42 protein-coding genes and 1 pseudogene are annotated in these 42,913 nt (G+C 60.1%); 21 read left to right on the top strand and 22 right to left on the bottom strand.

What is annotated here, in order from left to right:
- Window positions 1-162 precede the first annotated feature (162 nt).
- Both AC1RDQ_RS28290 and cysZ read right to left on the bottom strand, forming a co-directional pair.
- Window positions 163-1,362 (bottom strand): glycosyltransferase family 4 protein, encoded by a 1,200-nt coding sequence (locus AC1RDQ_RS28290; RefSeq protein ID WP_218494933.1) that lies wholly within the window; start codon window positions 1,360-1,362, stop codon window positions 163-165.
- Between the two features lie 36 nt (window positions 1,363-1,398).
- Window positions 1,399-2,151, bottom strand: coding sequence for a sulfate transporter CysZ (gene cysZ, locus AC1RDQ_RS28285; protein WP_057716404.1), 753 nt, complete (start codon window positions 2,149-2,151; stop codon window positions 1,399-1,401).
- Window positions 2,152-2,465: 314 nt separating this feature from the next.
- Between cysZ and trxB the strand changes: the two genes are divergently transcribed.
- Entirely contained in the window at window positions 2,466-3,422 is a 957-nt protein-coding gene (trxB, locus tag AC1RDQ_RS28280; RefSeq protein ID WP_477763226.1) for a thioredoxin-disulfide reductase, read from the top strand.
- Between the two features lie 177 nt (window positions 3,423-3,599).
- Here the strand turns inward: trxB and AC1RDQ_RS28275 are convergent, their stop codons facing one another.
- The 7 genes from AC1RDQ_RS28275 to AC1RDQ_RS28245 form a co-directional block, all read right to left on the bottom strand.
- A complete protein-coding gene (locus AC1RDQ_RS28275) occupies window positions 3,600-4,850 on the bottom strand; it encodes a 2-aminoadipate transaminase (protein ID WP_218494934.1) in 1,251 nt (416 codons plus the stop codon).
- A gap of 248 nt (window positions 4,851-5,098) precedes the next feature.
- On the bottom strand, window positions 5,099-5,437 hold the full coding sequence (locus tag AC1RDQ_RS28270; protein WP_102669101.1) for a HopJ type III effector protein: 339 nt from the start codon (window positions 5,435-5,437) through the stop codon (window positions 5,099-5,101).
- Entirely contained in the window at window positions 5,430-5,726 is a 297-nt protein-coding gene (locus tag AC1RDQ_RS28265) for a DUF1244 domain-containing protein (RefSeq protein ID WP_046040093.1), read from the bottom strand. The genes AC1RDQ_RS28270 and AC1RDQ_RS28265 overlap by 8 nt, the downstream gene beginning before the upstream one ends.
- A 97-nt stretch (window positions 5,727-5,823) precedes the next feature.
- Window positions 5,824-6,195, bottom strand: a complete 372-nt coding sequence (gene folX, locus AC1RDQ_RS28260; protein WP_007970304.1) for a dihydroneopterin triphosphate 2'-epimerase — start codon at window positions 6,193-6,195, stop codon at window positions 5,824-5,826.
- Between the two features lie 2 nt (window positions 6,196-6,197).
- Window positions 6,198-6,758: a GTP cyclohydrolase I FolE gene (gene folE / locus AC1RDQ_RS28255; RefSeq protein WP_008046221.1), complete on the bottom strand. Its 561-nt coding sequence runs from the start codon at window positions 6,756-6,758 to the stop codon at window positions 6,198-6,200.
- A 19-nt stretch (window positions 6,759-6,777) separates the two neighbouring features.
- Entirely contained in the window at window positions 6,778-7,488 is a 711-nt protein-coding gene (gene folM / locus AC1RDQ_RS28250; protein ID WP_090453111.1) for a dihydromonapterin reductase, read from the bottom strand.
- 171 nt (window positions 7,489-7,659) lie between these two features.
- Window positions 7,660-8,229, bottom strand: coding sequence for an antibiotic biosynthesis monooxygenase (locus tag AC1RDQ_RS28245; RefSeq protein WP_057716399.1), 570 nt, complete (start codon window positions 8,227-8,229; stop codon window positions 7,660-7,662).
- A 224-nt stretch (window positions 8,230-8,453) separates the two neighbouring features.
- Here AC1RDQ_RS28245 and AC1RDQ_RS28240 point away from each other — a divergent pair, with 224 nt between their 5' ends.
- Window positions 8,454-9,413: a MerR family transcriptional regulator gene (locus AC1RDQ_RS28240; protein ID WP_218494935.1), complete on the top strand. Its 960-nt coding sequence runs from the start codon at window positions 8,454-8,456 to the stop codon at window positions 9,411-9,413.
- Between the two features lie 3 nt (window positions 9,414-9,416).
- On the opposite strand, the gene AC1RDQ_RS28235 is transcribed toward AC1RDQ_RS28240, so the two are convergent.
- A complete protein-coding gene (locus AC1RDQ_RS28235; protein ID WP_057716397.1) occupies window positions 9,417-10,022 on the bottom strand; it encodes a hypothetical protein in 606 nt (201 codons plus the stop codon).
- 54 nt (window positions 10,023-10,076) lie between these two features.
- Window positions 10,077-10,553 (bottom strand): PAS domain-containing protein, encoded by a 477-nt coding sequence (locus tag AC1RDQ_RS28230; RefSeq protein WP_218494936.1) that lies wholly within the window; start codon window positions 10,551-10,553, stop codon window positions 10,077-10,079.
- A gap of 102 nt (window positions 10,554-10,655) precedes the next feature.
- On the opposite strand from AC1RDQ_RS28230, the gene AC1RDQ_RS28225 reads away from it, so the two are divergent.
- The 4 genes from AC1RDQ_RS28225 to AC1RDQ_RS28210 all read left to right on the top strand — a co-directional run bounded on the left by AC1RDQ_RS28225 (window position 10,656) and on the right by AC1RDQ_RS28210 (window position 14,199).
- A complete protein-coding gene (locus AC1RDQ_RS28225; RefSeq protein ID WP_218494937.1) occupies window positions 10,656-11,111 on the top strand; it encodes a flavodoxin in 456 nt (151 codons plus the stop codon).
- Between the two features lie 191 nt (window positions 11,112-11,302).
- Window positions 11,303-12,085: a class II aldolase/adducin family protein gene (locus AC1RDQ_RS28220; RefSeq protein ID WP_218494938.1), complete on the top strand. Its 783-nt coding sequence runs from the start codon at window positions 11,303-11,305 to the stop codon at window positions 12,083-12,085.
- Window positions 12,085-12,987 (top strand): alpha/beta fold hydrolase, encoded by a 903-nt coding sequence (locus tag AC1RDQ_RS28215; protein ID WP_057716393.1) that lies wholly within the window; start codon window positions 12,085-12,087, stop codon window positions 12,985-12,987. Before AC1RDQ_RS28220 ends, AC1RDQ_RS28215 begins: the two co-directional genes overlap by 1 nt.
- 300 nt (window positions 12,988-13,287) lie before the next feature.
- Window positions 13,288-14,199 (top strand): SDR family oxidoreductase, encoded by a 912-nt coding sequence (locus tag AC1RDQ_RS28210; protein WP_492588735.1) that lies wholly within the window; start codon window positions 13,288-13,290, stop codon window positions 14,197-14,199.
- A 74-nt stretch (window positions 14,200-14,273) separates the two neighbouring features.
- On the opposite strand, the gene AC1RDQ_RS28205 is transcribed toward AC1RDQ_RS28210, so the two are convergent.
- A complete protein-coding gene (locus tag AC1RDQ_RS28205; RefSeq protein WP_492588734.1) occupies window positions 14,274-15,044 on the bottom strand; it encodes an N-acetylmuramoyl-L-alanine amidase in 771 nt (256 codons plus the stop codon).
- Between the two features lie 580 nt (window positions 15,045-15,624).
- On the opposite strand from AC1RDQ_RS28205, the gene AC1RDQ_RS28200 reads away from it, so the two are divergent.
- The 3 genes from AC1RDQ_RS28200 to AC1RDQ_RS28190 all read left to right on the top strand — a co-directional run bounded on the left by AC1RDQ_RS28200 (window position 15,625) and on the right by AC1RDQ_RS28190 (window position 21,497).
- The gene (locus AC1RDQ_RS28200) at window positions 15,625-17,418 is read left to right on the top strand and encodes a DUF1302 domain-containing protein (protein WP_492588733.1); all 1,794 of its coding nucleotides are present in this window, start codon (window positions 15,625-15,627) and stop codon (window positions 17,416-17,418) included.
- Between the two features lie 23 nt (window positions 17,419-17,441).
- Window positions 17,442-18,812, top strand: coding sequence for a DUF1329 domain-containing protein (locus tag AC1RDQ_RS28195; protein ID WP_057716389.1), 1,371 nt, complete (start codon window positions 17,442-17,444; stop codon window positions 18,810-18,812).
- A gap of 141 nt (window positions 18,813-18,953) precedes the next feature.
- Complete coding sequence (locus AC1RDQ_RS28190) at window positions 18,954-21,497, top strand: LuxR C-terminal-related transcriptional regulator (protein WP_492588732.1); 2,544 nt, start codon at window positions 18,954-18,956, stop codon at window positions 21,495-21,497.
- Between the two features lie 15 nt (window positions 21,498-21,512).
- Here the strand turns inward: AC1RDQ_RS28190 and AC1RDQ_RS28185 are convergent, their stop codons facing one another.
- Window positions 21,513-22,310 carry an IclR family transcriptional regulator gene (locus AC1RDQ_RS28185; RefSeq protein WP_218494942.1) on the bottom strand — a complete coding sequence of 266 codons (798 nt, stop codon included), beginning with the start codon at window positions 22,308-22,310 and terminating at the stop codon, window positions 21,513-21,515.
- Between the two features lie 163 nt (window positions 22,311-22,473).
- Here AC1RDQ_RS28185 and hmgA point away from each other — a divergent pair, with 163 nt between their 5' ends.
- The 3 genes from hmgA to maiA are packed head-to-tail and all read left to right on the top strand — an operon-like array spanning window position 22,474 to window position 25,734.
- Window positions 22,474-23,778, top strand: coding sequence for a homogentisate 1,2-dioxygenase (gene hmgA / locus AC1RDQ_RS28180; RefSeq protein WP_218494943.1), 1,305 nt, complete (start codon window positions 22,474-22,476; stop codon window positions 23,776-23,778).
- Between the two features lie 3 nt (window positions 23,779-23,781).
- The gene (fahA, locus tag AC1RDQ_RS28175) at window positions 23,782-25,086 is read left to right on the top strand and encodes a fumarylacetoacetase (RefSeq protein ID WP_150812783.1); all 1,305 of its coding nucleotides are present in this window, start codon (window positions 23,782-23,784) and stop codon (window positions 25,084-25,086) included.
- 12 nt (window positions 25,087-25,098) lie between these two features.
- Window positions 25,099-25,734, top strand: coding sequence for a maleylacetoacetate isomerase (maiA, locus tag AC1RDQ_RS28170; RefSeq protein ID WP_057716383.1), 636 nt, complete (start codon window positions 25,099-25,101; stop codon window positions 25,732-25,734).
- Window positions 25,735-25,791: 57 nt separating this feature from the next.
- Here the strand turns inward: maiA and AC1RDQ_RS28165 are convergent, their stop codons facing one another.
- Complete coding sequence (locus tag AC1RDQ_RS28165; protein ID WP_492588731.1) at window positions 25,792-26,595, bottom strand: SirB1 family protein; 804 nt, start codon at window positions 26,593-26,595, stop codon at window positions 25,792-25,794.
- Between the two features lie 183 nt (window positions 26,596-26,778).
- Between AC1RDQ_RS28165 and AC1RDQ_RS28160 the strand changes: the two genes are divergently transcribed.
- Entirely contained in the window at window positions 26,779-27,798 is a 1,020-nt protein-coding gene (locus AC1RDQ_RS28160; protein WP_057716381.1) for a Glu/Leu/Phe/Val dehydrogenase family protein, read from the top strand.
- 188 nt (window positions 27,799-27,986) lie between these two features.
- On the opposite strand, the pseudogene AC1RDQ_RS28155 reads toward AC1RDQ_RS28160, so the two are convergent.
- Window positions 27,987-28,226: pseudogene (locus tag AC1RDQ_RS28155) on the bottom strand (YebG family protein); the annotation flags it as partial.
- 276 nt (window positions 28,227-28,502) lie between these two features.
- On the opposite strand from AC1RDQ_RS28155, the gene AC1RDQ_RS28150 reads away from it, so the two are divergent.
- Window positions 28,503-29,003 carry a phosphate-starvation-inducible protein PsiE gene (locus AC1RDQ_RS28150; RefSeq protein WP_150812780.1) on the top strand — a complete coding sequence of 167 codons (501 nt, stop codon included), beginning with the start codon at window positions 28,503-28,505 and terminating at the stop codon, window positions 29,001-29,003.
- On the opposite strand, the gene AC1RDQ_RS28145 is transcribed toward AC1RDQ_RS28150, so the two are convergent.
- A complete protein-coding gene (locus AC1RDQ_RS28145) occupies window positions 29,000-29,314 on the bottom strand; it encodes a DUF3509 domain-containing protein (RefSeq protein ID WP_340315221.1) in 315 nt (104 codons plus the stop codon). The genes AC1RDQ_RS28150 and AC1RDQ_RS28145 overlap by 4 nt on opposite strands.
- Before the next feature lie 309 nt (window positions 29,315-29,623).
- Window positions 29,624-31,000 carry an L-serine ammonia-lyase gene (locus AC1RDQ_RS28140; protein ID WP_057716377.1) on the bottom strand — a complete coding sequence of 459 codons (1,377 nt, stop codon included), beginning with the start codon at window positions 30,998-31,000 and terminating at the stop codon, window positions 29,624-29,626.
- A 135-nt stretch (window positions 31,001-31,135) separates the two neighbouring features.
- On the opposite strand from AC1RDQ_RS28140, the gene AC1RDQ_RS28135 reads away from it, so the two are divergent.
- The 5 genes from AC1RDQ_RS28135 (at window position 31,136) to AC1RDQ_RS28115 (ending at window position 37,160) form a co-directional block, all read left to right on the top strand.
- Window positions 31,136-32,083: a LysR substrate-binding domain-containing protein gene (locus tag AC1RDQ_RS28135; protein ID WP_057716376.1), complete on the top strand. Its 948-nt coding sequence runs from the start codon at window positions 31,136-31,138 to the stop codon at window positions 32,081-32,083.
- 214 nt (window positions 32,084-32,297) lie between these two features.
- Window positions 32,298-32,705: an HPF/RaiA family ribosome-associated protein gene (locus tag AC1RDQ_RS28130; protein WP_057716375.1), complete on the top strand. Its 408-nt coding sequence runs from the start codon at window positions 32,298-32,300 to the stop codon at window positions 32,703-32,705.
- A 223-nt stretch (window positions 32,706-32,928) separates the two neighbouring features.
- On the top strand, window positions 32,929-33,507 hold the full coding sequence (locus tag AC1RDQ_RS28125) for an RNA polymerase sigma factor (protein WP_492588730.1): 579 nt from the start codon (window positions 32,929-32,931) through the stop codon (window positions 33,505-33,507).
- Entirely contained in the window at window positions 33,504-34,493 is a 990-nt protein-coding gene (locus tag AC1RDQ_RS28120; protein ID WP_492588729.1) for a FecR family protein, read from the top strand. The genes AC1RDQ_RS28125 and AC1RDQ_RS28120 overlap by 4 nt, the downstream gene beginning before the upstream one ends.
- Window positions 34,494-34,730: 237 nt before the next feature.
- Window positions 34,731-37,160, top strand: coding sequence for a TonB-dependent siderophore receptor (locus tag AC1RDQ_RS28115; protein WP_492588728.1), 2,430 nt, complete (start codon window positions 34,731-34,733; stop codon window positions 37,158-37,160).
- Between the two features lie 142 nt (window positions 37,161-37,302).
- On the opposite strand, the gene AC1RDQ_RS28110 is transcribed toward AC1RDQ_RS28115, so the two are convergent.
- Window positions 37,303-38,178 (bottom strand): helix-turn-helix domain-containing protein, encoded by an 876-nt coding sequence (locus AC1RDQ_RS28110; protein WP_492588727.1) that lies wholly within the window; start codon window positions 38,176-38,178, stop codon window positions 37,303-37,305.
- A 151-nt stretch (window positions 38,179-38,329) separates the two neighbouring features.
- Here AC1RDQ_RS28110 and AC1RDQ_RS28105 point away from each other — a divergent pair, with 151 nt between their 5' ends.
- Window positions 38,330-39,232 (top strand): DMT family transporter, encoded by a 903-nt coding sequence (locus AC1RDQ_RS28105; protein WP_492588726.1) that lies wholly within the window; start codon window positions 38,330-38,332, stop codon window positions 39,230-39,232.
- A 28-nt stretch (window positions 39,233-39,260) separates the two neighbouring features.
- Here AC1RDQ_RS28105 and AC1RDQ_RS28100 read toward each other — a convergent pair whose 3' ends face one another.
- Both AC1RDQ_RS28100 and AC1RDQ_RS28095 read right to left on the bottom strand, forming a co-directional pair.
- Window positions 39,261-39,770, bottom strand: coding sequence for a DUF2165 family protein (locus AC1RDQ_RS28100; RefSeq protein ID WP_492588725.1), 510 nt, complete (start codon window positions 39,768-39,770; stop codon window positions 39,261-39,263).
- Between the two features lie 187 nt (window positions 39,771-39,957).
- On the bottom strand, window positions 39,958-40,932 hold the full coding sequence (locus AC1RDQ_RS28095) for a 2-hydroxyacid dehydrogenase (protein WP_090453152.1): 975 nt from the start codon (window positions 40,930-40,932) through the stop codon (window positions 39,958-39,960).
- A gap of 195 nt (window positions 40,933-41,127) precedes the next feature.
- On the opposite strand from AC1RDQ_RS28095, the gene AC1RDQ_RS28090 reads away from it, so the two are divergent.
- Window positions 41,128-41,385, top strand: coding sequence for a hypothetical protein (locus tag AC1RDQ_RS28090; RefSeq protein WP_340315238.1), 258 nt, complete (start codon window positions 41,128-41,130; stop codon window positions 41,383-41,385).
- Window positions 41,386-41,513: 128 nt separating this feature from the next.
- Here AC1RDQ_RS28090 and AC1RDQ_RS28085 read toward each other — a convergent pair whose 3' ends face one another.
- Both AC1RDQ_RS28085 and AC1RDQ_RS28080 read right to left on the bottom strand, forming a co-directional pair.
- Window positions 41,514-42,263, bottom strand: a complete 750-nt coding sequence (locus AC1RDQ_RS28085; protein WP_492588724.1) for a YkgJ family cysteine cluster protein — start codon at window positions 42,261-42,263, stop codon at window positions 41,514-41,516.
- Between the two features lie 83 nt (window positions 42,264-42,346).
- Window positions 42,347-42,673, bottom strand: a complete 327-nt coding sequence (locus tag AC1RDQ_RS28080) for a hypothetical protein (RefSeq protein ID WP_492588723.1) — start codon at window positions 42,671-42,673, stop codon at window positions 42,347-42,349.
- Between the last annotated feature and the right edge of the window lie 240 nt (window positions 42,674-42,913).

Raw genomic sequence — 42,913 nt, 5'->3', positions numbered from 1 at the left:
TCTTTCGTTCATGGAACCTCCAAGTTGGCGAAATCATATCGCCCTTAAGAGGTGTCCGGGATTATTAGGCCAGTTCAAGCTCGCTCCCACAGGGTGTGCGTTGTACACAAATCCTGTAGGAGCGAGCTTGCTCGCGATGACTGACTCAAGATCACTGAAAAATCAGAGCACAGTCGGCGCATTCGGCACCACCATCTCCCCGGCACAGGCACCGCGCAACTGTCCCTCGAACTGCTCGATAATCGTCGCCCAACCCTGGCGACTGGCATGCTGGCGCGCATTGAGCCTGACATTGCGCAAGGCTTCCCTTTCCTCCAGCAGCCATGCCGCTGCATCGCAGAACGCTTCTTCATCCCCCGGCATCGCCAATACGCCGTTGTAGCCATGACGAATATGCTGGGCCGCCGCCGCCTGGTCGTAGGCCACCACGCCGAGCCCCGAGGCAAGTGCTTCAAGCACCACATTGCCAAAGGTTTCGGTCAGGCTCGGAAACAGAAACACGTCGCCTGACGCGTAGTGACACGCCAGGGCTTCACCCCGTTGGGTGCCGCAGAAAATCGCCTCGGGCATTTCGTTTTCCAGTTCCTGGCGCTGCGGGCCATCGCCGACCACGACCAGTTTCAGCGTGCGCTGGGGATAACTCGCCTTGAGGGTATTGAAGGTGCGCTTGAGCAGGCCGAGATTCTTTTCCGGGGCCAGGCGTCCGACATGAATGACGGCGATGTCTGCCTCGGCCAGCCCCCATTGCTCGCGCAGGGCATTCAAGCGTTTGGCCGGGTGAAACAATTCGCTGTCGACCCCTCGGGACAGCAACGCCAGGCGCTCGAAATGCCGCCGCTCCAGTTCCATGCGTTGGCTGACGCTGGGCACCAGGGTCATGGTCGAGCGGTTGTGGAACCAGCGCAGGTAGTGAGTCAGCAGGCGCGTGAGCAAACCAAGCCCGTACTGGTTGGAGTACTGTTGGAAATTGGTGTGGAAACCGCTGACCACGGAAATTCCCAGTCGCCGTGCCGCACGCAACGCAGAGAGCCCCAGCGGGCCCTCGGTGGCGATGTAGAGCACATCCGGGCGGTGACGCGTCCAGCGCCGCAGCAGCTTGTGCATCGACGACTGACCCCATTGCAGGCCGGGATAGCCCGGCAGTGGCCAGCCGCGGCACAGCAGCAATTCATCGTCGCTGCCCAGTTGCTGGTCGCAGCCCTGACGCGGCCGCACCAGCTCCACTTGATGCCCGCGCGCGCGCAAACCGTCGCACAAGCGACCAAGGGTATTGGCCACGCCGTTGATTTCCGGTGGGAAGGTTTCGGTGATCAGGGTGATATGCAGAGCTGTCGTCATGACCCCAGTGTCGGCTGGGGCCATGTCGTCAGTGTGACGTCGGGATGATGGATTTGTGACTCAGCGCTGGGTCACCAGGTTTTCTGCCCCGCGCTCACGCACCCAGAACAGCGTCGCCCCGGCCACGGCAGCCGGCATCATCAGAATGTTCACCACAGGGATCAGCAGCACCAGGTACACGCTGCCGCCGAAGCTCATGCTCTGCCAGCGCTTCTCGCGCAGCCAGGCGAGCATCTCGTTCCAGCCCAGCTTGTGGTTGTCCGCCGGGTAGTCGATGTACTGGATCGCCATCATCCACACCCCGAACAACAGCCACAGCGGCGCGGCGATGATGTTCACCACCGGGATGAACGAGAGGATGAACAACCCGATCGCCCGGGGCAGAAAATAGCCAAGCTTGCGCATTTCCCGGGCCAGGGTACGCGGAATCATGGCGATCAACTCGCCCCAACTGAAGGCCGGGAAGTCGTCGGTGCCGCGTACCACCACTTCGACTTTTTCTGCGAGGAAGCCGTTGAACGGCGCGGCAATGACGTTGGCGAGCATGGTGAAGGTGAAGAACACCATCAACACCACCAGCACCACGAACAATGGCCAGAGGATGTAGCTGAGAAAACTCAGCCAGTCGGGCAGCGATGGCATCAAGGTGTCGACCCACAGGCTGAATTGATGGCTGGCCAGGTAGATCAATCCGACGAACAGCACCAGGTTGATTGCCAACGGCAACAGCACAAACAAACGCAGGCTGGGGCTCAACACCAGCTTGAGGCCTTCGCGCAGGTATTGCGGGCCGGACAGTACAGGGGCGGGCATAAGGTGCTCCGAGCAGAGGGAAAACGCGCCGACCTTACCGGCTTTGCCTTGCAGGCGAAAGCGCGGTGGCGGTATCGACATTCACTGTAACAAAGACGTCGATATCGTCGGTCAGATGCCATAGAGACCACCTATGAGCTGGATTGTTAAACCGTATTTCCTTAATCTTCGCCCCCTCGATACGCTGCACCCAATCTTTTTACAGGACGGTCGGGTCAAGCCTTCCCCAAGTGCTTTCAACCGTTCTTTTTTATTCCAGCCGGCAATCCGGCGTTCCGTGCCAGGTAATCCGGGCCGGTCAACAGGAGCAGGTCATGTCTGAAGTCCGTCATTCGCGAGTGATTATTCTCGGTTCCGGCCCTGCCGGTTACAGCGCCGCGGTCTATGCCGCCCGTGCCAACCTCAAGCCACTGCTGATCACCGGCATGCAGGCCGGCGGTCAACTGACCACCACCACCGAAGTCGACAACTGGCCGGGCGACGTCCACGGCCTGACCGGCCCGGCGCTGATGGAGCGGATGCGTGAGCACGCCGAGCGCTTTGAAACCGAGATCGTTTTCGATCACATCAATGCCGTCGACTTCGCCGCCAAGCCATACACCCTGACCGGCGACAGCGCGACTTACACCTGTGACGCCCTGATCATCGCCACCGGCGCCAGCGCTCGTTACCTGGGCCTGCCATCGGAAGACGCGTTCATGGGCAAAGGCGTTTCGGCCTGTGCGACCTGCGACGGTTTCTTCTATCGCAACAAGCCGGTGGCCGTGGTCGGCGGCGGCAACACCGCTGTTGAGGAAGCCCTGTACCTGGCCAACATCGCCAGCAAAGTCACCCTGATCCACCGTCGTGAAACTTTCCGCGCCGAGAAGATCCTGATCGACAAGCTGAACGCCCGTGTCGCCGAAGGCAAGATCGAGCTGAAGCTGAACGCGACCCTGGACGAAGTGCTGGGCGACAACATGGGCGTGACCGGTGCCCGCCTGAAGAACAACGACGGCAGTTTCGACGAAGTGAAAGTCGACGGCGTGTTCATCGCCATCGGCCACACCCCGAACACTTCGCTGTTCGAAGGCCAGTTGACCCTCAAAGACGGCTACCTGGTTGTGCAGGGCGGCCGTGACGGCAACGCCACTGCCACCAGCCTCGAAGGTATCTTCGCCGCTGGTGACGTGGCTGACCACGTGTACCGTCAGGCCATCACCTCGGCTGGCGCAGGTTGCATGGCGGCACTGGATGCCGAGCGTTACCTGGATAATCTGCAGAACGCTTGATTCTGTAGAAACGAAAAACCGGCTTCGGCCGGTTTTTTTGTGCCTTCGGAAAATACACATGTCCCTGTAGGAGCGAGCGCGCTCGCGATGGTCGTCAACGATAACGCTGGGAGCCTGACACCCCGCAGGGCTCTCAGGTTCTTCGCGAGCATGCTCGCTCCTACAGTGGGCGCTGGATCAGGCCAATTTCTTCAGACACGCCTCAAGGATATCCAGCCCTTCCTCCAGCACCGCAGCCTCGATGGTCAGCGGCGCCAGCAAGCGAATGATGTGCCGCGACTTGCCGCTGGGCATCAGCAGCAAACCGGCGTCGCGCGCCAGTGCCAGCAGTTGGGTCAATTGTGTCGGTGCGGGCGAGCCATCGGCGTTGATCAGCTCGATACCACGCATGGCGCCGACGCCGGTCAGGCGTCCCAGGTACGGCGTCAGGTTGTTCGCGCGCCAGGTTGCATGGCGACCGACAATCGCTTCTTCCTGTTGGGTGCCCCAGGCATGCAGGTTGGCATCGGTCATTTCGTCCAGGGTTGCCAGTGCCGCTGCACAGGCGATGGGATTGCCGGAGTAAGTGCCACCGAGTCCGCCCTTGGGCAAATTGTCGAGCAGTGACTTGCGCCCGACCACCGCACCCAGCGGCACGCCGCCGGCGATGCTTTTGCCGAGCAGGATCAGATCGGGCTCGATGCCCAGTCGCGAGAACGCGAAGCGCTGGCCGGTACGGCCGAAACCGGACTGGATTTCATCGGCGATCAGCACAATGCCCTTGTCGTCGCAGAACTTGCGCAGCGCCTGGGCGAACTCGACGTCCATGGCCAGGAAACCCGCTTCACCCTGCACCGGTTCGACGATAAAGCAGGCGACGTCTTCGACATCGATCTCGACGCTGAACAGGCGCTCCATGGCCTTGAGGGCCTCGGCACAGGTGACGCCGTTGTCCCGGCTGGGGAAGGGCAAGTGAAACACCGGCCCCGGCAACACGCCGACTTTTTGTTTGTACGGCGCGACTTTGCCATTGAGGTTGAGGGTGGCCAGTGTGCGGCCGTGGAAAGCGCCGTCGAAGGCGATGACCGCGCTGCGGCCGGTGGCGCCACGGACGATCTTCAGGGCGTTTTCCGCCGCTTCCGCGCCGCTGTTGGTGAGCATGCCGCTGACCGGGTAAGCCACAGGCATGAATGCGCTGAGGCAATCCATCAGTTCGAGGTAAGGCTCATGGGGTGCAGCGTTGAACGCGTAGTGGGTCAGACGGGTGGCTTGTTCGCGAATGGCTTCGACGATGCGCGGATGGCAATGGCCGAGGTTCAACACGCCGATGCCGCCGACAAAGTCGATGTAGCGTTTGCCATCGGTGTCCCAGACCTCGGCATTCTTGCCGTGGCTGAGCGTGACAGGGTGAACGATGTTGATCGACTGGCTGATGGTTTCGCTGCGCATGAATGACCGGCTCGGAAGAAGGAGGACTTCTTTTTATCTAAGCCGTGAGCGGTGGTACGGGGCAAACGAAATAAAGTTGCCGGGTCAATCTTAAAAGTCGGGTTGTGCTTGTGATCAATTGCGCGCCATGAACGCAAAACCTGTAGGAGCGAGCTTGCTCGCGATGGTGGTGAACGATGACGCTGGGAGCCTGACACCCCGTGGCGTTCTTCAGTCCATCGCGAGCGGGCTCGCTCCTACAAATCAAATCAGCGGCGTGTCAGCGGCTGTTGAGCGAACTTCACACCGGCCAGACCATGGGCGATCAGCGCGCGGATGTTGCCGTGGTCGCTGCCTTCCGGCGTTGCCAGCACCGAGCGGTAATGCTCGCCGAAAGCCAGCAGGGCTTCTTCATCGCTCAAGCCTTCGAGCAGCGCCAGGCCCAGGGTCTTGCACGAGCCTTCGTTCTGCCCGGCCGCGTTTTCCACACCACCGTTGTTGAAGGCCTGAGGCTGGTAGTCGTATCCGGCGGCAATGAACGCCAGGGTGTCGGCGAAGGCGTGTTCGCCGGTCTTGAGGCTGGCGCGCAGGGTGTTCAAATCACTCATTGGGTTTTCCTTTGGCGAACGCCGCTTGCTGGTCGGCGCTGGCTTCTTGCTGATATTGGGCTTTCCATTCGGCGTACGGCATGCCGTAAACCACTTCGCGGGCTTCGTCGAGGCTGACCTCGATCTGGCGGTCGTCGGCCGCGGCCTTGTACCACTTGGACAGGCAGTTGCGGCAAAAGCCCGAGAGGTTCATCAGGTCGATGTTCTGCACATCCTTGCGGCTGTCCAGGTGGGCCACCAGCCGACGAAAGGCGGCGGCTTCGAGTTCCAGGCGTTGTTGATCGGTCATGGCGGTCTCTGCGAGACAGCTTCAAGCGGCAGGCTTGAAGCTGCAAGTTGGATGGCGGTGGCTTGAAGTCTACCGCTTGCGGCTTGAAGCTTGAAGCTCAGCGGCTTGCCGCGAGTGTGATCGACACCGACTCGGCGAATCGCAGCGCGTGGGGCTTGTCGACCTCGACCTCGGCGTACAGCACCGATGCATTGGCCATCACCAGGTCGAGAATTTCCTGGGTCAGGCGTTCGAGCAGCGCAAAGCGGTTGCCTTCCACATGGGCGATGATTGCCTTGGTAATGGTCCGGTAGTTCAACGCGTGATCGATGTCGTTGTCCCGTACCGCTTCCTGGGCTGCGTACAGAATGGTGAGGTTGATCAGCACATCCTGCTTGTTGAGGATTTCATCCTCGTTGATGCCGATGAAGGTACGCAGGCACAGGTCTTTGACCCGGATGCGTGCCATGCCTGGCTGAAGTTGTGGCATTGCTACTTGCTCCGTCCAATCAATTGCAGGAACTCCTGGCGGGTATTGCTCGACTCGCGGAAGGCACCGAGCATCACCGAGGTGTTCATGGTCGAATTCTGTTTCTCGACGCCGCGCATCATCATGCACATGTGCTGCGCCTCGATGACCACTGCGACGCCTGCCGCGCCGGTCACTTGCTGCACCGCGTCGGCGATTTGCCGGGTGAGGTTTTCCTGGATTTGCAGGCGCCGGGCGAACATGTCCACCAGCCGCGCGATCTTCGACAGGCCCAGCACCTTGCCGGTTGGAATATAAGCCACATGCGCCTTGCCGATGAAGGGCAGTATGTGGTGTTCGCACAGCGAGTACAGCTCGATGTTGTCGACGATTACCATTTCATCGTTGTCGGAGGCGAACAGCGCGCCATTGACGATCTCTTCGACACTTTGCTCATAGCCATGGCAAAGGTACTGCATGGCTTTGGCTGCACGCGTCGGCGTATCGAGCAAGCCCTCGCGGTCGGGGTTTTCACCGAGACCGATGAGGATCTCTCGATAATTCTGGGGCAGGGATAACGTCATGGAAAATCCTCGCGGGACACTATTTGATGTGCCTTCCGCCATTGACGGTCAGGGTGGTGCCGGTGACATAAGGGTTGTCGAGCAGATAGCGCAGGCTCTGGTAGATCACTTCGCAACCGGGTTCGATGCCCAGCGCGGACTTGGCCAGCGCCTTGGCGCGGTAGGCCGCGTCGTCTTCAGGGTTGAACAGTAGCAGGGCCGGCGCGATCCCGTTGACCTTGATGGCCGGCGCGTACCGGGCGGCGAAGGACAGGGTCAGGCTGTCGAGCCCGGCTTTGCTGGCGCAATAGCCGATATGCCTGCTGCTGCCCTTGCGGGTCACGTCATCGCTGATGTGCACGATGTCGGCGGGGCTCGAGCGTTGCAGCAGGTCGGCGCAATGCAGGTTGATCAGGTAGGGCGCCAGCATGTGCACGCTGAACATGCGGGTGAATGCCGCGGCGTCGGTGTCCGGCGTTTCAGCCAGCCATTCGGAAGCGTTGTGGACGATTGCCCGCAGGCTGTCGGTATGGGTTTTCAGCTCGTTGATGAAGGCGAAGATCCCGGCCTCGCTGGCGAAGTCCGCGAACACAGCGGTGGCCCCCAGGTCGCGCAGGGCTTGTACGCCGGGACGCTCGCTGCGGTAGCTGAAAATCACCCGATGGCCATCTTCCAGCAATCGCCGGGCGCAGTGCAGGCCGACACGCTGGCCGGCGCCGGTAATGAGGACAGGGGCTGCGGAAGAAGTCATGAACGGCTCGCATCGCGGTGAGAGCAAAACTATACCAGCGACGGGAGCGCTCTACCTATTGCGAGGGAAACAAGTGTGGGAGCGAGCTTGCTCGCGATTGCGGACTGTCAGACGACACATATGTTGACTGACACGCCCTCATCGCAAGCAAGCTCGCTCCCACAGAAGGGATCAATGATTCTGTGTGGAGGGTTCGGCACGCAATGGGCGTGCCGGCGTGCTGTTCAGCCAGCCGGCCAGCAAACGGGTCGACAATGGAATGAACAGGTAAACCATCAGCGGCGTCAGGCACAGGGTGCTGATGAAAACCCGCGGCAGCAGGCTCATGTCACTCAACAGCGGCCCCAGCACAAAGTTGAACAGCAGCGAGACCGGAAAGAACGCCAGCCAGATCGCCACGGCCTGTTTCCAGCGTGGCGGGCGTTGACCGACGGCACCGAACCAGCCCTCGATGCCGCTGACCCGGTGTTCTGTCGGGTGGGCGAACAAGTCGCCGCCACGTCCGAGCCAGGCGCTGCGCGAAGCGGAATGTTCCCAGGCCTGCAGGGTCTGCTCGTCGGCGAAGCGGAAAATGATCTGGAATTCGTCATCGCCGGGCGGCGGAGCGAGCACACCGGAGCCGAGATAACCGGGAAAATCGGTGGCCAGTTGTTCGCCTTCGCGCAGCCAGGCGATCAGGTCCTGGTAGCGTCCATTGGCAACGCGGCGTGCAACCATCAGCGTGACGGGAGGGCTAGACATTGTGTATCTCCGTAAGGCATTTGCGTCGCTCCGGATAGGAACTTCGCCAGGCACAGCGCCGGGGTGGTGGGCTGCGACTCGAAACAAGCAAGGATTATTCCTGATTCAGTCAATCGCGTCTGCGGCGTTTTTCGCTCGTTCGCGGCATGGAATTTTTTTACGGAAACTTTACGGGGCAGGGGCGTTAGAATACGCCTTGGACGATACAAGGATGTTTCAACAGGATGCCCATGTTCACAGACGTCGCTTCAGGCTCCACGCAGGCCGTCGCTCTCGAACAGGAAGAGCTCTTTCCCATTCGTGAGGTGGCGCGACTGACAGGTGTAAACCCGGTCACGCTTCGAGCCTGGGAGCGACGATATGGCCTGATTGTTCCAACGCGCACCGACAGTGGGCATCGACTGTATTCGATGTCCGATATTGAGCGTGTCCATAGCATTCTCGGCTGGATCGAGCGCGGGGTTGCCGTCAGCAGGATCGGCAAGATCCTGGCCAGGACCGAGCCACTCCAGGCGTTGTCGCATATCATCCCCAACAACCTCGTGGAAGCCGATTACGCGCAGTGGCGGCAGCAGATTCATGTTGCGGTCAACGGGTTTGACGAGCTTCGGCTGGAGGAGCTCTACGGGCAAGTCTTTTCCAGCTACTCCCTGCCGGTGGTGTTCCAGGGCATTCTGATGCCCGTCTGGAAGCGGTTGTTGCAACGCCAGGACCAGTTCGGCGGCACCAGCGAGTGGCTGTTCCTGGATGGTTTTTTGCGTTCCCGGGTGTTGCAGCGTCTGTTGTTGATGCGCGAAAAACAGCCGCGTCGCGTGGTCATCTGTGCCCTGGATGGCAATTGCCGGGAACTGGAACTATTGGTCGCCGCCCTGTTCCTGAGTTCCGGGCCATTGGCCGTTCGCGTACTGAACATGGGCCAGCCATTCGAGGAACTGGCGCTGATGTGTGAAAGGATCAAGCCCCTGGCTCTGGTGCTGTTTTCCAATCATGTGCCGGCTCCCGAGTTGCCGCGGCGTCTGAATCGCCTGGCCATGAGTCTGGAGTGCCGATTGTTGTTGGCCGGCGATGCTTCTGATCTGGCACAGGAAAGCCTGGCCGGGTCATCGATCGGTTGCCTGGGCAATGAAGGGGAGGTCATGAGCCAGCGTCTGAAGCAGTTCCTGGCGGGTACTCTGGATACTTGACGTTCAGAGATGCAGCGCGGGATGAGTCAAACGATGCTGTTGCAGGATGAACTGGCGCAGACGCTCGGCTTCATCGGTATCGCTCAGGCTCAGTTGATAGGCGTAGAAGCCCTGTTCGTTTTCTTTCTCGAAAGTACCGCGCAAGGCAATCCGCTCGTAGCCTGAGGGGCTGAACCACAAGGCGAAATGCTTCGGTGGTTTGGTCCTGTTGCGAGCTTCCAGCAAAACCCCTTTGCACGACACTTCGTGTACCCACAGGGTGCCGGGTTGACCCTTGGCGTTTTCCAGCGCTACCGGTTCGTCCAGTACCAGGCGCCAAGGCCGGACCATCGGCCCGTCTTCATAGATGCTGGGCACGCCGAGGCGCAAATGCAGCGCATGGAACTCGTCTTCCACCAAGTGCAGGGGAAAGGTCATTTGCTGGTTTTCGAAGCTGGCTTGAATGGTGACCTGCTCATGGGCCGCCAGGCGGGTGAGCAGGTCACGGATTTGCGACCCACCGTTGACGAGCAGGCTCGACGTCGCGTCCCGCACATTGAGTTGCGGGTTGTGTTGCATTGTCTGGATGAAATCCAGCTCATCCTGGGTCAGGAGCGCGTCGCGTTGCATGGCCAACTCGAAAGATGTAGTTACAAAGTCATTGGTGATTGTAATTACTGACCATTAATTCTGAGTTTCGTTTGCGCCGTTCGTCGCCTTGAGCGCAGCAAGCTCGGCCTGGAGTTCAGCCAACTGCCTCTCCAGCTGTGCCACGCGCTGTTGCGCCTTGATCTGCACAGTGACGTCTTTCTGTACGCCGACAAAATAGGTTTGCCCGTCCGCTGGATTTTTCACCGTTGAAAGGGACAGCTCGTTCCAGAACGGCGTGCCGTCCTTGCGGTAGTTGCGCAGTATTTCCCGGCAGGATCCTTCACGGTTCAATGCATCGCGAATCAGCGGCAGCGCTTGCTGATCGCGGTCCCCCGACTGCAGGAAGCGACAATCCTGATAGAGGATTTCTTCACTGGAGTACCCCGTCAGGCGTTCGAACGCGGGGTTGACGTAAATGAGGATCTTGTCCTGATCGCCTTCCTTTTCGGCAATCACGATACCGTCGTTGGAGGCGTTGATCACCATTTGCAGCAGTTGTGCATTAATCATCGGAGTATCCTTTCCTGATTGATTGTCAATTGCATTCTAAAAGAATAATCACAACCGTGGTGTTAATATCCGGGTCTTTCACTCGGATTCAGGATCAGCTCGATGAAAGTCGCCATCATTTCCGGCTCGGTGTACGGCACGGCCGAAGAAGTTGCCCGCCACGCAGCCAACCTGTTGAACGCCGCCGGTTTCGAAACCTGGCACAACCCGCGTGCGACCCTCGCCGACATCCAGGCGTTTGGCCCTGAAGCCTTTCTGGCGGTGACCTCGACCACCGGCATGGGTGAGCTGCCGGACAACCTGCAGCCGCTGTATTCGACCATTCGTGATCAATTGCCAGCAGCCTGGCGCGGTTTGCCGGGCGCGGTGATCGGATTGGGCGATGCGAGTTATGGCGATACTTTTTGTGGCGGCGGCGAGCAGATGCGCGAATTGTTCGCTGAGCTTGGCATTCGCGAAGTGCTGCCGATGCTGCGCCTGGATGCCAGCGAAACGGTGACCCCAGAGACGGACGCCGAGCCTTGGCTGGCGGACCTGATCAGTGCACTGCGCGACTGAGCGTTGCCCCGGCCCTATGCCTGTCAGACCCCTGCTGGCGCCGGTCGTTTGACATGGAACCAGGACGGCAGGGCGGCTGACTCGCTGGGCCATCAAGCTGGCTGCCAATGCAACTACACGAACCTCAAGGGCTGACTAGACTCGGTGGACATAGGAAACACTCCATAATAAAAACACCGAGGCTCCTTGCCGTGACTGTCCCTCCCGTCCAATCGCCACCCAGTGTCAAAGACCAGGTCAGTGCTGCCGAGTGGCAGACCCGCGTCGACCTGGCAGCCTGTTATCGCCTGGTCGCCCAACATGGCTGGGATGACCTGATCTTCACCCATATCTCCGCCAAGGTGCCTGGCACCGAAGATTTCCTGATCAACCCGTTCGGGTTGATGTTTCACGAAATTACCGCGTCGAGCCTGGTCAAGGTGGATCAGGCCGGCAACAAGTTGATGGACAGTCCTTACGAGATCAATCCGGCGGGTTACACCATCCACAGTGCCGTGCATGAAGCCCGTCACGATGTCGTCTGCGTGCTCCACACCCACACGGCTTCGGGGGTGGCGGTGTCGGCGCAGAAGCAGGGTGTTTTGCCGATCAGCCAACAGTCGTTGTTCGTGCTTTCCAGTCTGGCCTACCACGCCTACGAAGGCGTGGCGCTCAACCATGAAGAGAAAGTGCGGCTACAGGCCGACCTCGGTGAAAACAATTTCCTGATGTTGCATAACCACGGTCTGCTGACCTGCGGCAGCACCATCGCCGATACGTTCCTGATGATGTTCACCTTTCAGCGTGCCTGCGACATTCAGGTCATGGCGCAAAACGGTGCCGCTGAACTGATCGCCATCGAACCGCAGATTCTGGCCGGCGCCAAAGCCATGATCGCGGGTGTCACCCGAAGTGCTCAAGGAATGGGCGGAGCGCTGGCCTGGCCGGCACTGCTGCGCAAACTCGATAAACTGGACCCGGGTTATAAACTCTGATGGAGCTCGCCGAGATCCCCTTGTGTGTCTGGCGCAAACGCAGCCAGACGTTCGTATTCCGTGGCCAGAGCATCCGCTACTGGGCAGCAGGCCAGGGTGAGCCGCTGTTGCTCATTCACGGCTTTCCATCCGCCAGTTGGGACTGGCATTACCTGTGGCAGCCATTGGCCCAGCGCTTTCGCGTGATCGCTTGCGACATGCTGGGCTTCGGCGATTCGGCCAAACCGGCGAATCACGAATACAGCCTGCTGGAACAAGCGGATCTGCAACAGGCACTGCTTGAACACCTGAATGTCGAGCAGCCAGTGCACCTGCTCGCCCACGATTACGGCGACAGCGTGGCTCAGGAACTGCTGGCCCGGCATTACGAATCGCGGGTGGAGCTGGCCAGTTGCGTGTTTCTCAATGGCGGGTTGTTTCCGGAAACCCACCGCCCGGTACTGATGCAAAAACTCTTGCTCAGCCCTTTGGGCTGGATGATCGGCCGCGCCTTCAGCCGTGATGGCCTGGTAAGAAGCTTTCGGCAGATTTTCGGTCCGCAAACCCGTCCCAGTGAAAGCCAGATGGATGATTTCTGGAGTCTGGTCGAAAGCCATCAGGGGCCACGGATCATGCACAAATTGATCGGCTACATCCCGGAGCGACGCGTCTGGCGCGACCGCTGGGTGAGCGCGATGCAACGCGGTGAAGTGCCGCTGCGAGTGATCGATGGCGGGGTCGATCCAGTCTCCGGCGTGCACATGGTCGAGCGTTACCGGGAGTTGATCCCGGAGGCGGACACGGTAGTGTTGCCCGACATTGGCCACTACCCGCAGATCGAGGCGCCCTGCGAGGTGCTCAAGCACTACCTGGCGTTTCGCGATCAATTGCTCTTGCCGCCGCGCAAGGTGGCGTGTTCCTGAACCTTAAGATGAACTGTTGTGGCGAGGGGGCTTGCCCCCGTTGGGCTGCGCAGTGGCCCCAAACCATACGGCGCAGTGATTCAGGTATAACGCGTTTAGCCGGTTTACGACTGCTTCGCAGCCGAACGGGGCGATGCGGCGATCCGACAAGCCCCCTCGCCACAGGGTTCGTGTCCATTTCTCTATCAATCATCCCCCAGCCTTATCGCGCACCATTCAGCCTCTCCCGTGTTCATTGTGACCCGCTGCGCCGTGCCTGAAACTCGGACTCACTGTCCCTTGGCCTGCTGGAGTCCCCCCATGAATGAGTCTGTGCGCTTCGAAGATAAAGTCGTGATCATCACCGGAGCCGGTGGCGGCCTGGGACGGACGCATGCACTGTTGTTCGCCAAACAGGGCGCCAGGGTGCTGGTCAACGATCTTGGCGGCTCGGCCCAGGGCGAAGGCGCCAATGCCTCGGCCGCCGACCGCGTGGTCGCGGAGATTCGCGAGGCCGGCGGCCTTGCCGAAGCCAACCACGACTCGGTCACTGACGGTGACAAACTGGTCCAGCACGCCCTGGACGTCTTCGGTCGCGTCGACGTGGTGGTCAACAATGCCGGGATCCTGCGGGACAAGACCTTCCACAAAATGGATGACGCCGACTGGGACCTGGTTTACCGCGTCCACGTCGAAGGTGCCTACAAAGTCACCCGCGCCGCCTGGCCGCACATGCGCGAGCAGAATTACGGCCGGGTGGTTTTCACCGCGTCGACCTCGGGCATCTATGGCAACTTCGGCCAGTCCAACTACGGCATGGCCAAGCTCGGTCTCTATGGCCTGACCCGCACCCTGGCCATCGAAGGCCGCAAGAACAACATCCTGGTCAACGCCATCGCCCCCACCGGCGGCACGCGCATGACCGAAGGCCTGATCCCGCCGCAAGTCTTCGAACAGCTCAAACCCGAACTGGTCAGCCCGCTGGTGGTGTACCTGGCCAGCGAGAACTGTCAGGAAACCTCCGGTCTGTTCGAAGTCGGCGGCGGCTGGATGGGCAAGGTCCGCTGGGAGCGCAGCCTCGGCATCGGTTTCGATCCACGGGCCGGCTTCTCCCCGGAAGACGTGGCGGCGCACTGGCAGCAGATCTGCGACTTCGAGGGCGCAGCGCATCCGAAGGACAACATCGAAGCGCTGAAGGAAATGATGGGGAATTTGCAGAAATATACGCTTTGATACCACCGGCAAGGTCACATTGACTGACCTTGCCGGTTGTTGCATTTGTCGGCTGCAAAGCGGTTTGCCAATGGTCAGCCGGGAAAGTATTTGACGACCAGCGCCTTCAGGTTGGCGGCTGTTTGCGCGTCCATTTTTCCATCGAAGTTTTCCGGGCGAAAATGCATCTGGAATGCCCGCACCAATTGTTGAAAACCGCCTTCCGTGGAAGCCCCCGAAACATCGTATCCATAGGATTTGAACAGCCCCAGCAACGCGCTTCGGGCTGGAACCCCCGATGTGTTGTATTGGTGCAGATACTCGTCCCGAGTGGCTTCATCGAACCAGGCGCCGACACCTTTCAAGTAAAGCTCCCGCCAGGGAAACATCGGCCCCGGGTCACTTTTGCGGCCGATCGAAACATCGGAGTGGCCCAGAACCTGCGTCGGCGTGATATCCGGGTAGCGCATGAGGATATTCAGTGCCAGTTGTTCAATCGCAGCAATCTGCTCGGGGTGATACGGCGGAAAGGTGAATTCGCCCTTGTTGTCGGTCGCCAGGTTGACGATTTCAATGCCGATGGACGTATCGTTCAGATTGCTGCGGCTACCCCACTGACTGACACCTGCGTGCCACGCGCGATAGGTTTCATCCACCAGGCTGAAAACTTCCTGCCCGGTATGGCCGGCTTTCAGGTAACTGGGGTCCGTGATATCCGGAACCAGATAGTGCGCGCTGACATTGGGGCCGGTCAGGGCACTGACAGAACTCGCAAAGTCAGCGGCCGTGTAGTGAAGAATCAGAAAGCGTATTCGACTGTTGAAACTTCTGGTTGAGCGATACCGGTTGTAGTTGATGGATTTCATGGTTGCACTCGCAATAAGTAGGTTTGAAGTCGGACGAAGATAAAAGTCGTTCGCCGACTTGCTGTTCAACTTAAAGACTTGAGTGCTTTTGGTGTTTACCTATGCTTGTAGGTACTTTCTGAAAGAAAAGTAGGTATGCGAAGCTTTGCCTGGATACTCCGGGGTCACTGACTGGCAGCTGTTAATTATCAAAAACCATCGCCCATAAAAAAGGCCGCTGCAAACGCAGCGGCCAAAGTAAGACGTTGGATCAGGAGCTACAAATCAACGTCAGTGAACACAGGGTGACGAACCGAATCCTCGATTCATCTGAAGTCTCTCAGTCACGGCGCAGGCGGGTACAGGGTGCCTGCGGTGGTTTACTGTGACAGTGAGGTAAGAATAAGCCCTCGGCGCTGTAGGAAAAATACCAATTCCCGACATGCACTGTTGCAGCCCCGGCAACAGTCGGGATTCGGGTGCTCGTCGTCTGTGCCAGTCATCCTTTAGAGGTACACCACGAATACCTCCTTGGTGCGCTTATCGACCCCCGGTGCCCGGCAGTAGGGTGAGGCCTTCTGTCACTCACCGGGGAAGACGCATGACAAAAACAACAATGCGCGCCATCTTCACACCGCAGGCGCTGGCGGTTGCGGTCGCATTAGGCTGTTGCGCCCAGGCGCAGGCCCTTTCATTCAACATCGGGGAGATCGAGGGGACGTTCGACTCCTCGTTGTCGGTCGGCGCGAGCTGGGGCATGCGTGACGCGGATAAATCCCTGGTGGGCATCGTCAACGGCGGCTCCGGCCAGTCTTCGACCGGTGACGACGGGCGATTGAATTTCAAGAAAGGTGAAACCTTCTCGAAGATCTTCAAGGGTATTCACGACCTCGAACTGAAGTACGGCGACACCGGTGCGTTTGTGCGTGGCAAGTACTGGTACGACTTTGAACTCAAGGATGAAAGCCGCCCCTTCAAGGACATCAGCGATCACAATCGCAAAGAAGGCGCCAAGTCTTCAGGCGGACAAATCCTCGACGCTTTCGTCTATCACAACTACTCCCTCGCCGATTTGCCGGGCACGGTCCGCGCTGGCAAGCAGGTGGTCAGTTGGGGGGAGAGCACGTTCATCGGCAACTCGATCAACAGCATCAATCCGGTCGACGTGTCCGCGTTCCGTCGTCCTGGCGCCGAGATCAAGGAAGGCCTGATCCCGGTCAACATGTTGTTCGCCTCCCAGGGGCTGACGGAAAAGCTCACCGTGGAAGGCTTCTATCAACTGGAGTGGGACCAGACGGTCGTCGATAACTGCGGCACTTTCTTTGGTGTCGATGTGGTGGCGGACGGCTGCAACAAGGGCTACACCGTCGCCAACCCGGCCATTGCACCCTTACAGCCGATTGCGGCTGCCTTTGGCCAGGGCTTCGAGGTCAGCAAGGAGGGAGTGATCGTTCCCCGTGGCGGTGACCGCGATGCCCGGGATTCCGGGCAGTGGGGTACGGCGCTGCGCTGGCTGGGGGACGACACCGAGTACGGCCTGTACTTCATGAACTACCACAGTCGTTCACCGAATGTCGGGACCACCACCGCCGGCCCCGGTACGCTGGCAAGCATTCCGGGAATCGTTGCCACCGCCAACCGCATCGCGCCCGGCACCGGTTCAGGCCTGGCCCAAAGTGTGATGCTCGGTCGCGGCCAGTATTACCTCGAATACCCTGAGGACATCCGCCTCTACGGCGCCAGCTTCGCCACCACGTTATCCACCGGCACCGCGTGGAGCGGGGAAATCAGCTACCGTCCCAACGCCCCGGTGCAGGTCAACACCAATGACCTGACCCTGGCCTTGCTCAACCCTATCGCGGGCGGAGCAGCATCGCCCATTGCCACGTCACCGGGGGCCGACAACAAAGGCTACCGCCGCAAGGAGGTGACGCAGATCCAGAGCACCCTGACGCACTTCATCGATCAGGTCGCGGGTGCAGATCGCCTGACCCTGGTAGGCGAGGCGGCGGTGGTTCGGGTCGGTGGTCTGGAAGCACGCACCAAACTGCGCTACGGCCGCGACTCGGTGTATGGCCAGTATGGATTCGGCGGCGATACCGACGGCTTCGTGACCTCGACTTCATGGGGTTATCGCGCCCGGGCCATCCTCGACTACAACAACCTCATCGCCGGGATCAACGTCAGGCCCAACCTCTCGTGGTCCCACGACGTCGCAGGCTTTGGTCCCAACGGTCTGTTCAACGAAGGCGCCAAGGCCATCAGCCTCGGTGTCGATGCGGACTATCGCAACACCTATACCGCCAGCCTCAGTTACACCGACTTTTTCGGCGGCGACTACAACGTCCTCACCGACCGTGACTTCGTGGCGTTGAGCTTTGGTGTGAACTTCTGATCTGGCTGAAAAGGATGAATTCAATGCGCAAGATGATTCTGCAATTGGGCACCGTTCTGGCCCTGAGTCTGCTGGCCGCCAACGTGATGGCGGCGGTGTCGCCGCAAGAAGCCAACACGCTCGGCACCAGCCTTACACCGCTCGGTGCCGAGAAGGCCGGCAATGCCGATGGCTCGATTCCGGCCTGGACCGGCGGTATCCCGAAAAACGCTGGCGCGGTGGACAGCAAAGGTTTCCTGGCCGACCCGTTCGCCAGCGAAAAGCCGTTGTTCGTGATCACCGCGGCGACTGTCGACAAGTACAAGGACAAGCTCTCCGACGGCCAGATCGCAATGTTCAAGCGCTATCCAGAGACCTACAAGATTCCGGTCTACCCGAGCCATCGCACCGTGGCGTTACCGGCAGAAATCTATGAGTCGGCCAAGCGCAGTGCGCTGAACGTAACACCGATCAACGAGGGTAACGGTCTGGCCAACTTCACTGGTAATCGCTACTACGCATTCCCGATTCCGAAGAATGGCGTGGAAGTGATCTGGAACCATGTCACTCGTTACCACGGCGGCAATCTGCGCCGCACCATCACCCAGGCGACACCGCAGTCCAATGGCGACTTCACGGTGATCCGCTTCAAGGACGAAGTCGCCGTGCCGTCGTTGCTCAGCGATCTGAAACCGGGCAGCGACGATAACGTCCTCAACTACTTCAAGCAGGAAGTGACCGCGCCGGCGCGGCTGGCGGGCAACGTGTTGCTGGTCCACGAGACCCTCGACCAGGTCAAGGAACCGCGCAAGGCCTGGATCTACAACGCTGGCCAGCGCCGGGTACGGCGTGCGCCGCAGGTCGCTTATGACGGTGTCGGCACCTCATCCGACGGCCTGCGCACTACCGATAACTTCGACATGTTTTCCGGCGCGCCGGATCGCTACGATTGGAAACTGATCGGCAAGAAGGAGATGTACATTCCCTACAACAGCTACAAGCTCGACTCGCCCAACCTCAAGTACACCGATGTGATCAAGGCCGGGCACATCAATCAGGACCTGACCCGCTACGAGTTGCACCGTGTCTGGGAAGTCGTCGCCACGGTCAAGCCGAGCGAGCGTCACGTGTACGCCAAGCGCCACATGTACATCGACGAAGACAGCTGGCAAGTGGCGCTGGCCGACCACTACGACGGGCGTGGTCAACTCTGGCGCGTCGCCGAAGGGCATGCCCAGTTCTACTACGATCACCAGGTGCCGGCCTACACCGTCGAAGCGCTCTATGACCTGATCGCCGGTCGCTATATCGCCCTGGGAATGAAGAACGAAGAGAAGCGCAGCTTCGAATTCAACATCGATGCAAAAGCGGGGGACTACACGCCAGCAGCCTTGCGGAGCACGGGAGTCAGGTAGGTTTCCTACAGGGCCTTACACAAAAGGGTGACTTTGCGGTCACCTTTTTTATAGCGGTCGATCAGTGTGTTGAATACTTCTTCAACAAGCGCTCGGGAGGGGGCTAGGGTGGCGCCAGAATTATAAAAAAGGCGCACCACAATGACTGCAATGACGCACTGTCTGGACCGCCCTGGCTTCCTGCCCCGACTGTCGTCCCATCATCTGTCCCGCGAGCGACTGATCGAGCCCATGCTGGTTTCGACCGCGCGGGTGAAGTTGCTTTGCGCACCGGCCGGTAGTGGCAAGAGCGCGTTGCTTACCGAATGCCTGCTGCGGGCGCCGGAGCACGCTCGGATCTGTTGGCTGCCGCTGGCGGGGGCGTCGTTGAGTGCAGCCGATTTACTATTGCGCCTGACGCAAGCGCTGGGTCTGCCCTCGACGGATGAGCCCGGGCTGTTGGCGCATCTGGCCCGATTACAGTCACCGACCTGGCTGTTTATCGATGATTACTGTCGAGCACCCAATCCGGAACTCGACCGGATGCTCGATCGCCTGTTGGCCGTCGACAGCCCGGCGCTGACCTGGTGGCTGAGCTCCCGTCGACGACCACCCTGCAACTGGCCGCGGCTGCTGCTCGATGATGAGTTGTACGAGTGCGAAGGCCGGACGCTGGCGTTTACCGAGTCCGAGGTCGGGCAGTTGCTCGGTCATGTCGAGCCGATCCTGGCGGCACAAACCGCCAAAAGGGTGGTTCAGCGCAGTGGTGGCTGGTGCGCTGGCGTGCGGATCGCATTGCTCAATGGTTGTCCGTGGTCGGGTGAGCAGGGGCGTTCGGCGACATTGCTCGATTATCTGCAACACGAGTTGTTCAACACCTTGCCGTCGGAGTTGGTTGAGGTCTGGAAGGTGTTGGTTCATCTGCCACGCTTCAACGCCAGCTTGTGCGAGCATCTTTTCGGTACGGGTGAGGGCGCGCAGTGGTTGCACGCGTTGCAGGACATGGGCTGCTTCATTGAACCCTGGGAAGACTCCGTCGAGTGGTTGCGGGTCTTCGAGCCACTGGCCCGGGAGATGCGTGAAGAACCGACCCCGGCCGGGCGGTCCTGGCATCGCCGCGCGTGCCAATGGTTCAGCGCCGAAGAAGACTGGCAGGGCGCCTTCGAGCAGGCGTTGCTGGCGCAAGAGCACGAGGTCGCGGTCAGCCTGTTGCAACACTTCAGTTTTGAGCATCTGTTCAAGCGTCAGAACGTCAGCTGGTTACTCAAGCTGCACGAGCAGCTGGGTGAACAGTTGACCCTGGGCACGCCGCAACGGGTGGGGTTGATCACCGCGGCGTTGCTGTTTGCCGGGCGTTTCGAGCAGGCGGCTGCCTGCATTGGGCAACTGTCCCGATTTGCCCCGCAACCGACGGCGTCCTTGCAACGCCAACTGCTGGCGCGTTGGCAGGCGCAACAGGGTTGGTTGCTGCATTTGCAGGGACGCCTGCCGGCGGCACGGGCGCATTTTATCGAGGCGCTGGACGAACTGGCGGCCGAGGCGTGGCCCGCCCGGTTGTTGTGTCTGTCCGGGCTGACCCAGCAAGCGCTGCTCAACGCCGACCTCGATGCCGCCCAGGCCTTCAATCGTGATGCCCTGTGCCTGGCGCGGGCGCAAGGCTCGTTGCTGTTTGAAGGCTTGCTCGAACTCGATCATGCGCAGTTGCTGGAGCAGCGTGGCGCACCGCGGCGAGCAGGGCAGTTGCTGGCCGACATCCATGAAATGCTCGGACGGCAGGCTGATCGACCGACGCCGCTGCTGGGACGAATCGCCCTGCGGCGTGGGCGCTTGGCCTTGTGCCAGGGCCAGGATGAATTGGCCGGTGAATGTTTTCAGGCGGGCCTCGATGACTGCCTCCACAGTCAGGACAAGCATGTCCTGTACGGGTTTCTCGGGCAGGCGCAACTGGCGGCCAACCAACGTGATTACGCCCATGCATTTGATCGTCTGCGCGAGGCCGAACGGTTGATGCAGCAACGGCAGATCCCCGACACGGTTTATCGCGGCGTGCTGCTGCAAATCAGCAGTCATTTCTGGCTGCAACAAGGGCGCCCGGAGCTGGCCCGGGAAGCGCTGACCCGGGTCTTGCGTCATTATCGTGGGGCCAACGCGCGCCAGGCACCGCCGGCCACGCTGCAACTGATTGCGCGTATCGAATACCAGTTGGTGTTGGCCGAGACTCAACTGCAACTGGTGCAACGTCCACTGGATCGACTCAGGGCGTTACTCGAACACGCGCAACAACACGCCATGCTGGCGCTGGAAACGGAGCTGCAATTGGCAATCTGCGAAGTGGCGGACCTGACGGGTGAGCCGGACACGGCTCACGCAGCGCTGGAGGCCGGGCTGGCGTTGGTCAAGCGTTGTCAGGGACAACAGGCATTGCGTGATTTGAACTTGCGACAGCCGAACCTGATCTGTCGTTTGCAAGGAGAGGAGACGGTGACCGCACTGACCCTGGATGCCAGCCTGCTAAGTTGTCGGGAGCTGGAAGTGCTCGGCCTGATTGCCCAGGGTAATTCCAATCAGCAAATTGCCGAGCAGCTGTTCATTTCGCTGCATACGGTGAAAACCCATGCCCGGAGAATCCATAGCAAATTAGGTGTTGAACGTCGAACGCAAGCGGTGGCGATGGTCAAGAAGTTGGGCCTGATCCTGCCCGCCTGATCATCGCCGCTGCGTTCAGGCTGTCGATGAGTCGGGCTCAAAGCCCATGCGCCAGCTCACGGCGCGGGTGGCGGCTAACAAACGCTGCGCCGCCGGGCCGTTTTCATCGGCATGAAACAGCGAGGTCGGCCCGACCACGGTCAGTACTGCCGTGATCCTGCCCATGGCGTTGAACACTGGTGCCGACAAGGCATCCACTCCGGGCATCAAGAGACCATGCACATGATGCAGGCCCCGATGGCGGATCTGTTCGCACATCGTTGTGTAGGCCTGATCATCCGCCAAGGCGTGGGCGGTAACGTTTTGCAGTTCCTGTTCACGCAGATCCACGGTTTCACGCGCAGGCAGGTAGGCGCCAAACACCAGTCCCGTCGAAGAGCTGAGCAATGGCAACACCGAGCCCAGTTGTGTCACCACGGTCACCGCACGCACCGCCGGTTCGATATGCACCACGGTCGCGCCCTGATTGCCCCACACCGCCAGGAAACAGGTTTCGTTCAAGTCATCGCGCAGTTCAGCCAGGGGCAGGGCGGCGACTTTCAGCACGTCCATACTGTTGAGTGCCGCCAACCCTACGCGCAGGGCTTCGCGGCCCAGGCCGTAATGGTTGGTGGCGGCGTTCTGTTCGGCGAATCCGCTGGCGATCAAGGCCTGCAAATAGCGGTGAACCTTGCTCGCCGGCATCTGCACGTGTTCGGCCAGGCGCGACAGCGAAGTCGAAGGCGACAACTCGGCCAGGGCCTTGAGGATGTCGGTGCCAACCTCGGCCGAGCGGACTTTCTGTTTACCGTTGTTGTCGCTGGTTTTTTCCATGGTGGCTGGGATCCCGGGACGAATGGGCGTCTTTATAGCTTGACGGTCAATACCAATCAAATTACGTTATGCGTAATCAAATTACGATAAAAACAACCCAGGCGTGCCTCGACCTCTGCAACAGAGCGAGCGGCCACTGCCGACTCCCTGTTCAGGAGGCTCCATGAACCCCGATTCAACGACGCCAGCGCTGGCCTACCTGTCAGGCTTCGGCAACGAATTCAGCAGCGAAGCGTTGCCCGGCGCATTGCCTGTCGGCCAGAACTCCCCGCAAAAAGCCCCGTACGGCCTTTACACCGAACTGTTCTCCGGCACGGCGTTCACCATGGCGCGCAGTGAAGCGCGGCGGACCTGGATGTACCGCATTCAGCCGTCGGCCAATCATCCGGCATTCGTCAAACTGGATCGGCAACTGGCCGGTGGCCCGCTGGGTGAGGTGACCCCCAACCGCCTGCGCTGGAACCCGCTGGACATTCCCGCCGAGCCGACCGATTTCATCGACGGCCTGGTGAGCATGGCCGCCAACTCGGGCGCAGAAAAACCGGCCGGGATCAGCATCTACAACTACCGCGCCAACCGTTCCATGGAACGCGTGTTCTTCAACGCGGACGGCGAAATGTTGCTGGTGCCTGAACTGGGGCGCCTGCGCATTGCCAGCGAACTGGGCGTGCTTGAACTCGAGCCGCTGGAAATTGCCGTACTGCCACGTGGCCTTAAATTCCGCATCGAACTGCTCGACCCGCAAGCTCGCGGTTACGTCGCCGAAAACCATGGCGCACCGCTGCGTCTGCCGGACCTGGGACCGATTGGCAGCAATGGCCTGGCCAATCCGAGGGACTTTTTGACCCCGGTGGCGGCCTACGAAAACCTGCAACAACCCACTACGCTGGTGCAGAAATTCCTCGGCCAGTTGTGGGCCTGCGAGCTCAATCATTCGCCGCTGAACGTGGTCGCCTGGCACGGTAACAACGTGCCGTACAAATATGACCTGCGCCGATTCAACACTATCGGCACCGTCAGTTTCGATCACCCCGATCCGTCGATCTTCACCGTGCTGACGTCGCCGACCAGCGTTCACGGCCTGGCCAACCTCGACTTCGTGATCTTCCCGCCGCGCTGGATGGTGGCCGAGAAAACCTTCCGTCCGCCGTGGTTCCATCGCAACCTGATGAACGAATTCATGGGGTTGATCCAGGGCGAATACGACGCCAAGGCCGAAGGCTTTGTGCCCGGCGGTGCTTCGTTGCACAGCTGCATGAGCGCCCACGGTCCCGACGGAGAGACTTGCACCAAAGCGATCAACGCTGAGCTAAAGCCGGCGAAAATCGACAACACCATGGCGTTCATGTTCGAGACCAGCCAGGTGTTGCGCCCAAGCAGTTTCGCCCTTGATTGCCCGCAACTGCAAAACACCTACGACGCCTGCTGGGCTACGCTGCCCGCCACTTTCGACCCGACCCGGAGATAACCCATGACGCAGACTTCCATCACTCGCAGCTGGGTTGCATCCGCCAACGGCCACGCGGACTTTCCCCTGCAAAACCTGCCGCTGGGCGTGTTCAGCCTCAACGGCTCGGCACCGCGCAGTGGCGTGGCGATTGGCGAGCATATCTTTGATCTGCAAGCGGCCCTGGAGGCCGGATTGTTCGATGGCGCCGCGAAGGCTGCCGTCGAGGCCACCTGTGGCGGCCAGTTGAATGCGTTCTTCGAACTGGGCCGCGAGGCTCGCGTCGCGTTGCGCGAGCGTTTGCTGGAACTGTTCGCCGAGGGCAGCACCCTGCACGGCAAGATCGAAGCCCAGGGCGCAAAACTGCTGCCACTGGCGGCGGATTGCGAGATGCACCTGCCGGCGAAAATCAACGATTACACCGACTTCTATGTCGGTATCGAACACGCGCAGAACGTCGGCAAACTGTTCCGCCCGGACAACCCGTTGCTGCCGAACTACAAGTACGTGCCAATCGGCTACCACGGTCGTGCGTCGACCATTCGCCCGTCCGGTACCGATGTGCGCCGCCCGAAAGGCCAGACGCTGCCGGCCGGTCAGAGCGAACCGACGTTCGGCCCTTGCGCGCGCCTGGACTACGAACTGGAACTGGGCATCTGGATCGGCCAGGGCAACGACATGGGCGACTCGATTGCCATTGGCGACGCTGCCGATCACATCGCCGGTTTCTGCCTGCTCAACGACTGGTCGGCACGGGACATCCAGGCCTGGGAGTACCAGCCGCTGGGGCCGTTCCTGTCGAAAAGCTTCATCACCAGCATCTCGCCGTGGGTGGTCACCGCCGAAGCGCTGGAGCCGTTCCGTCGTGCCCAGCCTGCACGTCCCCAAGGCGATCCGCAGCCGCTGCCGTACCTGCTCGACAAGCGCGACCAGGCCGCTGGCGCGTTCGACATCGAACTGGAAGTATTGCTGCTCACCGAGGCCATGCGTGAACAGAACCTGCCAGCTCATCGCCTGACCCTGAGCAACACCGGGCACATGTACTGGACCGTGGCACAAATGGTCGCGCACCACAGCGTCAATGGTTGCCAATTGCAGGCTGGTGACTTGTTCGGCTCGGGCACGTTGTCGGGGCCGCAGAGCGGTCAGTTCGGCAGCCTGCTGGAAATCACCGAAGGCGGTAAAAAGCCGATCGAACTGGCCTCGGGCGAGGTGCGTAAATTCCTTGAGGACGGTGACGAAATCATCCTGCGCGGCCGTTGCCGCCGCGACGGTTTTGCTTCCATCGGTTTCGGCGAATGCCGCGGCAAAGTGCTGCCGGCGCGCTAACAGGAGCGGGGCATGGAACTCTATACCTACTACCGTTCGACATCTTCGTACCGGGTGCGTATCGCGTTGGCGCTCAAGGGCCTGGATTATCAATCCTTGCCAGTCAACCTGATCGCACCGCAGGGTGGAGAGCATCGTCAGCCGCCTTATCTGGGCATCAACCCGCAGGGCCGCGTGCCGGCCTTGCGCACCGATGAAGGCGAGTTGCTGATCCAGTCTCCCGCGATCATCGAGTACCTGGAGGAACGTTATCCACAGGTCCCGCTGCTGTCCAAAGACCTGGCTGCCCGTGCTCACGAGCGCGGCGTGGCGGCAGTGATCGGCTGCGATGTACACCCGCTGCACAATGTCAGCGTGCTCAATCGGCTGCGCCAGTCGGGCCACGACGAACCGCAGGTGGTGGAGTGGATCGGTCACTGGATCGGCCAGGGGCTGGCCACGGTGGAGCAGTTGATCGGTGATGACGGTTACTGCTTCGGCCCCGAACCCGGGCTGGCGGACGTCTACCTGATCCCGCAGCTGTACGCGGCCGAGCGTTTCAATGTTTCTCTTGAGGCTTATCCACGCATCCGGCGAGTGGCGGCATTGGCGGCGACGCACCCGGCGTTCATCAAGGCGCATCCGGCGAACCAGCCAGACACGCCCTGAAACCTCACACCGTTCCAATGTGGGAGCGAGCAGGCTCGCTCCCACAATGATTTGTGATCAGTGAACGATGGAGTTCGGCGGCAAATGCCCCAGCCGCTCCGTCAGGCGAATCCGCTGGATCGGATCGTCGCTGAGCAGCAGCGCATGCTCCAGGTCAAAACGCTCGGCGTTCGGACAGTCCAGCCGTTGGTACAGGCTGGCCCGGGCCAGATAGTCGGCGGCGCTGGCGTTGCCCAGTTCCAGGACGCGTTCGGCGTCGATCAAGGCATTGATGACGTCGTCGTGGGACAGGTACAACTGGCGCAGGTTGCGCGACAGCCGTTGCAGCATCTGCACTGGCTCGGCGGTTTCCAGGTGCTCGGCGCTGAGCTTGATGTTCGGGCCGTACTGGCGGAGCAACAACTCCCGACAATCGTTGGGATAAAGGCGACGGCCGCCGCAGGGGTCGAGCAAATGATCGGCGCCCGGCACCCGCAGCAGGAAATGCCCGGGGAAGTTGACCCCGACCATGGGAATTTCCAGGCCCTTGGCCAACTCCAGCGCAATCAGCCCCAGCGTCAAGGGTTGTCCTCGTCGGCGCTCCAGTACCTTGTCGAGCAGTGCCACTTGCGGGCGCAATGGCGTGAAGTCGTCCTGGGCGAAGCCAAGGTCATTCATGCGCCGCAGCAGCGGTTGGGCCAGTTCACTGACCGGCAGCATCGGCAAGCCACCGCTGACCCGTTGTTGCAACGCCTGGAAATCGGCCAGCAGCGCTTGCGGTTCCACCTCGCTGTCGTGCTCGGCCGCAATCCACAGTGCCGCCTCGAACAGCGCGGGCGGTGAACGTTGCAGACAGGCGAAGAACGATTGGCGCGGGGTCATCAAAATCTCCGGGCAATGCCTCGTTTTAGCCCCCTCTCCGGCATTCGTCCAGTACCGTACAAGAGCGACCGCGGGTTATTTCCGAAAGCCTGCATCGGGGCCGTGCTTATTCCGGTGCGCTTCTGCAATTTTTGGGCGCAAGCCTATACTGGCGTCTACAAGAAGTGATTCGGGAGCCCTACGATGTTCGCTCTCATGCAAAGCACTCGCCTTGAATCGCTGCATCTGAGCGTTGACTCGGTCACCGGGTTGAAGGCGGTCATTGCCATTCATAACAGCCGGCTGGGGCCTGCCCTGGGTGGTTGTCGTTACCTTGCCTATCCCAGCGACGAGTCTGCGGTCGAGGATGCGGTGCGCCTTGCCCAAGGCATGAGTTACAAGGCGGCACTGGCCGGCCTGGCCCAGGGCGGCGGCGTGGCGGTGATCATTCGCCCCGTTCATGTGGCCAACCGCGCGGCGCTGTTCGAAGCCTTCGGGCGCTGTATCAATCAGCTCGACGGGCGCTACATCACGGCCATCGACAGTGGCACCTCAGTGGCGGACATGGATTGCATCGCCCAGCAGACCCAGCATGTCACCAGCACCACCGCGGCGGGCGACCCTGCGCCACACGCGGCGATGGGCGTATTCACCGGCATTCGCGCCACAGCGATGGCGCGACTGGGCAGCGATAACCTCGAAGGCCTGCGCGTTGCCATTCAAGGCCTGGGCAACGTTGGTTATGCCCTGGCAGAACAGTTGCACGCTGCCGGGGCCGAACTGCTGGTCAGCGATATCGATCACGGCAAGGTGCAACTGGCAATGGAGCAACTCGGGGCTCACCCCATCGCCAACGACGCACTGCTCAGCACGCCTTGCGATATTCTTGCGCCATGCGGTTTGGGCGGGGTGCTCAACAGCCACAGCGTGACGCAACTGCGCTGCTCGGCAGTGGCCGGTTCGGCGAACAATCAGCTGACCCATCTGGATGTTGCCGACCAACTGGAACGTCGCGGCATCCTGTATGCACCGGATTACGTGATCAACGCCGGCGGACTGATTTACGTGTCGCTCAAGCACCGCGGCGAAGAACTGTCGACCATCACCGCGCACCTGTCGAAAATCAGCTCGCGCCTGACTGAAGTGTTCGCCCACGCCCAGGCGGAAAAACGCTCCCCCGCACGGGTGGCCGACGAGTTGGCGGAGAAGGTGTTGTACCGGTGAAACTGGCATGAGTTTTCCACAGGCATGAAAAAGGCCCTGGGTCATTCGACTCAGGGCCTGTTCAATTCGGGCTTTGCCTATTTAGCGGCTTTGGGGGCCTTGGCAGGCTTGGCCGGGGTGACCGGCTCAGCGGCCTCAACGACCTCGGTTGCCGCAACAGGTTGTGCGACTTCAACCGGTGCGCTGAGCAGTTCGGACAGGGCGTCCGGCTGGCTCTTGAACGCCTTGGCGAACACGTCGCGATTTTTCGCCATGTAGATCCCGGCTTCTTCCACTTGCTGCTCGGTCAGGGACGGAACGGCTTTTTGCAACACTTCAGCCAGCAATTCGGCCAGTTCGAGCATTTTGTCATGACGGTCAGCTTCGGCTTTATCCATGAACAAGCGCTCCAGATCTCGGCTGCTGCGGTATACCACTTCGACGGCCATTCACCACCTCACATGCCTTCACATTGGTTGTCGATTTCGACTACTGTATCTATATACAGCTAAAGGATAAGCGAATCCCTGCCTTTTGGGTAGTGGCTTTTTAATGTAGACCGGATTCGAGATTTGTCAGGCGAGGCGCTGCACAGGTGCGACCAAACGCCACGGCGCACAATCCCGAGTGGCTCGCCATCATGGGCTGGCCTTTTTTCTGCATGCAGAAAAACCGTCACGTCCAACCCGCATCATCCGGTCGAGCCGACCTAAGGAAGCATCATCGTGAAAATCAACTGGGCCGAAAAACTGCGGCAGAACGTGCATGAACTGGCCGAGTCCCTGGGCAATCTCTTTGTCGAAACCTTTCACTACCTGGCGCTGTTCGCCATTGGTGCGGTGACCGCATGGGCGGCGGTGATGGAGTTTCTCGGGATGATCGAAGAAGGGCACATCAAGATCGATGACATCTTGCTGCTGTTCATCTACCTGGAACTGGGGGCGATGGTCGGGATTTACTTCAAGACCAACCACATGCCCGTGCGCTTCCTGATCTACGTGGCGATCACCGCGCTGACGCGGCTGCTGATTTCCAACGTATCGCACCACAACCCGCCGGACCTGGGGATCATCTACCTGTGCGGCGGGATTCTGCTGTTGGCGTTTGCGATTCTGGTGGTGCGTTACGCTTCGTCGCAATTTCCTTCGGTGAAGATTGAGAACCCGCACCGCAAAACAGGTACGGGCTCCAGTGAACATCCGGAAGTAGAAAAGGGCGAGCTTTAAAGCCCCATGGCGGGTCGGTGGCGGTCACTGGCTGGTGGGGGCAGGTTGCGCGTGCCGCCGTCGGTCATTGATTCGAGGATGGCCACGGCGCAGTGGCCCTGCTCGATGGCAATGCCGAACTGAATGCTTTGCACCAATCGTTTCAGGCGCTCGGGGTCATTGCGTTGTTCGGCGCTGATCATGCGTTTGGCCACCACGCGGCCACTGTTGGACAGGGTCAGCATGATGCGGCCGTCCAGGCCCTGAATGCTCAGGTTGATTTGGTAATCCGCTGCAAAGGCATCGGTAATGAGCTGGAAAGGGTTGTCCATGATGCGTCACCGCCTGATTGAACGTGCAGTTGTTGACCGGCCATGATCGGGTTGGTTCGCAACGCCAGACCACCGGCCATCTCGCCATCATTGTTCCTGCATGGAAGTAGCAAGGCCCATGCCGGAAAATTGTCGGACAAAAAACACGTTCTGTAGGAGCGAGCCTGCTCGCGATGGTCGTGAGCGATAACGCGTCAAACCAGATGGTTTGCGGCGCCTGGGGGTTTTTCGCGAGCAAGCTCGCTCCTACGGGGGGCCGCGTTTTCTGCACGTTTCAGGGCAATTAACCTCGACGTGCCTCCAAAACGGTCAACATTCCACCCAGTTCACCGCCAGTCCGCCCCGCGACGTCTCTTTGTACTTGTCGTGCATGTCGGCCCCGGTGTCGCGCATGGTGCGGATCACCCGGTCCAGGGAAATGAAGTGTTTGCCGTCGCCGCGCAAGGCCATTTGCGTGGCATTGATGGCCTTGACCGCGGCGATCGCGTTGCGCTCGATACACGGCACTTGCACCAGTCCGCCAACCGGGTCGCAGGTGAGGCCGAGGTTGTGTTCCAGGCCGATTTCGGCGGCGTTTTCCAGCTGCTCCGGGGTGGCGCCAAGCACCTCTGCCAGGCCTGCGGCGGCCATGGCGCAAGCGGAGCCGACTTCGCCCTGGCAGCCGACTTCGGCCCCGGAGATCGAAGCGTTTTTCTTGCACAGGATGCCGACGGCAGCTGCACCCAGGAAAAATGCGACCACGTCATCGTCAGACGCATCGGCATTGAATTTCATGTAGTAGTGCAGCACCGCCGGAATGATCCCCGCCGCGCCGTTGGTCGGCGCCGTGACCATGCGCCCGCCGGCCGCGTTTTCTTCGTTCACGGCAAGGGCGTACAGGTTGACCCATTCCATCGCTGACAAGGTGGACGTAATGACATTCGGCTTGCCGATTTCCTGCAGGCTGCGATGCAGTTTCGCCGCTCGACGCGGAACACTCAGGCCGCCGGGCAAGATGCCTTCGTGGCGCAAACCCTGCTCGACGCATTCGCGCATCACCGACCAGATATGCAACAGGCCCTGGCGGATTTCTGCGTCACTGCGCCATGCCCGTTCGTTGGCCATCATCAGTTCGCCCACCCGCAGCCCGTGCTCGTTGCAGAGTTTGAGCAGTTCGGCGGCGCTGGAGAAATCGTAAGGCAGCACCACGTCGCCGGCCGGCGCGATCCCGGATTCGGCTTCGGCTGCTTCGATGATAAAACCACCGCCCACCGAGTAGTAGGTCTGCTCGAACAGTTCGCCGGTTTCACCGAAGGCTGTCAGGGACATGGCGTTGGGGTGGTAGGGCAGGCTTTCGTCCAGCAGCAGGAGATCGCGTTGCCAGTCGAAGGCAATTTGCGCAACGCCTGCCAGGCACAGTTTGCCGGTTTCGCGCAGGGTGTGAATGCGGCTGTCGATGGTGGTTGGATCGATGCGGTCGGGCCATTCGCCCATCAGGCCCATGACGCAGGCGCGATCCGTCGCGTGGCCGACGCCGGTCGCTGAAAGAGAACCATAGAGACGGATTTCCACGCGTCGCACGTCGGCCAGAAAACCGTGATCGACCAGCGCTTGGGCAAAGGTTGCGGCAGCGCGCATCGGACCGACGGTATGGGAACTGGACGGGCCGATACCCACTTTGAAGAGATCGAAAACACTGATAGCCATGCTAAAGCCTGTACACGCAATGGAAGGGAAATCGCTGCCATTTCTGTAGGACAAGCGCAATTTGGGCGATACTGCCTGTCACGAGCCTGCGTGACCAACGAAAATTCCTAAGACATCCTTTAGCAGGACTAAACGATGAGCCGTCAATTACACGCCCAGACGTATGTCTGGCTGAACGTGTTTGCCTGTGCCGCGCGGCACCTGTCGTTCACCCGCTGCGCCGAAGAACTGCACATCACACCGGGGGCGGTCAGCCAGCAGATCCGCCAGCTGGAAGAACGCCTGGGCTTTCGCCTGTTTCACCGTCGCGCCCGCGGAGTGGAGCTGAGCGCAGAGGGTCAGCGCCTGGCCATTACCGTCAACGAGGCCTTTGGCAGCATCGACTCGGAATTGCGGCGACTGGACGCGGGCATGATCAGCGGGATTCTGCGGGTGCGTTCGATTCCGTCGTTCCTGAGCAAATGGCTGACGCCGCGACTGCCGCGTTTGCAGCAGCGTTTTCCGGACATCCAGTTGCGCCTGGTGGCCGAGGACAGCAGCGTGCCGTTGCATGAAGGTGACTTCGACCTGGCGATCGACCTGAACGACGGCAGTTATCCGGGCCTGTTATCCACAGCCTTGCTTGATGAACAGATTTTTCCGGTGTGCGCGCCGAGCCTGTTGCGTGGTCGTCCACCGCTGCATGGTCCGGCGGACCTGATGCACTTTCCCTTGCTGCACGACATCACCGCCTGGCGCGGCAGCTACGAGTACGCGGAATGGGAGTTTTACCTCAATGCCATCGGCTTCGAGGGGGCGGATGTGCGACGCGGGCATACCTTCAATCGCAATCACCTGACCATCGAAGCGGCAATCGCCGGGATGGGCGTGGCGATTGCGCGCCGAACCTTGCTCAATGATGAGTTGGAACGTGGTGCCTTGATCGTGCCGTTCGGCCTGGCGGTGCCCAATCACAAGCGCTACATGCTGCTTTACGCACCGGGGGCGTTGAGCCATCCGGGTGTGCGCGCGGTGCACGATTGGTTGGTGGAGGAGGCGGGTGCTTTTCGCAGCCTGCACCCGCTGGGGGAGCGGCAAATGTGAGCAATTATTACGTAAGAGCAGGGCGACCCAACTCCCGACCTTAACAGCGCTTTTACCGGTTGTCCGGCTTTTTTTGCGATTGAAAATTTATCTTTTTTAGGGGGTTGAATTGTTCAGCGTACAGACCGATTGTGTAAGTAAGAGGTCACGGTGATGACGCCCAAGGGCTTAGCTGACCGGCCTCTCGCGAGCTAGCTGAAATAAGGGATGAACTATGCAAATCCAAGTCAATAGCGATAACCATATTCAAGGCAGTAAACGACTGGAGGAGTGGGTACGTACGACCATTGAGAGCACGCTCGAACGCTACGAAGAGGACCTGACACGAGTCGAGGTTCACCTGCGGGACGAGAACGGCGACAAGCCGGGTCCCCACGACATGCGCTGCCAGCTGGAGGCGAGGCCAAAAGGCCATCAACCGATTTCCGTCACCCATAAAGCCTCCACCATGGAGCAGGCGATCGACGGAGCGGCTACCAAACTTGAACATGCGCTGGAGCATATGTTCGGCAAATTACGCGGCAAACGAGCCAATGTGGTGCCCATCGAGAGTGCCGCCCATGCCGACCATCTGCTGGAAGAAGAGTTTCTTGAGAACGAACAGGCAGCGCTTAACGGCTGACACCTGATTCACTTTTTTACCTTCCCATGAAAACGGGCCTGCATTGCAGGCCCGTTTTGTTTTCGGTGGCTTTTGGATTCCATGGCCATGCCATTGGTGCAACCAACGGGCGTAATAAAGGGCTGCACCCGATCCTTTTGCATATGAGAATATTTATCATTAATATTGCGGCCTTTCCGGTCCCCTGACGCTGTCGTGGCCTCCCCGGTTTTCAGGTCGAAACATGAACGATGATCACTCCGCCCCCGAACCCCGCGATATCGAGCGCGATCCACTGCGCGGGGACCGTGCGCATTTTCTCCAGGTGTTTCTCTCCCAGCGTTCGCAAATGGAAGCACTGGTGAGCCGGCGTGTCGGTTGTCGGGCGACGGCGGCTGACCTGATACAGGATTTGTTCCTGCGATTCTGGCGGCGGCCGTTGGTGCAAGTCGAGGAACTCAGCACCTACCTGCTGCGCTGCGCCGGCAACATCGCCATCGATCACTTGCGCAGTGAAGGCACGCGGGTCCGGGCCAGCGAAGGTTTGATGGTGGAATCACCAGACAGCCATGGCAGCGGACCGCAAGCGGCGCTGGAGGCGGGCAACGATCTGCGCCATGTCGAAGCCGCGTTGCGCGCCTTGCCGGAGCGTACGCGGCAGATCTTCTTGCTCAATCGCATTCACGGCCGCAAATACGCCGAGATCGCCAAGGCCATGGGCTTGTCCCAAAGTGCCGTGGAAAAACATATGATGCGCGCCCTCGAAGCCTGCAAGGCCAGCCTTCGGGAACCCGAACCGCGTACGCCAGGGACAGCACCGTGAACGACTTCAAACGCGTCACCCCGACGCCGGCGCAGGAGCAGGCCGCGCTGGCCTGGCTGAGCCTGTTGCATGACCAGCCCAATAGCGGTGACCAAGCGACGTTCAGCCAGTGGTTGCAGGCCGACCCCGCCCATGCCGAGGCCTATGCCCGGGCGCAGGTCCTGTGGGAGTTGAGCGAAGGACCGGCGCGCACACTCGCCGATGAAGACGCTTTTGCCTTGCAGGGCTATCTCAACGCCATGGACAAGCCGCGGCGCAGCACGCTCGGGCGCTGGTCCGGTATGCTGGCGATGGCCGCGTGTCTGCTGTTGATGATCAGTGTCGGTACAGGCTGGCAGCCTATGCGTTGGATTGATGACCTGGGGGCGGATTACGTCTCGGCACCGGGGGAAATTCGCACCGTTACCCTGGCCGATCAGTCGCAGGTGACACTGGATGCCGACAGCGCCATCGCCGTGGATTTCAGTCGCGGTGAGCGGCATGTGCAACTGCGCCGCGGCGCCGGCTTTTTCAGCGTTACCCATACCGGCGAGCCGTTTGTGGTGGACGCCGAGAAAGGCCAGACGCGGGTCCTGGGCACGCAGTTCGAAGTCCGTTTGCAGCCCCACGGTGCACAGGTCACGGTGCTGTCGGGACGGGTTGGCGTGACGGCGCACCAGAAAGCCGATCAGCAAGTGCTCACCGCCGGCCAGCAAGTGGCCTATGGCGAAGGCTCGGCGCAAACACTCCACTCGGTGGACAGCGAAGCGCAGTTGGCATGGCGCCAGGGCTGGCTCAATTACTACAAGGCGACGTTGGCCGATGTGGTACAGGATTTGGCGCGCTATTACCCCGGACGGATCGTGTTGCTCAATGATGAACTGGCGAGGCGTCGGGTCAGTGGCAGCTTTCCGAGCAGGAACCCGCAGGCGGTGTTGAGTTCGTTGCAGGGGGTGTTGGGGTTTGAGCAGCATCAGGTTTTGGGGCATCTGATTATTCTGCGCTAAAGCTGCTGGCCTCTTCGCGGGCAAGCCCGCTCCCACAGGGTTACGTGTTGCCCCAATATTGTGACCGACTCAATACCTGTGGGAGCGAGCTTGCTCGCGATGACGGCAGATCAGACAACCAACCACTCAAATAAAAATATTTTCAGTTTTTGCTGAGGTAAACCCGATTGCCATCCGTGTAGTGACTGAAACTGCGAGTCATTCGCATCCGTTGCGGTTCTACACAGGTCATGAGTCATGAAGTCCAGGGCAAAATCGGGTTCGGTCAAACAATGGTTGGGTGTGTCTGCGTTGAGCTTTTCGGCATTGGCCTTGTTGCCGCTGAGCGTAGCGCTGGCCGCAGAGGCAGGCAGCAGTCAGTCGCGTGGGCAATTCAATTTCGCGCTGGCCGCCAAACCGTTGCCCCAGGCCCTGAGCGATTTCAGCCGAGTGACCGGCATCAGCGTCGTCTACACCGATGAGGCACCGTACGGTCTCAATGCGCCGGCCATCAATGGCCAGATGAGCGCCGAACAGGCTCTGCAACGTCTGCTCACCGGTTCGGGCTTGACGTTCCGTCGCACCGACGGCCACACCATTGCACTGGAACCACGGCCGACTGAAGGGGCGTTGAACCTGGGCGCGACCACCATCACCTCGGTGATGGATGACTCCATGAGCTATCAACCGCCACCCATCACTTCAGTGATGCGCTCCTCGGCCCCCGTACAGGAGATCCCGCAGACGATCAACGTCGTTCCGGCCCAGGTCATCCGCGACCAGGCGCCGCGCAATCTCGATGACGCGCTGGCCAATGTCAGCGGCATCACCCAGGCCAACACCCTGGGCAGCACCCAGGACTCGGTGATGGTCCGTGGCTTTGGCGACAACCGTAACGGCTCGATCATGCGCGACGGCATGCCGATCGTGCAGGGTCGTGGCCTCAACGCCAGCGTGGACCGGGTCGAAGTGCTCAAGGGCCCGGCCTCGTTGCTCTATGGCATCCAGGATCCGGGTGGCGTGGTCAATATGGTCAGCAAGAAGCCCCAGCTTGAGCGGTACAACGCGCTGACCGCGCGCGGTTCGAGCTATGACGACGGCAAGAACGGCAGCGGTGGCAGCCTCGACAGCACTGGGGCCCTCGGCGATTCAGGACTGGCCTACCGCATGGTGCTGGACTACGAAGACGAAGATTACTGGCGTAACTTCGGTGTGCATCGCGAGAGCCTGATCGCGCCGTCGCTGGCCTGGTACGGCGAAAGCACCAAGCTGCTGTTCTCCTATGAGCACCGCGAATTCCTCACACCCTTCGACCGCGGCACGCTGATCGATCCAAGGACCAACCATCCGCTGGACATCTCGCGCAACGAGCGTCTCGACGAACCGTTCAACAACATGGAAGGGCGCTCGGACCTCTATCACTTCGAGGCCGATCACGAACTCAACGACAACTGGAAAGCCCATTTCGGCTACAGCTATAACCGCGAAACCTACGATGCCAGCCAGGTGCGCGTGACCGCCATCGACACCAAAAAGGGCACCCTGACCCGCAACATGGACGGCACCCAGAATGCGATCAGCACCGACCGTTTCACCACCGCCAGCCTCGAAGGCAACGTGAATGTGCTCGGCATGCAGCATGACCTGCTGTTCGGTATCGACGATGAGTACCGCAAGATCTACCGCGAAGACCTGATCCGCCAGAAAAGCCTGACCACATTCAGTTACGTCAATCCGGTTTATGGTCGGGAAGTGCCGGGCACCACCGTCAGTGCGCCCGACAGCGCACAGACCGATGAACTGCGCAGCGATTCGGTCTTCCTGCAAGACTCCATCCACCTCACCGACCAGTGGATTCTGGTGGCCGGCGCGCGTTTTCAGGCGTACGACCAGTACGCTGGCAAAGGCGTACCGTTCCACGCCAACACCGACAGCAACGGGCAGAAATGGGTGCCGCGCGCGGGCCTTGTGTACAAATACACCGATGCCTTGTCGTTCTACGGCAGCTACACCGAGTCGTTCAAACCCAACTCGACCATCGCACCATTGAGCGGCAGCAGTACCGTGCTTGACGGCGGTATCGCTCCGGAAGAAGCCAAGTCCTGGGAGCTGGGTGCCAAGCTTGATCTGCCGGGCCGCGTTACCGGCAACATCGCACTGTTCGACATCAAGAAGCGCAATGTGCTGGTGGCCAACGCCGAAGGTCCGACCACGATTTACAGTGCCGCCGGTGAAGTGCGTTCCCGTGGCCTGGAGGTGGACCTGAGCGGTCGGCTCACCGATCGCTGGAGCATGATCGGCAGCTACGCCTATACCGATGCCGAAGTCACCGAAGACCCGGATTACAAAGGCAATCAGTTGCAGAACGTGGCGAAGAACAGCGGCTCGTTGTCGGCCGTCTATGACTTCGGCAGCGTCATTGGCGGTGATCAACTGCGGGTCGGCGCCGGGGCGCGTTATGTGGGTGAGCGCGCGGGCAACGCGGTGAACGATTTCGACCTGCCGAGCTACACCGTGGCCGATGCGTTTGCCACCTACGACACCAGGGTCGAAGGGCAGAAGGTCAAGTTCCAGCTCAACGTGAAGAACCTGTTCGATCGCACCTACTACACCTCGGCGGCGAGTCGGTTCTTTGTGTCGATGGGGGATTCGCGGCAGGTGACGTTGTCGAGCACCTTGGAGTTCTGACGATAGACCGTGTCATCGTTCATCGCGAGCAAGCTCGCTCCCACAGGGGAATAGGGTAGCCACAAAACAGGTAAGCACCACCAAACCTTGTGGGAGCGGGCTTGCTCGCGAAGGCGGCAGTACAGGCGATAAAAAATCGGGTCTAGCGCAAAAACGCCTGTCGATATTCGCCGGGCGTCCCGCCAAGTGACTGGCGAAACCGGTTGGTGAAATGGCTGGCGCTGGAAAAACCACAAGCCAGTGCAATCTCCCCCAGTGGCTGCGAGGTCGTGCGCAGCAACTCCCGCGCCCGGTCAAGGCGCCGCGCCAGCACGTACTGGTGGGGTGGCAAGCCGAAGCTTTCGCGGAACATCCGCGCGAAGTGGTATTCGGACAACGCACACAACGCCGCCAATTGACCGAGGCTGATGGCCTCGTCCAGATGGCTGTTGATGAACTCCACCAGATGCCGGCGCTGGTGCGCGGCCAGCCCGCCTTTAAGGCGTAAGCCCTGACGCACGTTAACCTGGCTGAGCAGGGCATGGCTGAGCAATTCGTGAGCCAGGCTGCTGGTGAGCAGGCGCTCGCCCGGCTCGTCCCAGTTCAAGGCGACCAACTGCCGAAAGCGCAGCGCCTGCTGCGGATCATCGAGAAAGGTCTGCTCGCGCAGCTGCATTTCCCGTGGCTCGCGATCGAGCAGGGTGACGCAGCCAAGGGCAAATTGTTCGGGGCTGAAATACAGGTGTGCCAGGCGAATATCGCCATTGATCACCCATCCTGACTGGTGATCGGCGGGGAGGATGCACAGTTTGTCCGGACCACCCTTGTTGCCGGGCTGGTCGCGGCGAAAGGTGCCGGTGCCGCCGGCGAGGTAACAGGACAACGTGTGGTGGCTGGGCGCTTCGTATTCCTGAGCGTCATGGTGATTGCTCCACAAGGCTGCAGACAAGCCGTCACCGAGCTCGGCGCTGTGCTCAAGGCGAGCATTCGGCGAGCGGTTGAGGGCTTGAAAGACTTGTAGGGTATCCAGTGCCGCCATGATCGTTGCTCTCTAACACCTGCATCCAACGCCTTGCATCCTACTCCGTAGACGTGCGCCTGCCAGCCTGTCGCCGGACAAAAGCGCAAGTTTATGCAAGTGCGCCCAGGCGTGGCGCCGGACACTGGGCACCTAGCGAGGAGCCTTAGTCATGAATCTTTCTTTGTACCTGCTGACTGTGCTGATCTGGGGTACCACCTGGATTGCCTTGAAATGGCAACTGGGCGTGGTGGCCATTCCCGTGTCGATCGTCTATCGCTTCGGCCTCGCCGCGCTGGTGCTGTTCGTGATCCTGCTGCTCAGCCGACGCCTGCAAGTGATGAACCGTCGCGGGCACCTGATCTGCCTGGCTCAGGGCTTGTGCCTGTTCTGCGTCAACTTCATGTGTTTCCTCACCGCGAGCCAGTGGATCCCCAGCGGTCTGGTGGCCGTGGTGTTTTCCACCGCCACCCTGTGGAATGTCCTCAACGCGCGGGTGTTCTTCGGTCAGAGAATTGCCCGCAATGTGCTGATGGGCGGTGCGTTGGGCCTGCTTGGGTTGGGGCTGCTGTTCTGGCCGGAGCTGGCCGGGCATACCGCCAGCCCGGAAACCTTGCTTGGCCTCGGTCTGGCCCTGTGCGGCACCTTGTGTTTCTCGGCGGGCAACATGCTTTCGAGCCTGCAACAGAAGGCCGGTCTCAAACCGCTGACCACCAATGCCTGGGGCATGGCTTACGGGGCGGCGATGCTCACCGTGTGGTGCCTGGTCAAAGGCATTCCCTTCGACATGGAGATGAGCACGCGTTACATCGGGTCACTGTTGTACCTGGTGATTCCGGGATCGGTGATCGGTTTCACCGCCTACCTGACCCTGGTCGGCCGCATGGGGCCAGAGCGGGCTGCGTACTGCACAGTGCTGTTTCCGGTGGTGGCACTCAACGTGTCAGCGTTCGCCGAGGGTTATCAGTGGACGATGCCGGCGCTGTTGGGGCTGGTATTGGTGATGTCGGGTAACGTACTGGTGTTTCGCAAGCCCAAACCACGCTTGGTACAAGGGAGTAGCAAGCTCGCTTGAGATGACGTTCATCGAGCGCTTGAAGTCCTCAGCGCTCGACTTTGATCGCAATATAAATCAGCAGCGGTAGTATGAAGTCGACAATATGCCGGGTCCAGTCTTTGTAATTCCAGGCTTGTGATTGGTCCATGTTGAACCATTCCACGCCGATAACTTGAAAGCCGACATAGTAAAGCAAGAGCGCAATGAGTAATCCTATGATCGCGGGCTTTTTGGCCTCGTGAAACTCTTCAGCGCTGCTACTCATGTTTTTATAAAGATAACAGGTTCCGATCATGAAGAAGAGCGTGTAGATAACCTCGAGCGTAATGATGAGCCAGTAGATGCGGTGATGGAGTATCTGCGAGGTAATGGCCCTGTAGCTGTACTTCTCGTCGTCACCTGTGCTCTCCATGCTCAGGATGTTGCTGATGTTTTCGTAGTTGGTTGCGTAGTCCGTAACGTTGCTGTACATCACCAGCAATCCAAAAATACTTATGAATAACATTAGTGTGGCTTTGCTGAAGCGTATGACTTGATTTGTCGTAAGTTGATTCAAGGTGGTGATCTCCTTTGTTGTTTCCGTTGTGTCTGGAAAAGTAAGGAGAGTCTAGCGGGTGGTTTTGTTATTTGTTTATTGACTGAATTGCAGGGTGTGTATTCAGACAGTTTTTTTACAGGTTTAGAGTGATATTGTTTTTATTTTTTGCATTTAAGGGCAGGCGCTTTTAACGCCTGCCCTTTTTTCAACCCTTCCAGACTTGCGGGTTGACCAGATCCTGTGGGCGTTCCCCCAACAGCGCACTGCGCAGGTTGGCCAGGGCACGGTTGGCCATGGCATCGCGGGTCTCATGGGTGGCCGAGCCAATGTGCGGCAAGGTCACGGCATTTTTCAACTGGAACAGTGGGGACTCGGCCAGCGGTTCTTTTTCGTAAACGTCCAGCCCGGCACCACGAATGCGGTTGTTTTGCAGTGCTTCGATCAGTGCCGGCTCATCCACCACCGGGCCACGGGAAATGTTCACCAGAATGGCACTTGGTTTCATCAGCGCCAGTTCGCGATGGCTGATCAAGTGTTTGGTTTTCTCGCTGAGCGGCACCACCAAACACACGAAATCGGCCTCGGCCAGCAGTTGATCAAGGCTGCGGAACTGCGCGCCGAGCTCCTGTTCCAGTTCGGTCTTGCGGCTGTTGCCGCTGTAGATGACCGGCATGTTGAACCCCAGGCGACCACGTCGGGCGATGGCGGCGCCGATGTTGCCCATGCCGACAATGCCCAGGGTTTTGCCATGCACATCGCAACCGAACAGCTGCGCACCGACAGTGGCCTGCCATTGCCCGGCCTTGGTCCAGGCATCCAGTTCGGCGACGCGGCGCGCGCTGCTCATCAACAGGGCAAACGCCAGATCGGCGGTGCTTTCGGTGAGCACATCCGGCGTGTTGGTCAGCATGATCCCGCGTTCGTTGAAGTAGGCCAGGTCATAGTTGTCGTAGCCCACCGAGACACTGGATACCACCTCCAGCGTGGTGGCGTTTTCCAATTGAGCGCGGCCGAGTTTGCGACCGACGCCGATCAAGCCGTGAGCGTGGGGCAGGGCTTCGTTGAATTGGGCGTTGATGTCGCCGTTTTTCGGATTCGGCACGATGACGTCGAAATCCTGTTGCAGACGTTCGATCATTGGTGGAGTGACGCGGCTGAATGCAAGGACGGTCTTTTTCATGGGTGGGCGGGCTCGTCGGGCGGTGAAGAATGATGAGCACGCTAACATTCTTCACGGGATTTGTGCGAGTCGTCAGGCGGTCTATGCAAGCTTGCAGCTTGTCGTGCTCCATCCAGTTATACTGCCGCACTTCTTATACTGTGGCATGCGGCCCGCTCACCGGGCCCGACATTTCATGCACCACCCGGAGCTTTCATGACTTCCCCGAAACAACCGCCGGTCGCCGACGCCCTGAACGACGTGCAGGCAGAGCTGCCAGACAGCGTCGACTCCAGCGCCGACAGCGAATCCAAAGCCGAGATCCCGGCCTTCAAATTCCCGTTCAAGCCGGGTGAGCTGGCGGCCGCCAAGGGTTCCAACCAGCCGTGGTACAAGAACGGAGCCAAGAACGGCCACACCAAGACGCCGGGCATGGCACCGCCGGGGACTCGTCGGTCGATGGGTAAGCGCTGAGTTCTTAAGTCTGCGGTGACTGATCTGCCGTCTTCGCGAGCAAGCCCGCTCCCACATTTGGAATGCATTCCTCCAGTGGGAGCGGGCTTGCTCGCGAAGGGGCCGGCACAAACACTGCAAATCCCGGATCAAACCGCCCGCAACGAAATAAACGAGTAATTCGTCGACGCATCCGCCGCCACTTGCGCACCTGCGGCCAGCACTTGCCCGGCAATATCATCCCCCGACACATGAAACCGCCATTCGCTGCCCCACTGCGGCAACGTTTGCCCGGCCAGGTCGTCGATGATCGCGGCAAATTCCGCCATATCCGGAAGATAAGCGGTATACCCGTCGCCCTTCAGGGCCGTGGTGCGAATCCCCAGCAACGCACAAATTGCATCCTTAATCGGAATGTCATCACGATCCGCCTGACGGGAGCGCTGGATCAGTTCCGACAATTCCCGGTCGACCAGATCACCACCGACAATCAGCTCCGGTCCTTTTTCCCACGACTCAGGCGGACATTCCTTCATGGCGGTGTTCAGAGGTATGTGCGGATTGATTTCCATCGGATAGATACGGCACACCAGCGGCCGGCGTTCGTAGATGCGACAGAGGTTGTCTTCGTCAAGATTTCGGCAGGGGCCGACATTGTAGGCGGCGAAGGTGATAGCCACGTACGCCTCGGATTCACCGCTGCGCACTGCCGCCGAACGGCGTTCGGCGTGTTCCCGTTGGTGCACCGGCAGACCCAGGCCATTGCCCAGAAACGCTTCCACCAGCACGATCACCTGACCGCCATCGGCTGCCCACATCCGGGCTTCGCCCAGGGTCAGGGGCACATGGTGGTCGTTACAGCATTTGCCGCAGCCTACACAGGAAAACGTTGTATTCATCGAGCGTTCGTTCGCGTCACAGGGCATGAAACGGCGACAGAATGCCGCCGCAAAGGCCGCTATCGAAGCAAATTATGCGCCACTCAGTTTGCCTTGCCGGCCGGGCGGATGGAGTCCCATTCGGTGACGTACGCGGATTTGCTCTTTTTGTTGTACAGGCACAACTCGGTGCCTTGTGCGCCTTTCATGTGCTTTTGCGGGTACTGGCCCTGGAGCAGGAGCGCGGTGTAACCGACCCGGTCATCGAACTGCGCGGCGTTGCCGACCGGTTTGCTGTCCTTCAGGCCACTGGCCTTGGTGCAACTGGTGAGTACGGCTTTGTCGTAGGTGGCCCAGGCGTCGGGGCTGGAGGCGTGGGCCTGGGAGGCGAGGGCGGTGAGGCAGAACAGAATCAGGGGCGCAGCTTTCATGGTTCAGGCTTCCTTGGGCTGAGTGGCCAAGGCAGGAGTATGCCTGAAAGGTAGATGGAGACTTTGCTGACCTCTTCGCGAGCAAGCCCGCTCCCACATTGGACGGTGTACACACATCAACTGTGGGAGCGAGCCTGCTCGCGATGGCGGCATCAGAGCGGAACTGAACTGGCCTAATAATCCCGGACACCTCTTAAGGGCGATATGATTTCGCCAACTTGGAGGTTCCATGAACGAAAG

Source organism: Pseudomonas sp. GW823-FHT02E01 (assembly GCF_058797535.1).
Note: the sequence above shows the minus strand (reverse complement) of the source record. Positions and strands in the feature narration are given on the sequence as shown.

Bases quoted from the DNA above. Each gene is read 5' to 3' on its own strand.
- AC1RDQ_RS28080 (WP_492588723.1), bottom strand. From the start codon at position 42,673: ATGAAAGCTGCGCCCCTGATTCTGTTCTGCCTCACCGCCCTCGCCTCC.
- AC1RDQ_RS28135 (WP_057716376.1), top strand. From the start codon at position 31,136: ATGAGCCGTCAATTACACGCCCAGACGTATGTCTGGCTGAACGTGTTT.
- AC1RDQ_RS28270 (WP_102669101.1), bottom strand. From the start codon at position 5,437: ATGAGTGATTTGAACACCCTGCGCGCCAGCCTCAAGACCGGCGAACAC.
- AC1RDQ_RS28130 (WP_057716375.1), top strand. From the start codon at position 32,298: ATGCAAATCCAAGTCAATAGCGATAACCATATTCAAGGCAGTAAACGA.
- AC1RDQ_RS28160 (WP_057716381.1), top strand. From the start codon at position 26,779: ATGTTCGCTCTCATGCAAAGCACTCGCCTTGAATCGCTGCATCTGAGC.
- AC1RDQ_RS28165 (WP_492588731.1), bottom strand. From the start codon at position 26,595: ATGACCCCGCGCCAATCGTTCTTCGCCTGTCTGCAACGTTCACCGCCC.
- AC1RDQ_RS28215 (WP_057716393.1), top strand. From the start codon at position 12,085: ATGGAGCTCGCCGAGATCCCCTTGTGTGTCTGGCGCAAACGCAGCCAG.
- AC1RDQ_RS28275 (WP_218494934.1), bottom strand. From the start codon at position 4,850: ATGCGCAGCGAAACCATCAGCCAGTCGATCAACATCGTTCACCCTGTC.
- AC1RDQ_RS28085 (WP_492588724.1), bottom strand. From the start codon at position 42,263: ATGAATACAACGTTTTCCTGTGTAGGCTGCGGCAAATGCTGTAACGAC.
- AC1RDQ_RS28090 (WP_340315238.1), top strand. From the start codon at position 41,128: ATGACTTCCCCGAAACAACCGCCGGTCGCCGACGCCCTGAACGACGTG.
- AC1RDQ_RS28095 (WP_090453152.1), bottom strand. From the start codon at position 40,932: ATGAAAAAGACCGTCCTTGCATTCAGCCGCGTCACTCCACCAATGATC.
- AC1RDQ_RS28235 (WP_057716397.1), bottom strand. From the start codon at position 10,022: ATGCAACGCGACGCGCTCCTGACCCAGGATGAGCTGGATTTCATCCAG.
- AC1RDQ_RS28185 (WP_218494942.1), bottom strand. From the start codon at position 22,310: ATGGAAAAAACCAGCGACAACAACGGTAAACAGAAAGTCCGCTCGGCC.
- folE (WP_008046221.1), bottom strand. From the start codon at position 6,758: ATGACGTTATCCCTGCCCCAGAATTATCGAGAGATCCTCATCGGTCTC.
- AC1RDQ_RS28200 (WP_492588733.1), top strand. From the start codon at position 15,625: ATGACAAAAACAACAATGCGCGCCATCTTCACACCGCAGGCGCTGGCG.
- maiA (WP_057716383.1), top strand. From the start codon at position 25,099: ATGGAACTCTATACCTACTACCGTTCGACATCTTCGTACCGGGTGCGT.
- AC1RDQ_RS28105 (WP_492588726.1), top strand. From the start codon at position 38,330: ATGAATCTTTCTTTGTACCTGCTGACTGTGCTGATCTGGGGTACCACC.
- trxB (WP_477763226.1), top strand. From the start codon at position 2,466: ATGTCTGAAGTCCGTCATTCGCGAGTGATTATTCTCGGTTCCGGCCCT.
- AC1RDQ_RS28125 (WP_492588730.1), top strand. From the start codon at position 32,929: ATGAACGATGATCACTCCGCCCCCGAACCCCGCGATATCGAGCGCGAT.
- AC1RDQ_RS28240 (WP_218494935.1), top strand. From the start codon at position 8,454: ATGCCCATGTTCACAGACGTCGCTTCAGGCTCCACGCAGGCCGTCGCT.
- AC1RDQ_RS28290 (WP_218494933.1), bottom strand. From the start codon at position 1,362: ATGGCCCCAGCCGACACTGGGGTCATGACGACAGCTCTGCATATCACC.
- folM (WP_090453111.1), bottom strand. From the start codon at position 7,488: ATGACTTCTTCCGCAGCCCCTGTCCTCATTACCGGCGCCGGCCAGCGT.
- AC1RDQ_RS28225 (WP_218494937.1), top strand. From the start codon at position 10,656: ATGAAAGTCGCCATCATTTCCGGCTCGGTGTACGGCACGGCCGAAGAA.
- AC1RDQ_RS28210 (WP_492588735.1), top strand. From the start codon at position 13,288: ATGAATGAGTCTGTGCGCTTCGAAGATAAAGTCGTGATCATCACCGGA.
- AC1RDQ_RS28110 (WP_492588727.1), bottom strand. From the start codon at position 38,178: ATGGCGGCACTGGATACCCTACAAGTCTTTCAAGCCCTCAACCGCTCG.
- AC1RDQ_RS28145 (WP_340315221.1), bottom strand. From the start codon at position 29,314: ATGGACAACCCTTTCCAGCTCATTACCGATGCCTTTGCAGCGGATTAC.
- AC1RDQ_RS28140 (WP_057716377.1), bottom strand. From the start codon at position 31,000: ATGGCTATCAGTGTTTTCGATCTCTTCAAAGTGGGTATCGGCCCGTCC.
- hmgA (WP_218494943.1), top strand. From the start codon at position 22,474: ATGAACCCCGATTCAACGACGCCAGCGCTGGCCTACCTGTCAGGCTTC.
- cysZ (WP_057716404.1), bottom strand. From the start codon at position 2,151: ATGCCCGCCCCTGTACTGTCCGGCCCGCAATACCTGCGCGAAGGCCTC.
- AC1RDQ_RS28115 (WP_492588728.1), top strand. From the start codon at position 34,731: ATGAAGTCCAGGGCAAAATCGGGTTCGGTCAAACAATGGTTGGGTGTG.
- AC1RDQ_RS28265 (WP_046040093.1), bottom strand. From the start codon at position 5,726: ATGACCGATCAACAACGCCTGGAACTCGAAGCCGCCGCCTTTCGTCGG.
- AC1RDQ_RS28245 (WP_057716399.1), bottom strand. From the start codon at position 8,229: ATGTCTAGCCCTCCCGTCACGCTGATGGTTGCACGCCGCGTTGCCAAT.
- folX (WP_007970304.1), bottom strand. From the start codon at position 6,195: ATGCCACAACTTCAGCCAGGCATGGCACGCATCCGGGTCAAAGACCTG.
- AC1RDQ_RS28195 (WP_057716389.1), top strand. From the start codon at position 17,442: ATGCGCAAGATGATTCTGCAATTGGGCACCGTTCTGGCCCTGAGTCTG.
- AC1RDQ_RS28230 (WP_218494936.1), bottom strand. From the start codon at position 10,553: ATGATTAATGCACAACTGCTGCAAATGGTGATCAACGCCTCCAACGAC.
- AC1RDQ_RS28190 (WP_492588732.1), top strand. From the start codon at position 18,954: ATGACTGCAATGACGCACTGTCTGGACCGCCCTGGCTTCCTGCCCCGA.
- fahA (WP_150812783.1), top strand. From the start codon at position 23,782: ATGACGCAGACTTCCATCACTCGCAGCTGGGTTGCATCCGCCAACGGC.
- AC1RDQ_RS28205 (WP_492588734.1), bottom strand. From the start codon at position 15,044: ATGAAATCCATCAACTACAACCGGTATCGCTCAACCAGAAGTTTCAAC.